Here is a 47,666-nt window from a genome sequence, read left to right on the forward strand (position 1 = left end):
CATAAAAGTTTCATGTGCGATAATTTTTGCGTTTTCAGCGCCTTCAATACCACGCACACCAGCGTAATGATCTGGATGCCAATGTGAGTACATGATTGCAGCAACAGGCTTAGTGTTACCTGTCATCTTACGGAAATCATCCATCACGTTTTTCATTTTATCTACAGATTCAACTGGGTCAAAAATCAACAGTCCATTGTCACCATCAACAATCATCGGTGATGTTAGCCCGTATCCGTAGACTTGGTAAAAGTTTTCTTTGTAAGTAAAGATCCCCTTATCCATTTTTTTAGAATGGGCTGTTAATTCAGGGTGAACCTTGTCAGACTTAGCATCAAAAGCGTCGTTACCACCAGTAGCTGACCACTGCATGTTCTTTTCAGAACCGTGCCAGTAATGAGTAGCACCTGAATCTTTTCCTAGAAAGTAATCATGCGAAAGTGTTGGAATAGTCACTTCAACATTTTCGAATCGGTTTGCTTCATTGTCATGAGCTATTGCTAGTCCTGTAAAAGACAGTGCACCAGCAACTGATAAAGTAACAAGTGTTTTTTTCATAGTAACCACGCTTAGTTGTTAGGTTAACGACTTTAAGTTGGAGCTAGAATAATTGAATTCACTATAAGTTGGCTGATAGGTGATATAAGATATCTTATTTCAGGCTGACATTATTAGCGCAGGCATAAGAATATGAAACATTCTGACTACAGTTTAATCCCCACTTTTGTGGCTATTTTCGAAGAGAAGAATTTCACTAAAGCAGCCAAAAGGCTGGGAATAACCCAGTCAGCGGTGAGTCAGAGCGTTAACCGATTGCGAGTTATTTTTGAAGACACGTTATTCATCCGCGGTAGCCATGGCATTACCCCTACGCCGTTGGCTATTGACGTTTATCCCACATTGGCAAGTTCGGTTGAAAGCATTGCTTACATGCTACCAGTGCATAAAAATTTTATTCCCGCTGAATGTGAGCGACGTTTTGGGATCAGCGCGTTGAGTGTATTTGGGTTTACCTTACTACCCGAGTTAAGTACCTTAATGAGCTCTGAAGCACCGCTTGCCAGTGTTAAAATTGAACCACTTTTAGGGCGCGATATGACCAATGAATTGCGGGCGCAGCAGTGTGACTTAGTGATTGAAGTGATGACCAACCAACGGTCTAACTTACGCTCTAAAGTTATCATGCAAGATTCTCTGCAACTACTTTGCCGCACAGATCACCCTCGCCTTACAGGTGACAGTATTACCATTGATGAATTCTTAAATGAGAAACATGTTACTCATTCACAATTTGATAAAAATGATGCGTACCTGATTGGCCGCGGGTTACAAGGTGAAGGCATACTCGGTCAACGCAATGTAGCATGGCAAGCCAGCAGTATTATGGAAATGCTCCCAGTGATTATGCGCACCGATTATATCGGCTTGTTACCAAAAACGGCAGTCGCGCAATACACTCAGATCCACAACCTTAAGCCTCTTGAAACCCCATTCTTAACAGATCCGATTGAAGTGGCGATGTTTTGGCACTCATCTCGAACTAATGATCCCAGTCATCGCTGGTTTAGAGGGCTATGCGCTAAAGCGGCGAGCCTATATACAAGGTAAGAGTATTACGGCTTTAATCTGCCACATATTCATATTTCAGGCCCAATTGACCATAATTCTTTTTAATCTAGCATTATACCAATTGCATTAAGTATTTGGCCAGTTCAGAGTCCCTCAGTCTTTTCAATTCAAAGCGCATCGGTAAAGAAATGGTTATTCCCTTTTAAGCCAATGCAAAGCAGAAGTGGAAAGACTGAGGGGCTCACGTAGTGCGGGTTTCAAATCGCTGTATGCTTCGCTATGGGATTTGGATATAGAATAACTATTAGCTCAAATCCCGCTACTTGCCTACAGCGTTTTGAATTCCCGCTGAATGGTCAAACTTTTAATGCAATTGGTATTAGATTGATCATTGCTTGAACTTGTCTAAGTAGAATTAGCCTATCAGCTTAAATCATCCAACATGGTTTTCGACTGAAGCAAGCGTAAAACCGACTCAGCTCATGCCTCTATTGCTCTAGAAAATGGGGTTGACCCTATTGAACGCAAAACAAATCAATATATAAACTTTGTTAGAAGCGAGATACTCAAACGTAAACACGACCTTAAGCAGGCAAAAATCAGACGCCACCAAGGCAATATTACCGTGGCTTTCACATTGACTGCAGACGGAGATATTGAAAATATAGATCTACTGAAAAAGTCACCCAGCAAATATCTCAATAAAAGCGTCCGAAAGTTACTCGCTTGCGCCTACCCGCTGCTGAAGTGCAAATTAGGCCCGCCTTTCCCAAAAAAATCACTGTGACACTTGAGTTTTCATTAGAGACATTGAGTAGTTGAAGTAACATCAACCTTAAACGGCAAACACTGAACTTCGGCTGAAATGTGTCATTTCAGAGCCACTATTTTGACATTCTATTCACATCAACTTAGTTAGTTTACCTGTTATTGAATAATGAGATATATCAAGCTCATTACGTCTGTGCAAATAAGTGCGCTTAACTTAGGTAACATAATGACAGCCAAAAACAATAGCAAAAACCATCAACAACTCGCTTCCCAAATGACAGTTAAAAAGTACCTCCCTCTTTTGGTGGTGACCAGTGGCATAATTGTCGCCTATGTTTTGCAAATGACCTCTCCTTCAGCTGCAGTGAAGCCAGATAGCGACCCCATCATGAACGTCAATGTCATTGATATAAAACAGCAGAAATATACTCCCAGCTACACTGCTTACGGGACGGTTACAGCTAAAAACACCCTCACTTTAACCGCTCAAGTTGAAGGCCTACTCACTCACCTTTCCCACAATATCATTACAGGTGGCGTTATTAATATTGGTGAGAGTGTATTTCAACAAGAAAAATCAGACTTATCCGCAAAGCTTGCTCAACGACAAGCAGAAGTGGCGATTGCCAGTGCGCAACTATCTCTAGAGTTAGGACAACAACGCATCGCTGAGAAAGACTATAAAATGATGCAAAAGGACTTTGATGAAAATGAATGGCAACTGGACTTAGAACTTCTGCTTAGAAAACCACAGCTCGCCCAAGCTAAAGCCCAACTCAGTATTGCAAAAAATGCACTAACGATTGCAGAGCGGGATCTAAAGCGCAGTCAATGGCACAGCGATAAGCGTTACTTTGTTCAATCTAAGAGTGTCTCTTCTGGTGACTACCTAGCCAAAGGTGATGAAATTGCGAAGTTAGTCGATATCAGTGAGCTGAGAGTACCAATTTATTTACCTCGCGAGTTAGCAGCAAAAGTCAGTATTGGTCAAACTATCTCACTCTACCAACCTGACACTCAACGCACAGTAAATGCCAATATCAGTCATATTTTCCCAATGCTGGATAATCAGGTTCAACTGCAAAAAGTGTTTGCACAATATCAGCCTCCAACAAACGATTTAAACCCACTAATTATTGGCGACTTTGTCGAGGCAAAGCTATTCTTTGCCCCTATTGCCAACACATTAACCGTGCCGTTATCAGCCATTGATAATAATCATATTTGGTTAGTCACCTCAAAAAGTACACTCAAGCGTGAGCCTGTAAACATTGTTTACCAAGACGAACACAGTGCCGTGATCGTCAACACTCTCATCGACAGTGAACAGATCATCAGTAATAAGCTCCACGCCCCACAAGCAAACATGAGCGTTAATATTGTGGAGGTACTCTAATGAGTCACCCTTCTCTCACCGAACAAGCCTTGGGTTCAAAAATGTCGTATTCACTTATCAATCGACTCATCTACTGGATGATTGATAATCCCGTCGCAGTTAATTTGCTTACAGTGGCAATACTCATATTAGGGATTTACAGCTTTGGCGATATAAGACAAGAAACATCGCCTTCATTTAAAGTTGATGAAATAGAAATTACAGCCAGCTTTCCAGGAGCGACACCACGAGAAATCGAACAAGGTATCGTGCTGCCCATCGAGCACAGCCTCAGAGAAAACGTCCAGATTGATCGACTCTCTGCGAGCGCCATGGAGGGAGGAGCAAGAGTGGTACTCACACTGAACGATGGCGTCGATGCTAACAGTGTTATAGCTGATGTTAAAAATGATCTTGATGCCATCAACAGCTTTCCAGCCAGCATGGAGCCATTACAAATATCTTTAGTTGAAGAGCTCGATTCCTTAATTGAGTTTGGCATTTATGGCGACCTTACAGAGACTGAATTACGTAGGCAGGGAAGTACACTTAAAGATGCCTTGTTAGCGCAGTTCGATATAGCAAAAATCGCAATCGCTGGTGTCAGAGAACCAGAGATAATTATTGAGATCACCCAAGATAAGCTATACCAGTATCAACTAACGTTAGCCGACATCACCCAAAAAATTGCCACTGAAGTTAATGATATCTCCGCTGGTAATATCAGCACCGATGCCGGCGATGTACTCATTCGTACGCTGGGACGGAAAGATCAAGTTAGCCAATTTAAGCAGATAGCTATTAAAGCCCAAGCTGATGGAGCTGAGATAAAACTGGGGCAAATTGCCGATGTTAGCTTTAGCTATTCTCAGCAAGAAGCACCGTTCTTAATTAATGGTAAACAAGGCGTTATGCTGGTTATTTACCAAAGTAAGAATGCCAAGCCTATTGAGCTGAGTGGTGCAATACAAAATTTTGTCAGTCAGTATCAACAAACCCTTGCTGCAAATACGAAGATCACTGTACTCGATGACCAAGCGCATTCATTTCAAACTCGTATTGATCTGTTACTAGATAATGGCTTAATAGGGATGATTTTAGTCATCATTGCATTGTCGTTATTTTTAGATATGCGCTTGGCGTTTTGGGTCTGTATGGGGGTGCCGATAGCCATTATTGGATCTCTGGCGTTCATGCCGGCCTTAAATATTCCACTGAATATGGTTACGCTTTTTGCGTTCATTATCACTCTCGGGATTTTGGTTGATGATGCGGTGATTGTTGCAGAGAATATTTATCAAAAAGTTCAACAAGGCTGCGAAATCGATATTGCACTTAAGCAAGGTGCTTCAGAGATGAGCGTCCCGGTATGTTTCTCCGTTGTCACCAATATCATTGCCTTTGTGCCATTACTATTTGTCCCCGGAGAGCTTGGGGTAATGTACAAACCGATGACATTGCTAATCTTTGCAATTTTCATCGTCTCTCTCATTGAAGCCTTATTAATATTGCCTCATCACTTAAAGCAACTTAATAAACCGCAAAAGCACAACTATCTCAATAAAATACAACAAAAGAGTTTCACTGCATTCGAAACCCTAAGGGATATTCATTTCAGTAAAGTATTGGGTTACGCGTTACGTCAGCCGTTAACCATTTTGGCTGTTTTTATCTCAATCACTTTAGTGACCTTTAGTTGGGTTAATTCTGGTCGAGTTGATGCAGATTTTGTCCCAAAGGTTGAATCACAGCGTATTGATGCCGAAGTTGAGTTTCCAGCAGGTTCTGCTCTTACTGACAAGAAAAATACCATGGCGCTTATACAAGCAGCTGGAGTACGTGCTTTTGCACGCTTAAATGCCCCAGATAGCTATAAACATATCATGGTCGGCATTAGAGCAAACTCCGCATCAACGACTTTTCAGATTGTTGAAGATAGCAAACGTAACTATACCGCAAGAGAGTTAGTGGATATTTGGCGCAGCGAGATTGGGGAGTTGGCTGGTGTAAAATCACTGTTCTTTGATTTTGAAGTGGGCCCTGGCGGTGGAAAAGAGCTTTCAATAGAATTGGGCGCAAGCGACAGCGAATTATTAAAAAAAGCAAGCTTTGAGCTCATGTCACAACTGAGAAATATAGAGGGCGTTACCGATATTGATAGTGGACTTATTGATGCTCAACGCGAATATACTTTGAACATCAACGCCCGTGGCAGCATGTTAGGCTTTGATAGCGAAAGTTTAGGCGCGTTAGTTCGCAATAGCTTTTATGGTGATGAAGTTAAAAGACAAATCCTAAACAACGAGGAGCTAAAAATACGCGTTATGCGCCACCGTGACGAGCAGTTCAAAGCCAATCAACTCGGGGAACTACTCATCACATCTCCAACTGGCGAACAGGTTTTACTCAAACAAATCGCCACAATAACGCCAATTTTATCAGCAACTCAAATTGACCGAGTCGATGGTATTGTACAAGTCGAAGTTAGTGGCAGTTTTATTCGTAGTATTGCCAATGTTGCGTTAATAACAGCGCAACTTTCGGACTCCATTATTCCTAACTTAATGGAAAAATATCCAACCGTCGAGATTGAATTGGGTGGCAGTGCCCGGACAGAGCGCAAAGTCAATAACCAACTGATGACAGGAATACTGCTAGCTTTGTTTATTGTATTCTCTTTTCTGGCTATCTACTTCAAAAACGTGATTGATGCCGTTTTAATCCTTAGCGTGATCCCGCTGTGCTTAGCCGCTGCGATGCTTGGACACATTATTCTTGGGCAAACTTTTAGTGTGATGAGTCTGTTCGGGATGATAGCTTTGTCAGGCTTAGTACTGAATGGCTCATTTGTGCTCTTACTCGAAATAAAGCAGCACATACGCCAAGGTCTTGATATTGAAACTGCAATAATCAAAAGCAGTTTAAGCCGCTTTAGACCTGTCGTTATTACCGCAATGACCACAACTCTTGGTTTAGCGCCTATGTTATTTGAAACATCGACCCAAGCACTATATTTGATCCCAATGGTGATCAGCTTAAGCTTCGGTACCTTCTTTTCAATGGCGACCATTTTAATTTTTGCACCCGCAGTCTTTTTACTGAGTGAACGTTGGCATAAAAGACAGACTCCTGAACCGTCAAAAGGGCAGCAGCAAGAGCTTAAAGGTAATTTAGCGCAATAAAAGTGGCTGTTAAAAGGTTTATAAATTGCCTATATAATATGAGATGAAGTACTTTTGGTTAACGTACTTGTACCTAAATTACTTCATCTCAGTGTTAATCAATCAACACAGCCACTAAGGCGCACTTAAAAGATTTGGCTTGGCTGAATTAGCGCCACCGAGCCTTACACCTTGGTAGACATACCAAGCTCTAAATGGCGACATGCCATCTTGTAAACAAACCTCTTTAAGAATTTCATCGGCGCGTTTTCTCGCTGATTGCGGCAAAACCTCCTCCCGCATAAGCTGATACAAAGCATCATGTATTAATGAGCCCTGCATAAAGTTTTTACTATCAATTGCTGGACTGCTCGGGCCATCCCAGGCATAACCAGGCTTTATAACCAAGCGCCCACCGGCGCTGAACTCAAGAAAGGAATTGGCAATGGGTGCCTTAACAGATAACCCAGTGTCGTAGACTAACTCTGAATGTAGATTGTATTTGTAACTCCTACGTTGCTTATATTTAATCAAAGCGACTCCTAAGTATTCTGCTTTGCCATTGATGATTTTTGTTGAAAAAGCCGATAAAACAGCTAAATAATAATGCAGCTAACATACTGAAATAAACCCAACATATACATAAATAAACAAAACAACAGCATGGTAAGCAAGCTAAATGGGATCTCTTACCCGCAGGAAACTTGCAAATCGAGGCGTGCCTTTTTGTGTTTCACCATAATACTTAAATGTAATAGTGCTACCCACTTTTGGCGGGTTACGCCGCTCTTCATCACTAAAGCCGCTGCCAATGCTAAATTGTTTGCCCTGCTTAGTTTCCACCAACAAAGCCCCCATCATACCGATGTATTTACCCTTACCCTCTTTATGAGCCAGTACCCTAGCTTCTGCGTCATAGAAGGGTTTTAACTTTACAATATCGCCGGTGCGACCAACCTGATAAAGAGCAGTTTTTCTATGTAACATCAAGCCTTCACCATTATTTTCAATGATATCAGTGAGTCGACGATCTAACGCTAATTTATCTTTAACTGAAAACTGCGGGATAACCTCAATATGAGTACTGATATCAGATAGCTCAGCCAGCGCCTTTTTATATCTTGTGGCAAAATGAGTTGTTTCCGCGGGCAAGTCAAACACCATAAATCTAACCTGCTGCCACTGTGTCTTAGTTGCATTAGTCTTTCGAACAATCGCTGATACCTGATCGAACTGATTACGACCTATCCATAACTCACCATCTACAGGATAATCGGGAAACCCTTTAGTAAACCAATCAGGCAGGTTAATCTTTCGCCCCGATCGAGTTCGCATGCTACTACCATCCCAATAGCCTCTTACGCCATCAAGCTTCTCACTCACTAAAAAGTCATCTAACTGAACTGTACTTTCAGCTTGAAATTCAGTAGCCAGTTGCAAGGGTGGCTTTAATATTTCACTCGCTTTTAATTCAAGGGGTATAGAAACAAAGCTAATGAACAATAGAAATTGCCAATTAAAAAACCGTAAGTGTTTCCTATTTGAACTTCGCTTTCTAACTTTTGTCATATATTGCTCCAAGATGGTGACGATAAATAGTAAAAGACTATTGTTCGTTTTGAAGCCTAGTTCTGAGATTGAAGTTCGCCATCAGTTAAATGACTGACTTATTGAAATTATACGCTTAGTCATTTTTAGTTAAGCCACTCAGTAGCCAAAGCGTGATATGTAATAAGATTGTTGTTTAACTTGCCTGTAATTGACTACATATTTAGTCATATTACGATTATACTAGGCCGCTATTTTGGGGAAGAACCGCAGTAAAACAATAATCAATCATAAGATGGGGATATATGAAACCTGCTAACAATCACGGTATTAAACGCGTCATTAGGGCAACTGGATTTTCGATGCAAGGGCTTAAACTTGCTTGGAAACATGAAGCAGCATTCCGACAAGAACTCATTCTTGCTGCAATTATGTTACCCATTGCCTTACTCGTGGACGTTACAACTGTTGAGCGTATTCTTTTAATTCTAGGGCTTTTTGTAGTCCTTATTGTTGAACTGCTAAACTCAGCGATAGAAGCTGTAGTAGATAGGATCAGTGATGAAATTCACCCTCTTAGCGGCCAAGCTAAGGACATTGCATCTGCAGCGGTATTTATGAGCCTATTCTTTTGCGGCTTAACTTGGTTACTTATTCTGTTACCTAAATTTATTTAACCTAAGTGTATTTAACCTAAGTAGCGCACAAACATCCTATTACCGCCTCATCTGAACTTGTCGCTCTGATCCATAGATGACGACAAGTTCCGATGCTCATATAAGCATATTCGCTACACTTCAAACATTTAGAATAATAACTCGCTTTGCTACCCTTTTGGAGCTAGCACAACTCTCTTATCTATACCGCTGGATCAACTACAAATCCCATCAAAAGCAGCGAAAAATACAGTTTGCATGCATTAGATCAAACAATTCAGACATTTTTTGAAACATATCATTCACATTTCCACATATACTGTTATGCTGTTTTCGATGTCCATAGACTGTTGACACGATTCAACAGCTACAAAATAAAAATTATAAGAGATTGCGGAGTTACTTTTAATGTTTAAAAGTTCCACATTTATCACTGCCACGTTATTGGCCCTGATGACTAGCTATAGCGCTTATGCCACGAATGATACTATTATTCGTGTAGGCGGTTTTTACGCTAATACAGATTCAAATATCGATGTAAACGATCCTCTTCTAGGCAATAACTTCTCGTTAGACTTTGAGCAAGACTTAAAGCTTGAAGACTCTCAGTTTTTGCCTTTCTTTGAATTTATTCACCGCTTTAACGATAGACATAATATTTATATCGATTGGAAACAGCTACATCGCAGTGCCCTTAATCAATCTGTTGAAAAGCCATTCCAGTTTACTTGGGACGACACGACATATGATGTCAAAGCAGGTGTTGCGCTTGATACTACCCTCAACATCGATATTGCTCGCATTGGTTACGGCTATGATATTTTTCAAGGTGATCATTATGAGGTCGGTCTGTCAGTAGGCCTGCATGCCATGTTTATCAAAACAGCATTCAAAGGCGATATTGGCATCTGTGAAGTCGAAATTGAAACACGCTGCCCTGACACCATTACCATTCCTAAAGTTGTTGATGAGAAGCTAACTGCACCGTTACCTGATATCGGAGTATATGGCAGTTATGAGCTTTATCCAGGCTTTATGTTTAGCGGCCATGCACAATACTTTTATATCAAACTAGATGATTTAAAAGGTGGTTTAGTTGATATTAGATTAGGCGTTCAGGCCGCAATTACTGAAAACTGGCATATGACAGCTGCATTTAATTACTATGAAGTTGATGTTGAATACACTACCAACATAAAAGATACTGATATAAAGCTGGCTGACTTTAATATGTACTACAGTTTTACAGGTCCAATGCTATCAGTCAGCTATCAGTTTTAGAGCGTTAAATTAAGGCGTTACTCCACATAAAAAAGACACCTAGCGGTGTCTTTTTTATTATCTCTCAGGCTAACTAATTAGCGTCCATCTTGTGCTCGACGGCTTTTAAAGTCTGACTCTTCGAGCCATTTAGGCCAATCTTCGTTATTTGCCAGCGTTGCCAGAATGTCTGAAATAAGGCTAATATCCTGTTTAACACCACCTAAACTCCAGCTTGGATCGTAATCATCAGCTTCCTTATGATATTTATGAGCAATATAATCTGGGTCTGTGTCACCTAAGCTCATAAACAGCAATCCCGGCACGCCTTCTTGCGCTAACGCGAAGTGATCAGAACGGAACATAAGACCATTTTGCGGTAATGGATCGCCTTTCACATAACGCTGCTGATGCTTAGCGGCATTGTTAAGGTAATACTCCATTTCCGATACGCCCTTTCCATAACGCAATATGTAATCAACACTATCGTTAACGTTCATACCGTCGATATTTAAAAAGGAAACAATCTGTTTAGTTGGTATCGGTGGTTGCTTAGCAAAATGCTGCGCGCCAATGAGGCCGGTTTCTTCAGCGGTAAATGAAGTAAACAGAATAGAACGTTTAAATGGCTTTTCTTTAGCATGCAGACTAAACGTACGCGCAAGTTCCAGCACACCAGCGACGCCGCTAGCATTATCAACTGCACCATTGTAAATGTGCTTTACGCCCTTCTCGTCAACTCGAGTACCAAGGTGATCCCAATGCGCGTGCATCACCACCATTTCATCAGCTCTGTCACTGCCAGGCAATAGTGCCATAACATTGTAAGACTCTGCGCGTTCAATGCTATTTTTAAGCTCTAGTGTTGCAGATACTTTCAGCGATACTGGCTTAAAGCTAGATTTAGCCGCCTTTAGCTTTTGCTTTTCATAATCAAGACCCGCTGCAGCAAAAATCTGTTTGGCGTTTTCATGCTGGATCCAGCCCATCACTCCCACTTGATCTTGGTTATTATTGTCATCAACTAAAGTAAATTTGCTGCCAGTATTCGAGTTTTGCACCACACCCCAGCCATAGGCTGCAGGCGCTGTTTCGTGCACGATAAAAACCGCCTTCGCGCCTTGTCTTGCCGCTTCTTCATATTTATAAGTCCAACGCCCATAATAGGTCATAGCGTTGCCTTTAAACACGGCAGGATCTTGAGTGGCAAACCCAGGGTCATTGACCAACACAATAACGGTCTTTCCCTTAACATCAATGCCTTGGTAATCATTCCAGTCATATTCTGGCGCATTAATACCGTAACCAACAAACACAACGTCACTATTTTCAAGCTTGACGCTATCACTAATTCTCTGGGTTCTAGCGGTAAATTCGCTACCGTTAATCAAGTTTAATTCGCCAATTTTAAGCGACATATTCTGATCCGCCGTCACCTTAGCTAATGGCACTGGCTGTAAGTATTTATCGCCAAAACCCGGCTCAAGTCCTATCTTCTTGAACTCTGCCTCTATGTATTTCAGGGTCAGGCCTTCACCAGCTGACAAAGGTGCACGTCCACCATATTCATCACTAGCGAGTGTTTTTACATGACTACGGTATTTATCAAGATCGATACTGATGTCACTTTTTTCTGAATGAGCAATTGCTGGGAAGGCTAATGCCGACACCACGCTTGCAAGTATGAGTTTATTCACTGCCAGTCCTTTATTGTTATTATTTCGTTCTTTATAGTATTAATTCGACAACTTTGTGGCTGATTTTCATTAAACAGATGTATTCACAAAGGCAAATCATAATAGAATGGCGTAGTGAAATGTACAATGATGCCACCACTCATTTGCATAAAAATTACAAAGTGGCTCCATAGATAAAACCAAGGCTAATAAATGTCGAATGAATTGCTCAGGGAAGCTGCTGCTAAATTAAAAAAAGCGGTACCTTTAATGCTCAAACACCAAATACCAACCACCCCTACCAATTACGCTTTATGGTATGCGTACGTTGGTCAAAGCAGCCCAGAGCTTAATCGACAGCTAGATGAAGTCGTGAACCAATACAGCACTTGCCCTCCGAGCCAGGGGGAACGACTCTATCAAACGTATTTGTCTGATCCCATCGAGCTAGACGTGATTGAACTACGACAGAATCTCGACGCTATGGTGACAGACCTATCCCAGTCAGTTAAAGATACCAACGTTGATGCTAACCAATTTCAAAGCAAAATAAACAACAATGTTGAGCGCTTAAACAAGATAGAAAATGAAGGGTTTTCCATTGATGAGGTATTGTCATTGGTAAAAAACCTCGTCAGTGATGCTGCCGATATAAAAAACAGTACGCTTCACTTTACCGAACAGCTAGCTCATGCGCAGTCAGAGATTAACCAGCTTAAGATTCAGCTTAAAAAATCTGAACATGACATGCATTTTGATGCTCTGACTGGCGCATTAAACCGCAGAGCATTTAATAAAGATATCAAAGGTTTAGTGGAACAAAACCCACAAGGCTTATGCCTAATCATCACCGATATTGATCACTTTAAACTGTTTAACGACACCTATGGCCACCAGCTGGGCGATCAAGTATTGAAAGCCGTTTCCAGAAGACTTGGCGAGAGCTGTCATGAGGGGAGCAAACTGTATCGTTTTGGCGGTGAAGAATTTGCACTTTTAGTCCCGAAAAGCCAACTGGGTAGAGCGAGACAACTGGCAGAATCTATGCGTCGAAGCCTCGAAAAACTAGTCTTAAAAGATAAACGTAAAGATCAACGGGTCGATAATGTCAGAGCATCTTTTGGCGTAGCTCAGTACCAAGATAAAGACAGTGATTCAACATTAATCGAGCGGGCGGATAAACAGCTCTATGAAGCTAAAAGACTGGGGCGTAACCGAGTAATGCCCATTACTTAACAAATAATTAAGTGAGCAGTAATGGTGTCTCTGCTGCTCAATTATTTCAGCTAAATCGCTTCAACTTTGTCTACCGGCACCGCAGTCACAATATAGCGTAATGCCCCACCAGAGACAGGGCTATTAAACGGGTAACAAGTCACCAAAGTCAATTGCTTTTCGCCAATATCCGCCATCACCGAAGTATCGGTTTCATGAACCACTTGAGTGTTAATCACTTTATAGAGGACCTCTAGCCCTTGGCTGTTTTGCAAGGTTAACAACTGGCCCACTTTTACTCCTTTTAACAGTGAGAAATGGGTGTCTCTGTGGCCGGCAATCACTGTATTTCCCTTGCCATTAACCGCAGTAGATGACAACACTTGCGCAGGACCAAACGCTAAATTGCGACCCGAAGCTCCAGCCAGCACGTATAAACTCGGGTTTTCAGCTGAGCTTTTCGCGCTATTCACTTTTCTATCAGCTGCATCGCTCGCTTCATGAGCTGCACTGATAAATTTCAGTTTAGCAACAGGGTGTGTATCTGCCCATGACCAAGGCTTGTGCTGCTGTTGATCATCTAAAGTTTTTTGCCATGCTTGTTGTATTAAAAACTGTGCAAAATACGCTTTAGCCTGCATATATCCTCCTTGAATCACAAAAGATAAACCAACAATGAACAGTAAACTCGTAAGTATGAGATGAAAACGTCGTTGACCATTCGGCCTCGCAGTCTTTCCATCAACACTATCAGTTGAGGTTTTTGAGTAAAGAGCGCTCATAGCGCGGCCTTTTTTGCTCTGCGGCCAACACCACTAAATGACCCCCAGTAAAGTAGCGACAATAGTATTAACATGCCGCCAAAAATCAGCATGGCATAGCTACTCGTCGCGGTTTGCGGTAAACGTTGCCAACCTTTAGGTGTATGCGGTAACACACGGCCATTAACCGATTTATCTCCAACAGGCCTAACTGGGGTTTTATCTATCGCGACCAAGCTGGTATATGCACTCATCACATGGTAATTGAGCGAAATAGCGGTGACCTGCTTCTCTATTCTGTCTCGATTTGCAGGCTCTTTTGATAGCTCAAGCGCGGCAATCTGTTTTCTGGCCCATATTAGATCCAAACCTTTAGCTTCGGCGCTATTTTCAACTGCGAGTGATTGCTGCCAAAACTGCCCAGCTAGTTGTCCACTGACCACTAGCTCTTTGTCACTAAAACTCGGCAGTTTCATCGCCACCATTATCGGCTCGTGGGCATATAGATCAGGAATACTTGCAGGCCAGTAATCTGGGACACTGCCATCGGCAAAGTGAATTTCAATATCTGTAACTGCCGGCTTCTCTAGCTTATCTAGCATCGCCACCATTTTACTTTTGACTTCAGATTGCTTACCGATATAGGTATAGGTACCGCGACCAAGCTCTGCCGCTCTTTGCATAAAATGCGCATTAGGCGCAGCGCCGATACCTATGGTAAATAGCCTGCTTTGTTGCAGCTGATTACGTATTTGAGTAAATAGCTGTGGCTCATTACCTATCGCACCATCGGTGATAAATAGCACCTGCCGTAACCGCTCACTATTCAGATCCTGCTGAGACAGCGCTTTATCGAGAGCTAATGACATTTCGGTGCCACCGTTTGCTTGCAAACGTTGCACATAAGCCTGGGCTCTGCCGATGTTTTTCGCACTGGCGTTCAATGGCGTGTCAGACAATGCATAAACGTTGGAATTAAACTGCAAAATATTAAAACTGTCCTGCGCTGACAGACCCGATAATGCGTAAATGATGGATGCTTTGGCCTGCTCAATTGCCTCGCCTGACATAGACCCAGAGGTATCTATCACCAAAATAAGCTCTCTTGGCGCTATCGCTGACAAACGCATTTTGTCTTGTGGTGGTAGCAACATCACTAATGAATATTGCGACTGTGCGGCAGTGGCTTTGTTCTCGTGATCACTAACGTGGGTTTTTCCTTGCTGGCTAAAAATGGCTGCCTTCGGCGCACTGCCAACAATCGGCCGCCAGTTAAGTACAAAGTCACTATTAGCCTTTGCAGCAGTTAACTGGATCTGCGCTTGAGAATCGGCATTACTACTAACTTCTATCTGATGGTAAGGACTGCTTATTTCGCCAATAGGCATACCGGCATCAAGCGTCACCTCAATGTCCACTAGATTTACACGCTTTGTTGCAGATCCTTGCTGATAACCCAAAGTGGAGAGCCCATAGCTATTAACCTCTGCAGCCATATATGAAAACGCTGACTTTTCTGCATTAGACTTGTATCGCGGAGCGGCTACCATTGGGAAGCGTAAGCTAAACTCCCCCTTGTCATAGTGCACTAGCTCTTGATAATTAAGCTCCACAATGAGGGTTTCACCGGGTGCCAAGTTGGCCACATCGGCACTAAATATATTGGGCCTTTTCTGTTGCAGTAAACTCGCTTTTTTACCCTGCTGCTTAGCTTCATTAAATAGCGCCTTGGCTTTTGCTTTCGGTTTAATCTCCCCCTCTATGACCCGTTCACCGATGAACATTCTTAGACCATCAACCGCCGCTTCATTCGGCAGTGGAAACAGATACTCGCCATTAACCCAAACAAGTTGTTCGTTACTGAATTCATGACGCAGTGAAACCCTATTAACCCAACCTGAAACTTGCATATTCACAGTGGTTTTCATTGGCAAAGATACGCTTGCCTTTCCGGCTGCATCATAAGTAATCAAACTGCCTTGCGCTATGGCATTAACCATTTCAACTCGGCTCTCAACACTTTCAGTTGCTGACATTGGCACTGCGGCGGTTGCACTGGTATACATCGGCAAGAACGCTGTACTCAACAGCAGCAAAGCTTTATAGCAATGCCTAATTAAACCTTTGGCTGGATCTTGTTGGCTCACCATCTTTATCTCCTTATAAACAACTTGCGGTCTGGCTAACAGCAGACCGCAAGGCTGAGTGGTACTCGTTATAGATGCATTACTGCGCAGGATTTGCTGCAAGTGCGCTGTCGTGAGATTGCAACTTTAAGGTCACGCGGCGATCAAAGAAGTCATTTTCAAAGTTTTGCTCTGCCGTTAGTGGCGAGCTCGCGCCATAGGCCTGATAGTTTAAGCGCTCACTAGCAACGCCTTGCTCTACTAAGTAATTAGTCACTTCAACTACCCGTTGCTCAGATAATGCTTGGTTGTAATCACCGTCACCGCGTCGGTCGGCGTAACCCGTCAAGTCCAACGTTAACTCAGGAGAGAGCGACATCGCATAGGCCACATCGTCTAGTTGCTGTTGAAAGTGAGGTGCAATGGTCGATGAACCTGTTTTAAACTGTACGTTTAATCCTAGTGCGAGCTCGGTGAGCTTTTGCTCTTGCGCCATTTTAAGGCTGTTAAGTTGCTGCTGTGCATCTTCATATTGGCTAGAAAGTGCGATTAATGACTGATTCTCTTCATTTAATGCTGCAAGTTCACTTTGCTTGCTCTCCAGCATTACCTGCTGCGTTTTGATCTCATCATCATCGCCAACAGATTTCCCTAATAAGCTACCTGCAAATGCACCAATGATTGCGCCGACAGGGCCACCCACAACGGCGCCAACCACAATGCCTGAGCTCAAACCAATTAACTCCTCATTGTGGCTACGTTCAGTGTTCTCGACATGTTCTGCAGCGCTGGCATTTGACGAAAGAGTGATAGATGCGATAACCAGTGATGCGATAAGGTGCTTTCTCATAATATTTCCCTTTAATTACTCATTTAAACTAAGTTGCCGAAGTCCGGCGTCATTTCAATAACGCTATTAAACCTCAGCCAAATGTCTGTAAAAGGGAGCAAACGTGGCAATTTAAATATCAAATGTGGCAACAAAATGGCAATCGCTGTCAGCACCTTTAAACACAGGTAAAATCCTGTATAGTCACAATCAATTACCGAGATAACGCTAAAATTAATCAACCATGAAACGAATCGCGATAGTAGAAGATGAAGCCGCCATTAGAGAAAATTACAAAGACGTTTTGCAGCAGCAAGGCTATAGCGTGCAGGCTTATGCAAATCGATTAGAAGCGATGTGCGCTTTCAACAGCCGTTTGCCAGATTTAGCGATTATCGATATCGGCTTAGAAAATGAGATCGACGGCGGCTTTACGCTGTGCCAGTCACTTAGAGCTATGTCCAGCACACTACCCATCATCTTTTTAACCGCCAGAGACAGCGACTTTGATACGGTTTGTGGGCTACGCTTAGGCGCCGATGATTACCTCAGTAAAGAGGTGAGTTTCCCCCATCTTATTGCTCGATTAGCCGCGTTATTTAGACGCTCAGAGCTCAAAGATGCCAGCAGCGATAACAGTCCGTTGATTGAACATGGATTACTTTCTATTGATATTAATCGGATGCAGGTTTACTGGAACAAACGTCATATCGAACTGACCGTGACTGAGTTTTGGATGGTACACGCACTTGCCAGGCGACCAGGACACGTACGCCAACGTCAAGAACTGATGCAAGAGGCAAAGATATTCGTTGATGACTCAACGATTACCTCTCATGTTAAGCGGATCAGGAAGAAATTCCTCGCTCAAGACCCACAGTTTGATTGTATCGATACCGTTTACGGCATGGGCTACCGCTGGGACGCTCAAAGTTAATGTTTAATCTTCCAATTGGCCTGCGCGCAAAAGTCGCGGTTTTATCGCTGTTTTTACTCTGCCTTCCTTGGCTTGGGTACCAATATGTATGGGAGATGGAAAAGTATCTCAGGTTGGGGCAGGAAAAAACGCTCGAAGGCACCACCCAAGCGCTAGCAACTGCGCTGCACGAACGACCAAGATTATTCGATAGCCAAGCCAGCTTTTTAACGCAAGTTGAACAAGGTCGTGACCTCTATGCTTACCCTCTTGCAGGCCCCATTCAACTTGATGGTAAATTAGGTGACTGGCAACCCTATCGCCACCGCGCGTTGCACTATGGTGAAGATTATCAGATCTATAAACGCGACCAAGCAACGCCACTCGCTATCGACTTTACCCACATGGTGGGGAAATATGCCGGTTACCTATACGGTTTTTTTGAAGTCACCGACCCACAAGTGATCTACCGCGGAAAGAACAGCTTAAGCATCGATCGTAACGACCATATCGCTATTGCAACACTGGCGCCTGACGGCCAGTTTCGCCGCTATATAGTCGCCACCACTAAAGACGGTTGGATAAGTGCCTTTGAGCTACCAGAAGATCCAGCGCTGACCACTCCAGTTACCCCTGAAGTAAAAATCCAAGGTAAATGGCTGAAAACCGCTAAAGGCTATAATGTCGAACTGCGGATCCCACTTAGCATGGTGGGCAGTAAACTGGGCTTTGCCATCTATGATGTTAACGACCGTAACACTCGGCAGTTAGATGCCATCGTCGGCACATCGGCTATTGACGATGTTAACAAGCTTGGTACTGTACTGGTGCCATCACCAGAAATTGAAAGTATTATCAAAGGCATGGCCCATAATAGCTCGCGCATTTGGGTGGTCGATAAACATGGCCGTGTGTTGGCAAAATCCGGTGATATACGCTCCGATAATAGCGTGTGGTCGCGCTCCACCATTGAAAAAGAGGGTAAAAGCAGCTGGGATCGATTTAAGCAGCAATACCTGTACCCGCTCTACTATAAAATACTCACCACGCCGCCGAAGGATTTTGTCGACTCCTTGCAAGACTCCACTGTGTTACAAGGAAGTCATATCAGTAAAGCACTGCAGGGCAAACAAGGTTCAACGTGGCGACTGACTCCCGACAGTAAAGCCGTCGTGTTAGCCGCAGCTAGCCCTATCTGGATCGATGATAAAGTGATGGGTGTGGTGATTGCTGAAGAGACCACACACGGGATCCGTACGCTACGCAATAAAGCCCTAGAGAAACTGTTTAATGTGATCCTTACCATTATGAGTATGGGCACATTAGCACTATTCTTCTTTGCCTCTAATATTTCCAGTAGAATCCGTAAACTGCGCGATGAAGCTGAAGAAGCCATTGATAACCAAGGCCGAATTAAAAAGTCGATCCAAGGCTCAAAAGTACGTGATGAAATTGGCGATCTCTCCCGCAGCTTTGCCAGTATTGTGAGTCGACTCGGCCAATATACTCATTACTTAGAGAACATGTCATCGCGTCTGTCCCATGAACTGCGCACTCCAGTCGCCGTAGTACGTTCATCCTTAGAGCACTTAAGCCTGCAAACCCTTAACCCTGATAGTCGCAAATATGTTGACCGGGCACAGGAAGGCGTTAACCGCCTAAACATGATCCTCAGTAATATGAGCGAAGCCACTCGTCTGGAAGAGAGCCTAACCCATGCAGAAAAATCGCTGTTTCCGTTAGATAAAGTGGTGAGTGGCTGTATGCAAGGCTACCAGATGACCTACCCTAATCAGCGGTTCAATACCGATATTGAGCCGCAAACCATCCTCGTTGAAGGTGTACCTGAGTATATCGCCCAGCTAATGGATAAATTAATTGCTAACGCACTGGAGTTTAGCCATGCGGACAGCGCGATTGAAGTGGGTTTAGTGGTGCAAAGCAAATCAGCGTTGTTGACCGTAGCCAACTACGGCACACCGTTACCGGATAATATGTCAGAGCAGATATTTGAATCTATGGTTTCTGTGCGAACTCAAAAGGCGCAAGATAAACCGCATTTGGGGCTCGGGCTTTATATCGCTCGTTTAATTAGTCTGTTTCATAAAGGAAAAATTAGTGCGCAGAACAGAGTCAATGATCAAGGTGCTGTTTCTGGCGTTGAAATTGCCATCCAGCTACCTATTAGTAAAGAAAAGTCCGTTTAAGACAACCTTGAATATATTGACGCTTCACTTTAGCCGTTTAGATGTTAAGATGGCTAAAACCAAAGATGCCTAATTGTGGAATAATAGCCCTATGAAAAAAGAAACGCAGATAATTAGTCTTGGCCGTGACAAGAAATGGACTCAAGGAGTGATCAATCCACCGGTTTACCGGGCATCAACCATGGTGTTCGATACCATGGAGGATCTGCGTTTTGCTGCAAAAAACAAAGCCAATGGCGAGATGTTTTATGGCCGTCGTGGCGGCCCGACTCACTTTGCCTTTCAAGCTGCAATTGCTGAACTTGAAGGCGGTGTCGGCACTGCACTTTACCCGTCTGGTAGTGCCGCTATTAGCAACAGCTTACTGTCATTTTTAAAAGCGGGCGATCACCTATTAATGGTAGACAGTGCCTATGAGCCTACTCGTGACCTGTGTAATAAGTTACTGGCCGGATACGGCATCGAAACCACCTATTACGACCCAATGGTTGGTGAAGGCATACGTGAACTTATTCGCCCCAACACCAAGGTGCTATTTTTAGAATCTCCAGGCTCTATCACTATGGAAATTCAAGATGTGCCAACACTAAGCCGCATCGCTCATGAAAATGATGTTGTTGTTATGCTGGACAATACTTGGGCGTCGCCAATCAATTCACGCCCGTTTGAAATGGGCGTCGATATCTCAATTCAAGCCGCGACTAAGTACATTGTCGGCCACTCTGACGTCATGATGGGCACTGCTACCGCCAATGAGAAACATTGGGAACAGCTACGAGAAAATAGCTATCTGCTAGGTCAGTGCACCTCACCAGACGATGTTTACCTTGCCAGCCGCGGGCTGCGTACACTGGGTATTCGTTTAGCCCAGCACGAACAAAACGCCCTAAAAGTCGCTAACTGGCTCAATAGCCGCCCAGAGGTCGATCATCTGCGTCACCCAGCCTTTGAAACTTGCCCTGGGCATGAGTTCTTTAAACGCGACTTTAGTGCATCAAATGGCTTATTCTCGTTTGTGTTAAAACAAGGCGATCAAAAAGCGGTCACCGCTTTTGTGGAAAACATGCAGCACTTTAAAATGGGCTTCTCATGGGGTGGTTTTGAAAGTCTAATCCTAGGCGTGTTCGGCATTGATAAACTGCGCACTGCCACTAAATGGGATAGCAGCAAGCCGCTGATCAGACTGCATATTGGTCTTGAAAACGTCGACGATCTGATTGCCGATCTTGATGCCGCCTTTGCTCGCTTTAATGCCGAGCTAAAGTTAACGGCAAAATAACCGACGTTAGCAACCAGCCATAAAAAATCCGAACCTAGTAATAGGCTCGGATTTTTAGTTTTAACGTATAACTAAAGTCGCTACAGAGTTAATCAAACAGCTGATCAGCAACAAATGGGTTTTGCGCGCGCTCTTCACCAAAGGTCGATAGCGGTCCATGACCCGGAATGAACTGTACCTCTTTACCTAAAGGCCACAACTTTTTAGTGATCGAGTCGATGAGATCTTGATGGTTAGACTGCGGGAAATCAGTGCGGCCAATTGAGCCTCTAAAGAGCACATCGCCGACCCAGGCAATAGCCGCCTCTTTAGCAAAAAACACCACGTGGCCCGGCGTATGTCCCGGGCAGTGCAACACTGATAACACCTGCTCACCCACTGTCACTTCATCACCCTCTTGCAGAAAGCGGTTTGGTGTAAACGGATCACAATGTACAAAACCAAAATGTTGGCTCTGCTTAGGTAAACTTTCTAACCAAAAACTATCAGCTAAGTGAGGTCCCACAATAGGAACATTGAGCTGCTCAGCAAGAGTTTGCGCCGCACCGACATGGTCAATATGGCCGTGGGTCAATAACACTTGTTCTATCTGGACATTATTTTTAGCAGCTTCTTCCAAAATGCGCTCAAGGTTTCCACCAGGATCAACCACAGCCCCTTTCAAGCTTTGCTCACACCAGATTAAACTACAATTTTGCTGAAATGGTGTGACCGGTATTAACTGATACTTCATCGAAACTCACCTAAAGATTATTTAGCAGTGCAATGATTAAAGATTACGCCAACTTACGCATTTCCTCTATAAATAATTGGTAGAACATGAACTAACGCTCACAAAAACGGCATATTATACCAATTGCATTAAGTATTTGGCCAGTTCAGAACCCCTCAGTCTTTTCAATTCAAAGCGCATCGGTAAAGAAATGGTTATTCCCTTTTAAGCCAATGCAAAGCAGAAGTGGAAAGGCTGAGGGGCTCACGTAGTGCGGCTGAGGTTAAACAAATTGGCAAAACGCTGTATGCTTCGCTATGGGATTTGGATATACGACTAAATGGTCTATTTTGTTCCATACAAAATAAGACATTCCGGCCCTCCTTGGCGGTCAGATTTAGGAGGTACGAGACCAAGGATGGTCGAAGGTAGAATAATGCAGGAGCAATTATCGAGAGCGAAGCAGGACGCCAGAGCCGAGAATAACTATTAGCTCAAATCCCGCTACTTGCCTACAGCGTTTTGAATTCCCGCTGAATGGTCAAACTTTTAATGCAATTGGTATTAAAAGCAGCTAATAGAAAAATGAGTCTTTATTCTGTTATCAAGTCGCTATTTTTGACTGGGATCTGCAGTTAAAAATGGATAGAGTTTAAAAGCAATTGCTAGCGGAAAGACAAGCAAAGTGGCACTTGTCGGCACGACATAAAAGACAGGCTATGTCTAATTTCAATGCTAAAGATAGCTACTTGATAGTAACAAAAAAGATTGATAATAGCTTGATAATAAACAAATACAGGTATTTATTAAAACAGATTAGCTAGCACATAAAGCAAGTAGAGAACTGAATAAACACCCAGCTCTCTGCGAGTTTTATCTGTGACTAACAGCCTTTTGGAAATATCCAAACTTCAACAGCACCATTTTTACTGCCAAAGTCATCACCTGATGATCCCGGCGTTGAAGGTGCAGTCTCTTTAGTCGGAGCGCTATTACAAGTCGTGGCAGGAATAATCGACCAGCTTCCGCCACCCGCTCCTGCAGCATCATCGCCAGCACCACCGCCGCCATAGCCACCACCACCGCCGCCACCGCCAGCACCGCTAAAGCTATCATCGGCATTGCCACCCCTACCGTTAGAACCAACCCCAGGATCGCCATTAACCCATTCACTGTTAGCCCCTAAAAACCCTTGTCCACCTTGACCACCAATGCCGTCTTTACCGTCATCAGCGCCGCTTCCTCCATCTCCCCATTCATCCGTGCTGCCGCCATCGGCTCCACTGTCAAAGCTTTGTCCTACACCAATGGTTCCCTGACCTATAATCGATGAAGCCGCAACGCCACCATCAGCGCCATCAGTGCCATCATTAATCCATCCAGATGAATCACCACCACCGCCACCGCCGGCAATAAGTATGACATCGTCTTCAAGTGAAGTAGGGCTACTTTCTGCAATCATGACCAGTGTAGAAGAGCCACCGTCACCATAAATATTACTTAGTGTGCCATTTTCGCCGATGAAGAAGTTGAATGAAGTTTGTCCATAACTGTCTAGGAAATGAGATAGAGTAGTGACGGTTGATGCAAACCCAGCCTTACCGCCATCGCCACCAGAGGTCCAAAGTCCGCCACTAGAACCTATGCCACCTTCTCCCCCCCAAGCTAAAATAGCCATAGGAGTGTCGTTGTCCAGAGTGGTATCAAAAGATGAGCTAACCTGACTAAAGATATCAACTAGATTGACAGACGTAACCAGCTCTGAAGAGTCAATGGCTTCGCAGCTTGTTATTGGCGTTGCACCATCAACCCCACCATACTCAGTGGTACACACTTGCTTGTCAACGGCTGGCAATAAGCACTTATAAACGGTGTTGCCATCATCGGTAACATCTTGCTTAACTGAATCACACGGGTCTGACTCGGCAACGGCTGTTGAATTACAAAAGCCAACAGAGGTGATATCGCAAATGCCTCCGTCAGTCCAAGTCGCACCAACCAGATTGGCGTTATCAAAATCCGTATCCGTGACGGTCGCATTATGAAGGTCAGCTGGAGACAGTTGCGCGCTGGAAAAATAAGCTCCAGTTAGGTTGGCGTCACTGAGATCGGCATAAGTCATTTCTGAACCTCGAAAGTCACCCTTGCTCATATCTGCACCACTAAAGTTGGTTCCGGTGAGCGTTGATTCGAAAAGATCGACATTGGTTAATATGGCATCAGTTAAATCAGCGCCAGAAAGATCAGCAAATGTGAGTGTTGCATTATCCAAATTTGCATCTGATAAATCACAATTTTTGCAGGCGTTAGTAGAAATAAGCGTAGTCACATTGTCATCTGTAGTCTCAGCATGAGCAGAGCTTATCAGCAGATTACCTATGTGACTTAGTAGCCTGGAAACAATGGAATAGTGAGTGCTATTTATTGCAGACAAGGAACCAATATTGGGCTGTGTCACTAAGAAGGTTAGATCTGTGCTTTCTACATGTTCACCGTGAGTCAGTACCAATTGAAATTCACCAGCAGGCATTATTGCCGAGACACACTCGTCATTGGCTGACATGCTAAGCACTTCTTCGCCTTCGCTATTGTTAAGCACCATAGAGTGATTGGAGTCGCTATTACCATCCTCATAGCAAAACGTATGATTGAGGGTACGAGAATATAGGTAAGGTATAAGATCAGTACCTGATTCACCATTGGAGTCATCCGCTGCAGTTGCCGTGGCTGGCTCAAGAAATAATGCAACCACTCCTTGTTCAGGGTTGGCACGCAAGCGACTGTTATCTGCAAAGTCCTTTTCGAGTAAAAAGTCTGATTGCATTTCCGTATCATCGTTGCTATCGCAAGCAGTCACGAAAATGAGAGAAAACACTAATGTCAACAATACGTTAAACTTGCTGCGGTAATCACTGATAGTCTGCACGTTACTTTCCTTATAATGGAACAGATTTTTTGAAGTTGTTAATGGCTATTCATACCTTACCTATTAGTTCCATACCGAATAATTAGGTGGCAGCCATTATTAATCAATAGCATAGCGATCCTCATGTTTATTAACAACTACAAGTACTAACCAAAGCAGGAACTTGAGCTATATTCAACAGGGGATAGCGGATAAACACTGGATATTAAGCGAAAAGACAGTAAAACTGAGAGCGGTTGAACCTGCTTAGTTAGCAAGTATGACGCCGGCATAACTTGGTAAATGTAAATATGCTCAACGGATTTTAAAGCAGTAACAAGGTAGCTTCAGTGCAAAGTGGTTTCTATTAACTTAGGGCTGTATATCAGCTCTTTTGACTGAAACTCGCCGCTTTTCAATTTCAGTATGCCAAATTTACAACTCGCCATTAATAATATGCCTATTTAGCAAAATATCAGCCTTCTCGTATATAACGTGTAGGGCTTTCGTAGTAGAGATAATTTTCATTGTGAGCACTTAATAGAAACGATACTGCTTTACGAACATGCTGATTATCGACGCTTTTATTCACATAAATTTTCAGCTCGCTAGTATATTTTTTCAATAAAGTAGAACCTTCATGGGTATGCATCCCAACGACAAATGCGATGTTCAATAAGACTGTAAGCAAAAATATTAACCGAAAACTTTTCTTTTTACTCTTATGACGCAGCTTTTGCTGTGCAACTATAGCGCCTGGCCAACCAAACAAAAGTGAATATATATGGAGTTTGCTCTCAGATACGCGCCATTCATTGTTTTGAGCAGCCTTTTTATCTTTTGCGTAGATTAGGAAAGTTAAAAAGCTCGCAATAATGAATATCAAGAAGATGATTGGCGGTAAATAACCTAAGTAGAATGATGTAGATAAAGCAATTAATAATCCATAGATGGGCAAATAGTGATAATTCATTTTTATCTCTGAAAGCTAACAGCTTATTCAACAGCAGTAGGATAACTGACAAGGCAATCTAATTATTACTTGTCACTCTATCACTGACAAGTAATTGCTGCAAAAGGATTTTTCAAATACTTTATGCTGCGGTCAATTAGTTATTTGCTAGAAATTTACAGCACAGCTGCCCGATTTCGGTATACAATCTCCAACCTCATTGCCCCAATAATAGTTAACAACAAACAAGGCGAACAACATGATCCCACAACTCACCTTTGCAGGCATGGTTGCCCGTAAACATACCTTCACCCTGCCCCTTGATTATCAACAGCCTAAAGGTGAGACAATTGAAGTCTTCGCTCGCGAATTAGTCAGCCCTGAGAACCAACACAAACAACTGCCTTTTATTGTATTTTTTCAAGGTGGACCAGGGTTTGGAGCGGTAAGGCCCGCTGCGACAGGTGGCTGGATAAAACGCGCTTTACAAGAATTTAGAGTGTTGTTGCTCGATCAACGTGGTACCGGGCTGTCGACTCCAGTAAGCTCTGCAAGCCTGACACACTTGAATTCAGACCAGCAAAGCGAATACTTGAGCCACTTTCGCGCCGACAATATTATCCGCGATGCCGAGTCTATTCGTCAGCAATTGGTTGGCGATGACAAATGGTCAATTCTAGGGCAAAGCTTTGGTGGTTTCTGTGTTTTAAAATACCTTAACGATGCGCCAGATGGCGTCGAAGAAGCTTATATTACTGGCGGTATTCCGTCACTTAACCGCAGTGCCGATGAAGTCTACCAAGCCACATACCTGCGGGTTATCACTAAGAACAATGACTTTTTTGCCCGTTTTACTGATGCGCAAGACCTAGTCAAAGCGCTAGCACAGCATATTAGCGAAAACGAGGTAAGGCTGGCTACAGGCGAGCAGCTTACCGTTGAGATGTTACAACTACTGGGCATAAACATAGGCATGGAGCAAGGCCCAGAGAGCGTCTACTACCTACTGGAGCATGCGCTAATCACAACGGCAAGCGGTACCATTGTAAACCCGCTATTTTTGGCACATTTCTGCCAGTTACTCGATTACAACACCAACCCCATTTTTGCCTTGCTGCATGAATCCATCTATTGTCAGAACAGTGCGTCAAACTGGGCAGCCCATAGAGTAAGGCAGCAGTACCCACAGTTTAACTACAGCGTAGATAAGCCGTTTCTTTTCACCGGAGAGATGATCTATCCGTGGATGTTTGAGCAGTTCAATAACCTTAAGCCGTTAAAAGAGGCTGCGGCTATGCTAGCTGAAAAAAGCGATTGGCCGATGCTATATCAACCAACAAAATTAGCAGAGAACAAGGTGCCTGTTGCCGCAGCGATATATAGCGAAGATATGTTTGTTGAGATGCGTTATAGCTTAGAAACCGCAGCGAAAGTAGGCAACTTAAAGTACTGGTTAACCTCTGAATATGAGCACAACGGTATTCGTATGAATGGCGAGCATATTCTGGACAGATTAATTGCAATTAACCGTGGGGAAAACTTACGTTAATTAAGAAACACTTAAGCTTACATCGACATAATGTAATCAGTTCCTCACCTGTATCACCTTTGGCAAGCCTTATTTAGGCTTGCTTTTTTTTGCCTCAAAAACCATATTTAAAGCCTCTCTCATATTGAGGTTAACTCTGATGGACATCACTCATCTGGAACAGCTTAGCTCTGCAACATTGCTTGGGATCGTTAACGAAAAACTCAGATTGACCTGCAGCGACCAAGCCGCGCTTTTTTATGAGATGGATATTGATAAGCAATTGCTAGACTCTAAGCTTGCCGATATCGGTTACCACTATGACCCGCTCAGTAATCAATATAAAAACCTAAAATAGACGATAAAGGCGCTGCCTTTATCGTCTTTATATTTCACGGATTAACTTCGTTGTTACTTGCTACAGCTTAACTCGTTGCTGAGCGCTGTTTACGACTAAAGCGATAAACCAATGAGTACAGCACTGGCAAGATCACTAACGTCAGCAGTGTTGACGAGATAATACCGCCTATCACTACTGTAGCCAGTGGCCGTTGCACTTCAGCGCCAGTACCGATATTGAGCGCCATCGGTACAAAGCCTAAACTTGCCACTAATGCCGTCATCATCACTGGGCGTAAACGTTGGCTTGCGCCCTGCTTAATCGCCTCAATAAGCTCTAGCCCCTGCAGTTTAAGCTCTTTAATAAAGCTCAGCATCACCACGCCATTTAGCACCGCAATGCCTGATAGTGCAATAAAGCCAATCGCCGCTGAGATCGACAATGGCATATCACGCAATACCAAAGCCAATACGCCGCCCGTAAGCGCTAACGGTACGCAGCTAAAGATAATGAGTGAGTCGCGCACTGAGCCAAAGGCGCTATATAGCAAGCCAAAAATCAATAGAAGTGTCAATGGCACCAAAATCATCAAACGGTTCGATGCCGATTCTAGCTGCTCGAAGGTGCCGCCGTATTCACTCCAGTAACCACTTGGCAAAGCTAAATCATCAGCCATCACTTTTTGAGTGTCTTGGATGAACGAGCCTAAATCACGGCCATCTACATTCGCAGTGACCACAACATGGCGCTTACCACTTTGACGATTGATTTGATTAGGCCCCACTTTAAAGTGCAGCTCAGCCACTTCGCCCAAAGGCACATAGCTTAAATCGGGGTTTAGCTCGCTTGACAGTGCTATCGGGATATTGGCTAGTTTGTCAAGATCTTGGCTAATATCATCCGCCATTCTCACAACCAGCTTAAAACGTCTATCACCTTCATAGATAAGCCCGACAGGTATGCCCGAAACAGCTGTTTGTAGAGCTTGTTGCACGTCAACAATCGTCAGACCCAACAAGGCTAAATGATCGCGGTTAGGCTCGACCGATAACGTTGGCAGACCAGACATCTGTTCAACGCGCACATCGGTTGCGCCCTGTATGCCTTGGAACAACCTGACAGCGCGGTCGCCCGCATCTTTTAAGGTATCGAGGTCATCACCATAGATCCGCAGTGCCACATCAGCGCGCACACCAGCGATTAACTCGTTAAAGCGCATCTCAATGGGCTGGGTAAACTCATAGTTATTACCCGGTACTTGCTCAACATGCTCACGAAGTTCATCAACAAACTGCGCTTTTGTCTTAGTCGGATCTGCCCACTCTGAGCGTGGTTTGATGATCAAGATGGTATCGGCAACACTTGGCGACATAGGATCGGTTGCCACTTCTGGTGTTCCCACCTTTGAAAATACCCGCTCAACTTCATCAAGCTCACTAATCACTACTTCGAGCTTTTTTTGCATCTCAATCGATTGCTCAAGCCCGGTGCCAGTGATCCGCATGGCATGCATGGCGATATCCCCTTCATCGAGTTTTGGCAAGAATTCAGAACCCAGACGACTAAGCTGAACACTGGTCACCACCATCAGCACGATAGCGCCAGCAATGATAATAAAAGGACGCTTGAGCGAGAAAAATAGCACTGGCTCATAGGCTTTACGCGCACCAGCCATCAGCCAGTTTTCTTTCTCGTTCACTTTACCTTTTACAAATAGCGCTATGGCTGCTGGCACAAACGTTACCGAAAACAACAATGCACCGATAAGTGCAGCTACGACCGTAAAGGCCATCGGGTGGAACATTTTGCCTTCGACACCGCTTAGGGCAAATATCGGCAGATAGACCAACATAATGATCAATACACCAAACACTGCCGGGCGAAATACCTCTTTAGTTGCCTCTGCAACGACTTTAATACGCTCTTCAAGTACCAACAATCGACCGTACTGATGTTGCGCCATACCTAGGCGGCGTAGGGCATTTTCAACAATGATCACTGCGCCATCGACAATAATGCCGAAATCAATTGCGCCAAGACTCATCAAGTTACCCGACACGCGATTTGCGGTCATACCGGTAATGGCAAATAACATACTCAGAGGGATAACGAGCGCTGCAATCAATGCCGCGCGGAAATTACCCAGTAACGCAAACAGCACCACAATAACCAGTACAGCACCCTCAAATAGATTTTTCTGTACCGTTTCAATCGCTTTATCGACTAAGGTTGTACGGTCATAAACGGCTTCCGCCACTATGCCTTCAGGCAAGCTGGCATTAATCAGCTTGAGTCTCTCCCCAACCTCTTTGGCAACAATGCGACTGTTCTCGCCCAGTAACATAAACGCAGTGCCCAGCACGGTCTCTTCACCGTTTTGACTGGCGGCGCCAGTACGCAGCTGTTTACCATAAAACACATCAGCAACATCGCCTATTCGCACAGGTGCGTCATCACGCTTGGTGACGACAACTTGGCGAATTGACTCTAGATCTTTAAGTTGCCCTGGCGAACGGACTAGCCATTGCTCGCCGCTGCGCTCGATATAACCGGCACCTGCATTGCGATTATTACGCTCAAGCGCGGTGATAACATCATCAACAGTCACCTTAAATGCCAATAACTTCGCTGGCACTGGCGCGACTTGATATTCGCGCTCATAACCACCCAAGCTATTGATTTCTGTAACGCCATTAACTTTTACCAGCTGCGGGCGGATGATCCAGTCTTGAATCGTACGCAGATCTTCAGCGTTATAAGGCGTGCCATCTTCTTTTACCGCTCCATCAAGGGCGCGAATGGAGTAAGTAAATACTTCGCCTAAACCACTACTAACAGGGCCAAGCGCAGGTTCGGCTTCTGTAGGTAGCTCACTGCGAACGCCTTGTAAGCGTTCACTTATCTGTTGCCGCGCCCAGTAGATATCAGTGCCCTCTTCGAAAATGACAGTCACCTGTGACAAGCCATAACGCGAGATCGAGCGGGTATAATCTAAACTTGGGATCCCCGCCATGGCATTTTCAATCACATAGGTCAGCCTTTGCTCCGACTCAAGCGGTGAATAGCCAGCAATCGCGGTGTTGATCTGCACTTGCACATTGGTAATGTCTGGCACAGCATCAATAGGTAGCTTGAGGGTGTTATAACCCCCTAATAGCGCAATGAGCAGTGTAATCGCTAGTACCAATAATCGCCGTTTAAGGGCGAATGAGATAATAGTATCCATATGGTTTCGTCCTTAGTGTACGTGCTTAGCCGCGTTTTTCATGATGTCTGCTTTTAGCAAGTAGCTGTTTTCAGTCACGTACTCAGCGTTTGGCTCAAGTCCTTCTAGCACTTCAACAAACTCGCCATCAGACTCACCCAGTGTCAGCATACGGGCTTCGAAGGTATTACCGTGTTTAACAAAAACAGTTGGCTTGTCATTGAAGGTTTGAAGTGCATCTTCGCGAACCGCGAGAGTCACCTTCTTTGAACGTGTTTCGATATTAGCTTGTACATGCATACCTGGACGCCAGTGACCGTCTGGGTTTGCAATAACGGCGCGTACTCGGGCAATATGACCTCCGGTCATCACAGGTGCAATATAGCTTATAGTGCTAACGGCTTTACCTTCGCTGTGAGTTTGTTCGCTATTTCCGTGGTCATCATCACCAATCGTCACTTTTTGACCAAGCGAAACTCGCCCTAAGTTTTTTGGAAACGCCGACATATCAATCCACACATTGGAAAGATCGCTAACTCGCAATAAAGCTTGGTTAAAGGTGCTATCACCTACCGACAGCATCTGTTCAGTCACCTGACCCTTTGCAGGGCTTTTAACTGTATAGCGCTGCAAAGTTGATGAATTCCTGACAGTGGCAATCACTTGACCTTTCTCGACGCTGTCACCCACTGTGACATTAAGCTGCTCGATAACGCCAGTATAGGGCGCAGATACACTAAACTGCTTGTCAGTAATGGCGCTAACAACGCCGAATAACCTATCAACAAAGTGCAGCTCTTGTGGGCCACTCTTTGCCGTTTCAACGCCAGATAATGCCAGTAAGCGATCATTAATCGTTACTCGACCATTGTGGTTTTCGTAGTGCCAATCATAATCGTGATCTTTAAATGCAGCATGAACCTCGACATCGAAAGAGTGCGGTTCGCGTACACTGGTTTGACTGACTAAATATTGCTCTTCAGCGCTAAAGTGAACCTTATCGATAGCGCCGTCTAGGCGGGTAAAAGTCACTGATAGCTCGACTTCATTGGGGTTAACTGGCTCACCTTTATAAAAAGCGTATATACGCATTTCAGGTGGGATCCCAGACTCTGCCATAGTGATCTCCAGTGAGAAATCTTCATGTTCCACAAGTCGGCCACCATGTGGCCCCTCCTCTTGGTGCTCTTCCTCTTCCTCATGGCCATGTCCGTGGTCACCACTGGCATTTGCAACACCAACAGGCGCCAATGTACCAGCAGTCAATAAAGAGAGAGACAAAAGAGTGGCTGCCAGCTGTGCAGATAAAATATTAAAATTAAGTTTCATTATCGAATTTCCATTGCCACAACAGGCTTTATGTTGGTGTTAGCGACAGTCATTGACTGCCCAGTAATGCGCTCAATGGCAAGCAATGCCAAATATACTGCCGTTTTGGCTTCAATCAGTTCGCGTTCAACGCTAAAAAGTTCTGATTGTGCATCGGCAAGTTGCAGCACATTAGCTTGACCTGTTTGGTAAGCAGATTGAGTATGTTGTTGAAGTTGCTTGGCTAGCGGTAATACTTGTGCGTTTAACAACTGCGCTTGTTTAGCATTGTTGAGCATAGATTGGTGCAACTCTAACAAGGTCAACTTAAGTTGCTCACGAGCAAATCGCTGTTGTTCATGGGCTTTATCCTCTTGTGCCTTAGCAGCAAGGATATTGCCTTGATTTGGATTAGAAAACTGCAGCGGCATTGAAAAGTTAAACATTAATGCGCCGTCATCAAAGCCATCAAAACTCTTGACGCCCACCCCTAAGGTAATATCAGCCTTGGCTTTAGACTCTTCCATTCGACGCTTGGCGATAAGCAAGCGCTCGACACTGAGTAGTTGTAAATACTGCGGCGCTGTTTCAATCGCATTGAGTACACTTGCAGCTGTTGGCAACACCACTAATGGCTTGAGTTTATCGTTAGCAGCGGTGAATTTAACCTCACTTGACCACATAGCCGATAACTTCTGCTTAGCCACATTAAAGTCGCCATCAATACGCTGCTTTAATACCTTCGAGCGCACTAAACGCAACTGCATTTTGCTAACATCAGCTTGGATGACCGCGCCAGCATTAGCACGAGTTTTAATCGCCACTAACGAGGCTTGCTCAAGTTCAATACGTCTGTCGATCCAAGCTTGTAGTGCCTGTAAACGCAGTAGCTGATAATAGCGCTCGGTAGTTTGCGCTAGCACTTGTAAGCGGATCGACTCATAGTCACTAAGCTGCTGTTTTTGGCCTGCTTGGGCATAGTCGATGCGATGCTGACGTTTTTCGCCTAGCTCTATGAGCTGGCTTAACACTAATTTGATTTCAGCGTTATCAACACCCTGCATATCACCTGTGCCAAGAATATTTTCGACACTCACCGACAGCTCAGGGTTAGGTGTAATACCTGCTTGCAAAACCATTGCTTCACTTGATCGTAAAGAGTAGGGAAACGATTTCAGCGCGATATTGTTAAGCAATGCTTGCTCTAATGCCCAAGATAGGCTGATACCAGCATTCGTTGTTGCTGCTAAGCCTTGCTGCTGTGATGAGGCTAATTGTGCTTTTTGTGCAGCTATACTCTTGGTGCAATACAATGCGGCCATGCAGATAGCCACTGTGATCAATGCCCGTTGACACGCCACCAAGTAGATATTTTTATCTCTTATCACGAGACGAAACTCCTGTTAGTTAAGTCTTTGCTTGTTTTAACTGCAGTAAAAACTGAAATATAAACAATGCATTGACTCATTGATTCGAGCTTAGACTTTGCACGTCAAACGGACCTTAAATCTGCAATATAATCAATAACTGGCAATAACTGGCAGTTACAGATGTTGAAATGCTTAAGATTCAGTGTTTTAACTAATCTAATGACTCAAAAATAATTCAATTAAACGAAACAGGGATTAACGATATGGAGGGGGAATAGGTGGCGCATAACTGCGGTTTTGATAGCTAATCGCAAACAAGGTGCGATCTTCTACACCAGTCGATTTAGCCACTGTGCCTAGCTCAACAGGCGGATGACAAGCGGTATGGAAATCATCGCTATGCTCATCTTGCTCACTAACATCAACCATGTGGCTACAGGCATGCACAGCGTTATCGCAACAGTCTTGTTGCAGTTCAGTTGGTAAGCTATTCTCAAAGTGATGAGTCTGACTCATGCTTTGATCAACATGATGAATATCTGCAGCCACACATGTTGGGAAAATCTGCGACACAAAAACCACCAGCAATAACGCCAGTGTCAAATTAGATTGGAACATCTGCATTGATTTTCGTGAATTAAACAACAACTTTCCTAAAAGCGTAAACTGGCACCAGCCAAACTATCACAAATGATAACCGCTTTTATCTTAGCGAAATAGCCCTACACTCAAAATGATTTGCGAAACATGATAGAGATCGACAAGCAAGCCTACTTTTACAAGTTATTGGTTATCATTAAATTCTAATCGCTAACTTTTAACTGCCCTTGGCTTCCGAGCAGGTTTCTTTACTGTTGATTGCCCTTTTCCACCTTTACGTGCATAGCTTTTTTTCTTAAACGGTGTCGGGCTTTTCACCCCTTGCAATGCAGTGGGCAAAGTCGAGCCCGCTTGGGTAATTAGCTCATCAATTTTGCTGATCAGTGGCTGCATAAAAGCTTGATATTGGGTTTCTTTGCGGCTCATCGAGTCCAAATTATTTTCCCAAAGCGCGGTCATATCAGGAGTGGTAGCGCTATGGGGTAAGCTGTTGATCAACCCTTTTCCGACATCAGTAGCAACGATGGTCTTGCCTTTCCGTACTAAAAAGCCTCGCTTAAACAACAACTCGATAATACCTGCACGGGTTGCTTCAGTGCCCAGCCCATCGGTATCTTTTAGAATTTTACGGATCTCAACATCAGTAACAAAACGGCTAATGCCTGTCATTGCGCTTAAAAGCGTCGCGTCAGTAAAATGCTTGGGCGGCTGTGTTTGCTTCTCTAATAACTCTCCGTGGTCACAAAAAAGGGTTTGCCCTTTAGTTAATGGCGGTATGGTTGCTAACTCGTCATCCTGTCCTTGCCCGGCTGGATCAGTATTGTTGCTCGCTTTACTCTGTTTTAGCAGCAGCTTCCAACCTTTCGCTATTTCCTGTTTGGCTTTGGTTTTAAATAAGCCGCCAGCAATAATGATTTCAACCTGCGTTTCTTTGTATTGGTAAGCATTATAAAACTGCATCAGATATTGCCGAGCCACCTGCAGATAAATTTGCTTCTCTGCTGGGCTCAAACTGCTTAAGTTAGCCACTTTTTCCGTTGGGATAATCGCATGGTGAGCATCGACTTTTTTATCATTCCAGGCTTTTGATTTAAGCTTGGCATTGGGTGCGTCAATGCCTTGTGTTAGTTCGGGAGCGCCTTTATTAACTGTGTTGATCACACTCGGCGCCATGCCATGCTGCTCTTGTGGCAAATATCGGCTATCAGAGCGCGGGTAAGTGATAAGCTTGTGACGCTCGTATAATGACTGACAAGTATCTAATACGGTTTTTGCACTCATGCCGAAGCGTTTAGCGGCATCTATTTGCAAGCTTGATAAATTGTAGGGTAATGGTGCATTTTGTTTCTTGTCTTGCGCATCCACTTTTTCTACTGTTGCTGGCTGACCCGTAATACGGCCGACTACATTTTGCGCGAGTCCTTTAGACAATACTCGCCCATCTTCGTCCATATAGGGCTGACAGGCTTCACTAGGTTGCCATTTGGCGGTGAATGTTTGCTGTTGCTCCGCAGTTAAATGCGCCAATACTTCGAAAAAAGGCTTAGAGACAAAATTAGCGATCTCTTCATCTCTGCGCACCACTAAACCGAGTATGGGGGTTTGCACTCGGCCTACTGACAGCACCCCTTGATAACCGACTTTTCGGCCTTGGATGGTATAAGCACGAGTCATGTTCATGCCATAAAGCCAGTCAGCGCGTGAGCGTGCTAATGCAGAAGTTGATAGCGGAATAAATTCTCGGTTAAGTCGCAGTTGCCCCAAGGCGCGCTTTACCGCTTGAGGGTTTAAATCACTTATCAGCAATCTTTTAGCTTGTGTTAATTTGTTACCTTTAACACCTAAGTGAGCAATGATCTCATCGACTAACAACTGCCCTTCTCTATCCGGATCGCCCGCGTTGACCAGCTGTGTAGCTTCTTTAACTAAGCCTCTAAGCACCGAGATCTGGCCACGCATCTTATATTTGGGCTTCATCTTCCACACATCAGGCACTATTGGCAGATGTTCAAATTTCCACGATTTATACTCAGGCGAGTATGCATCGGGCTCAGCTTGCTCTAATAGGTGCCCCACACACCAAGAAACACAATCGCCATTAGCTGCGCGTATAAACCCTTCACCCTTTTTTAGTGGTTTAGGCAATACGTCGGCAATGGCTCTACCTAAACTGGGTTTCTCGGCAATATATAAGATCATCGATGCAGATTCTTATCACTGTATAAATTAACAGTAACTGTAACCTGAGGCGAGATTCAGCGCAATGAAAAGGCGTTTAACTGCTCAAAGATTGTAAATTTTGTTGAGAACTATTCTCATTTAGTGATTAAATTAGCCATCGTTAAAGGAGGACTTTAGTACCGTTAAAGGAGAACCACTATGCTAACCACAATGACAACCCCTGGCGTCAGGCTCGATAGGTTATTACTATTCCACTTTTTACTTATCACCGCCTGGGTCATTCTTGCCGCGCCGCTATTATCGCAGAATAGAACAATCGAGCCCTTGGTCCTTGCCAGCCTGACCATCAGCCTCAGCTGTGTTAGCACCTTAATAGGTTTGAAGTTAGGACATGGTTTTACGCGAGTGGCCTATACACTGCTGTTCGCCAGTTGGATGGCTGTATGGGCACAGCAGTTGTTTAGTCTTTAGCTTATTACAGATACAAAAAAGCCGAGTTCTCACTCGGCTTTTTGAGTATTTAAGCTATACCTACGGATGACAAACGTTATGCATCTCTAGGTTAGTACCGATATCTTTGCTGCGGTTAGCTTTAGCATCATCATTACGCAATTGAGTAATATGATCTAAGTACGCTTGGTCAACATCATTCGTGACGTACTTGCCGTCAAAGACTGATGTTTCAAAACGCTTAATCGCTGGGTTTTCTTTACGTACAGCTTCAATGAGATCTGGCAGTGATTGGAAAATCATGCCATCAGCACCAATAAGTTTGGTGATCTCTTCTACGTCACGACCATGGGCAATAAGCTCATTAGTCGTTGGCATATCGATACCGTAAACGTTCGGGAAACGAATTTCTGGAGCCGCTGAAGCAAAGTACACTTTCTTAGCGCCAGCATCACGTGCCATTTCGATGATCTGTTCTGAAGTCGTGCCACGAACAATCGAATCATCAACCAGTAAGACGTTCTTACCTTTAAACTCAGCGCCGATGGCATTGAGCTTACGACGCACCGATTTCTTACGCTCTTGTTGACCAGGCATAATAAAGGTACGACCGATATAACGGTTTTTAACGAAACCTTGACGGTATGGCAAGTCCATATGACGGGCAATTTCAAGGGCGATATCACACGAAGTTTCAGGAATAGGAATAACCACATCGATATCGTGATCTTCCCATTCTCTCTTGATCTTCTCGCCTAGCATCGTGCCCATGTTTACACGGCTGCTATAAACAGAGACATTATCGATAGTTGAGTCTGGGCGAGCAAAATAAACGAATTCGAAGATACACGGTGCGTAGCTTGGAGTATGAGCACACTGGCGAGTGAAAAGCTCACCTTCAAGTGTGATATAAACCGCTTCACCCGGGGCGACATCACGCATAAACTCAAAACCAACAGCATCCAGCGCAACACTTTCAGAGGCTACCATGTACTCAGTGCCCGTTTCAGTTTCGTGCTTACCAATAACTAGTGGACGAATACCGAACGGATCTCTAAATGCCATTAAGCCATGGCCGATGACCATAGCCGCAACCGCATAAGCACCACGAGCAATTTCGTGTACTTTGCTGATAGCTTTAAACACATCATCAGAAGACAGGTGTTGAGTGGTAGTATGTTGCAATTCATCTGCAAGTAGGTTTAACAATACTTCAGAGTCAGAGGTCGTGCTAACGTGACGACGCTGCTTATGCAAGCGCTCATGCAAATCAACCGTGTTGGTTAAGTTGCCGTTGTGCGCTAATGAGATCCCAAAAGGTGAGTTAACATAAAACGGCTGAGCTTCTGAAGCACTTGAACTTCCGGCCGTTGGGTAACGCACGTGACCAATACCTGAATTACCTTGCAGGCGTTGCATATGCTTGGCTTCGAAAACGTCTTTTACTAAGCCATTGGCTTTACGTAATCTAAACGCATATCCGTCTACGGTCACAATGCCAGCAGCATCCTGTCCACGATGCTGAAGCACAGTCAATGCATCATAAATGGTTTGATTAACCGATGACTGACCAACTATTCCGACAATACCACACATGGGTAAGCTTCCTCATTGTAAGATGTTCTATTATTTAAATATTTTTGCTTCAGCCAAGTTAATTCTTGGCCGAAGTCCAAATAATGCTTTAGTGCATTTTATATTTTGGGTACAAAGCTTGAGGTGTTTTCCAAGTAGTCAAAGAACCACTGAATAACAACTCCAAATTCGGGCACGAGTGTTGAACTCTGCCACCAATCTGTATTTGGCGCTCCAGTAAAAGCGTCCAAGAAAAATAGTATTGCGCTCACGATTAGTGCGCCTCTAAGCGCACCGAAGCATAAACCGAGCACTCTGTCGGTGCCGGACAATCCAGTTTTAGAAACCAGTTGGCCAATTATATAGTTAACCAAAGCGCCTAAAATAAGCGTAGAAATAAAGAGAATAGCGACGGCTACGCCGTTACGAACCATTTCATCTTGCATCTGGGTAAGATGAGTCGCGAGTTTGAGGTAAAACTGACTAGCGATGAAAAATGCGGCGAACCACACGACAAGTGACATCGCTTCTTTAACAAAGCCTCGTACCAAACTTATCAGTGTTGATAGTCCAATAACGATGATGATAGCGTAATCAATCCAAACCATTGAAGAGTATATCCGGCATAGGGTTTAAGACGGCGCGATTCTATCAGAGACAGGATTATTTCACACGCTTTGTAGACGAAATAACGATTTCTCAGAATAGGACAATCACACCTTGTTATTTTTCGACGGGGTTGTATGCCACAATGCGGCCTTTCAACTTCTCCAACTTTTCAATATCTGACTGCATAGCAGTCAATTTATCTTTGGAGATGTTTGGCCCGACAAACACTTTCGTCAGCTGACCATCAACAGGCCTTGTTGGTAACGTGTAAGCGCTAAAGCCTTTAGCTCTTAACCGTTTCACTAAAGCTTGTACATTTGCAGCGTTTTTAAAGCTACCAAGCTGAATAGTCCATGCTTTTGAATTGGCAACTGCCGGCTTTTTATTAGCGGCAACCACTGTACTTTCTGCACTAACAGCAACCTCTTTAACTTTAGGCTCAGTGTTTACCACAGCTGCGGCTTTTTCTTCTTCTATGGTAGGCTCTATTTCCCAGCTATCATCACCTACAGCAGTGTTAGACACTTCAGTGTCTAGCTCTAGCGTTTCTATCGCCTGCTGAGGTAACTGTGCTTGCTCTACTTCCGGTCTTAGTGGGATCTCGGCAAACTGCTCCTCTTGGCGCTGCTTTTTACCATCAAGAATATCGGGTAAAAAAATCACTCCTAGCGCGACAATAACAATCACACCGACTAGACGATTTTGAAAATGACTAGACAAAACTCTCTCCCTTAAGCAACGCTTTAAATCCTGCGACGGTATAAAATGAGCCAAAAACGATGATCACATCGTCGGCATTTGCTTGCTGTTTTACCGCTTTCCAAGCTGATTCTATGTTATCAAAACAACTCGCACTACTCTGTAACGGCAATAACGCTTTTAATGAAGCTGCACTCGCTCCCCTTGGAACGTCTAAATCAGTAAGATACCAATGTGTTACATCGATTGACAGCTCTGCTAACACAGCAGTTGCATCTTTATCTTTTAACATGCCACAAATCGCAAACAGGCGTGTTTTGTTAAGCTTACTTAAGCGCGATTTTAGATAACGAGCGGCGTGAGGATTGTGAGCAACATCGACCATCACGCAAGGCTTATCACCAAGCTGTTCTAAGCGGCCTGCCAGCTGTGTATTTCCCACCACGTCAGCAAGCAAATTAGAGCTAATATTTGGACATAAGTGCTCTAATACCGCGATAGCCGTTGCTGCGTTGGGTTGGGGTAATTTAGGTAGAGGTAATGGGTCTAAATCAAAAGATCGCCCGTGATAATTCCAGCTTGTATCGCTGCAGGAATAGTTAAACTCTTGTCCGACTCGATATAAGTTAGCGCCAATACTTTGCGCATAATCAATAAGCGGCTGTGGGCAGTCAGGCTCGCCAACAATGGCTGGGCGACCCGCTCTGAAAATGCCTGCTTTTTCAGCTGCCACTAATTCGCGGGTATCACCTAAATACTCTTGATGATCCAGATCGATTGAGGTGACCACACTGATGTCAGCGTCAATAATATTGGTAGCATCAAGACGGCCACCTAGACCGACTTCAAGCAAAATAACATCAAGTTGCTCTCGCTTAAACAGCACTAATCCTGCCAATGTTGCATACTCAAAAAAGCTCAACGATATCTCAGCTCTTGCAGCTTCAATGGCTTCAAATGCACTGACTAACGCTGCATCCGTAGCATCTACACCATTAATTCTCACCCGCTCGTTATACTTAAGCAGATGTGGAGAGCTATAAACGCCAACCGTTCTATCTGTGAGCTTGAGCGCTGCTTCTATCATGGCGCAGGTTGTTCCTTTGCCATTTGTGCCAGCCACCGTGACCACTTTGGTATCGCCCAGTGCAGTTAATGATAAACGTTTGGCAACTTCAGAGACTCGCGCCAGCCCCATATCGATTTCTGTTGGGTGAATAGCCAACAAATAGTCGAGCCAAATGCTCAAAGGAGAGTTCGTTGCAGGCGCAATATGCTTCATCGATTCCATCACTGGATTAATCCAACATAAACAGTGGACCTAAAGCTAGCTTAGGCAATTGAAAATGCTCAGGGTAAGTAACATCAACCAAGTACAAACCATTGGGCTGCGCCGTAGCGGCTGCTTTTGATCTGTCTTTAAGTGCTAATAATGTATTAACCCATTCCTTTGGCTGATTACCCTTACCGATTTCAAGTAAGGTGCCGACAATATTACGCACCATATGATGTAGAAAGGCATTGGCTTTTATATCAACACAGATATACATTCCCTGACGCGTGACATTAACTTCATGTATTTCACGAAAAGGCGTTTTAGACTGACATTGCAATGCTCTAAAGCTGGTAAAGTCGTGCTCGCCAACAAATAGCTGCGCAGCTTGATGCATTTTATTTTCATCAATATCGCCGCGATAATGGCTTACGCCACTACGCAAAATGCCTGGGCGTAATTGATGATTATAGATCATATAACGGTAGCGTCTCGCGGTCGCTGAAAAACGCGCATGAAACTCGTCATCGACGACTTTAACCCAACGAACGGCAATATCATCAGGCAAATTGACATTGACGCCAAGTGTCCAAGCTGTCTCTTTACGAATCGCATTGGTATCGAAGTGAACCACTTGCCCAGTGCCATGCACACCAGTATCGGTTCTGCCAGCACATTGCACAGTGATTGGCTCATTGGCAACTTTAGAGAGGGCTTTTTCCAACTGCCCTTGCACAGAGTCGACATCGAGCTGGCGCTGCCAACCATAATAGCGACTTCCATCGTACTCTATACCTAACGCAACCCGCATCACACACCTCTTAACTCTGTACAAACATGTTTGCCACCGCGACATTTGCTTAAAACGCAGCTATCGGCAATCAATAATATTTAATAGCCGGCGATTCTAGCATATTCATACCGAACGATAAGCATAAAAAAGGCGCCTTAGGCGCCGTTTTTAACTGAATATTTTACACCAACTCTTTTATCAAACCTGACGCTTCTTCTTGCTGTCTCTCATTACCGTCAAGTTCCACCTCTTTGAGTAATGCGCGAGCACTATCATTGTCATCAATTTCAATATACGCACGGGCTAAATCAAGCTTGGCATTGATTGAATTTTCAGCATCATCCACATCAACCATAGATGTATTACCCATCAAAGAGTCGAGCTCGCCCATATCGACATCTAACTCTTGGTAAAGATCTGTCTCTACGTTCTCTTCTTCGGCTTCATTCAATAATCTATCGATATCGATAAAACCGTTATCTTTTTGGAAAGTGGTTAAATCGTGCTCTGGAATATCGTTAGATGGGTCACTGCTTTCATTAGCATCAAGCGCAGCTAATGCTTGATCGACTGTTAATTTACTATCATCTTCAATAATAAATGCGTCGAGCTCTTCATCTTCTGCTGCGACATTCGAACCGCCGCTAGCAGCTAACTCGCTAAGCAGTTCATCATCAGAAAGTGCTGCTGAATCCACTTCAGAGGTGACAGAATTCCAATCTAGCGCAGTGGGTTCTGGTTTTTTTGTCCCTTTTAAGTCATCAAAAAAGCCGCTGTCTTTGTCAGCTTTAACACTTGGCTCTATTGGCTCGGAGCTAAACTCAAGCATATTGTCATCAGCTAGTTTAGTATCAACACGTTCTGCGACTGGATCTAACTCAATACTGACATCTTCACTAATTTCATCTGAAGTGATATCAGAGTCGCTGAGATCGAAATCTAAGCTAAAGTCACTCTCAGTAGTTTCCGGCGTTTCAGTGTTAGCCTCTTCGCTAACGTTAAGCTCACTTAGCACTTCGTCTGCGGGGGTATCCGACAAATTGAACTCAGCTAATAAGCTATCTAGTTCACCCTCTTCGACCACTTCTTTTGGTAGCTCAGTTTCTAGCTCTGCTGCAATATCATCAATGAGTGCAATCGACTCTTGTGGGAATTTTGCAGCATTTTCATCAACAGGCGCTTCGAGATTAGCAAGTAATGTGTCTAGCTCTTGATCAAGCTCTGCCTCGTCTGTACTCACATCTTCAACGTTAAGATCTAACTCTGCTGCGATCTCTAGCGGCAATTCTAACTCTGCAGCAACTTCATCTGAAAGCGCATCGATATCACTACCATCTGCTTTTATCTCTGTTTCATCAGCCTTAATTTCGAATTCTGCAAGTAGTGAATCGAGTTCATCAGCATCACTTACATCTTCATAGCCTGCTGAGCTGCTTGTAGCTAAAAGTGAATCTAAGTCATCTTCCGCTACGGTGTTGTTAGTAGCTTCAGGTGCTTTGTCAAAACCTGATAATTGTGCATCTAAATCATCTTCCTCTGATGTTTTATCTGCTGCTGGTACTTCGTCAAAGCCAGATAACAGTGCATCTAAATCGTCTTCCTCTGATGTTTTATCTGCTGCAGGTACTTCGTCAAAGCCAGATAACAGTGCATCTAAATCATCTTCCTCTGATGTTTTGTCAGCTGCAGGTACTTCGTCAAAACCTGATAACAGTGCATCTAAATCGTCTTCCTCTGATGCTTTGTCAGCTTCAGGTGCCTCATCAAAACCTGATAGTAGTGCATCTAAGTCATCATCTGCAGCGGCTTTATTGGTTTTAGGTTCTTCATCGATTCCAGTTAATAACGTATCAAGATCATCGCTTTCAGCTGCGAATGATGCTAAATCATCGGTAGCCTCTATTTCGCCATCTTGCTCGCCCATCGCTTCAGCCCACAAATCATCTAAAGATTGGCCCTCATCTGCGGCTTCTTCAACCACAAGGTCTACATCGTCGGACTCTGGAGCAGTAATCACATTGATACCGCTGGCATCATCAGTTTGATCAGTATCCAAATGCACTGCGAGGCTAAGATCGTCTTCATCTAAATTGTCAGCGGCTGTGACGTTCTCATCAGAATCGACCGGAACGTCATTTAACTCTTTGTCATCCATTGACTCTGCAGACGCTTCATTTTCATTACGGCGTCGGATAAACAGCCAGAATAAAACAAGAGCCAGTAATGCAGGAACCACGGCACCAAGAACAAGTAATAATGGATTGTCCATTAAGGAGCGCCAGATTGTCGAAGTCGGCTGCTCTTTTGGCTGATTTAATTGATCTATCACTTTCTGTTTGGCTGCAATGTCACTCTTTAGTGCTTCATTTTCGATCGTACGATCTTGCAACGCTTGTTTTAACAGTGCATTTTCGGCTTGTAATTCTGCTATCTCTTCTTGAAAAGATTCAGTATCAGTTGAACCTATGGTTATTTCATCGCTCGCACGCGCTAACTCATCAGTGAGTGACAGATTTAACGCTTCTGCTTGCTCAAGCTTTTCTGTAAGTAGTTTGATTTCAGCAGGTGACGCTTTGGACGCCACCTCGGGTTGAATTACGGCCTTAGGTTTGTCAACTGGTTGAGTGACTCTTGCGGGCGCTACTGTTTGGTTTGAATTATTCCAGCCACGATCGTTATTTTCAGCTCGTTTTTTAGCACTGCTTTTGGAGACCTGTTGCATGACGTCTTTTGACGGCACTAACAAAATCATACCGCGCTCTAAGCTATTATAATTCTTGCCGCTGAAAGCATGGGGATTGGCATCATATAAGGCTGACATTACTTGATAAACGGTTACGCTATTATCAGGTTTAACCGCTTGCGCGATACTCCAGAACGTATCGGATGATGTTGTTGGCCCATATTGTCGCTTAACTGTTTTAGTTTGACCTTCAGGACCAGTAATTTTTAATGGTTCTGCAGTCGCCAGGTTAATCGAAGGAGCAACAGCAAAAACAGTTAAAGCAGCGGCAATGATGCCAGCAAAATGCGAAGTGCGAAAGTTCATCAATCCTTCCCTTTGAAGCGTAGAAGTCACTCTTTAGCGACCAGCTTTAGGCAATTGTATTTATTGAGATTACTATAAACTAGATTAAGTTGCCCTGCTACTGTTCACAAGTCTAAAACATAAAAAGCCCGCATTGTGCGGGCTTTTTAAGCAATTAATCGAGTACTAAATCAGTTTAGTAATAATCTCGGATTAACACTTCAGCTATCTGTACGCTATTTAATGCAGCGCCTTTACGAATATTATCTGATACGACCCATAGGTTTATGCCATTGTCATGGGAAATATCTTTTCTAACTCGACCAACATAAACTGGATCTGTTCCTGCACCATCGTCAACGGCAGTCGGATACTCTTCATCTGACTCAAACAGCTCAACACCCGGTGCCCCACGCAACACGGATTTAACATCTTCAGCGTCGACAGGTTGCAGAGTTTCAAGGTGAATAGCTTCTGAATGGCCATAGAACACAGGTACACGCACTGCGGTAGGGTTCACGACAATATTTTCATCACCGAAGATTTTCTGTGTTTCCCACACCATCTTCATCTCTTCTTTGGTGTAGCCATTGTCCATAAACTTATCAATTTGCGGTAACACATTAAACGCAATTTGTTTTGAATAAGTTTTTGGCTCAACAGGTAAACCTTGAAGCAACTTAGAGCACTGTGTGGCTAACTCTTCAACTGACTGTTTACCAGAACCTGATACAGACTGATATGTTGCAACGTTAATACGCGAGATCCCGTAAGCATCATGGATAGGCTTTAACGCTACCAACATTTGAATCGTTGAACAGTTAGGATTGGCTATGATATTACGATTTCTAAAGTCAGCAATCGCTTCAGGGTTCACTTCTGGTACCACTAGTGGTACGTCAATGTCATATCTGAAATGCGAAGTGTTATCGATAACAACACAACCTTGCTCAGCGGCAATAGGCGCCCACTTTTCAGACACATCCCCACCCGCAGAAAAGAAACCAATTTGAGCTTGTGACCAGTCAAAGGTATCTACGTCTAAAATCTCGACCTGTTTACCATGGAAGCTTACCGTATTACCGGCGCTACGACTGCTGGCTAAAGGGTACAAATTTGCAATCGGAAAATTACGCTCTTCAAGGATCTCAATCATTGTTTGACCCACAGCGCCCGATGCACCTAATACGACAACATTATATTCCTGCGACATAATTACAGCTCGACTCCTGAAAACCCTAAATTGGACAACCAATTTACATCAGTTTGGCCTATATTGCCTACCTTTAATGCACTAAATTCACGCCTATGCTTGTGATTTTTTCTCATATGATCAAACCCATGGTTATTAAGAAAGTTATTTCGAAATAACTCGTCGTCATCGCGCAGATCATAAACAAATCGAGCCAGCTGTAATAATGCTCTTTCATCGGCTATTTCGATAACTGCAACTTGCTCACTCCATAGCGGCGGCAGTAGCGATTCCATCTGCTTATCGCCTTTTATTGCCAGCACTTTAGCCAGTTGCTGATACAACATAAAAGTACCGCGGGCTTTGCCTTCTAATGAGTAACCAGCGATATGCGGCGTACAAAACTCGATGTAAGGTACCAGTTCAGGCATCGGATTGGGTTCCCCCTCCCATACGTCGAGTACCACTTTGACATCTTCTCGTTGCTGTTTAAACCTAAGCAGTGCATGATTATCAATCACCTCACCACGGCAACAATTCAGTAGCCAAGTGTTTTCACGCAAGCTATTTAAGCGCGCTTCATCAAATAGATACCAGGTTTTATGCTCGCCTTTTTTTGTAATTGGCACATGTAAACTAACCACATCGCATTTTTCAATCAGGGTACTTAAAGCAACAAAACTCCTGTTGTCACCCCTTTCCTCTAGTACTGGGTCGCAAAGTAGCACTTCAATGCCATAAGCCTTTAAACACTTTGCCACTGCGGTACCTGTATTGCCAGCACCAACAATGCCAACAACCTTGCCCTTTAAAGGACTTTTAAAACGTTGCGCAAGTTCAAGCATGGCGATAAAAGCAAATTCGCCAACAGCAGTGGCATTGCAACCTGGCGCATTAGAAAATGGGATATTACGACTGGCAAGATAGTCTAAATCAATATGGTCGGTACCTATGGTTGCACTGCCGACAAACTTAAGTTTGTCATTGCTTGCAAGTAATGCTTGGTTCACCTTAGTCACGGAGCGCACTAACAGCACATCAGCGTCTTTGGCTTGAGAAGAGGTTAGCTCCCTTCCATTTACGAATTCAATCGCGCCTAAATCACCAAACAACTGCTGCACGTAAGGCATGTTTTCATCGGCAAGGATCTTCATTGTGGTTCCAAAAAAGTGTTTTGTAGGCGTAGGAAATGTATTCTAGCAAGATGACCGCGAGTTGAATATCCGGCTGGAGAAATTTTCAATTAGCTACCCCGTGTGTGAAAGCGCATAGTTTTAACACTCTCTTAACTAACGCCGACTTAAAGATCTATTAGTGGTTAGTGTATACCTAATTTGGCTTGGCCAAAAAAACGACCAACAATATCCACATCACAGCCCCATTATAGGTTACAATAGCAGCGCAAAATTCTACATTTCCACGTTTCCACATTTCCACATTTCCACATTTCCACATTTCCACATTTCCACGTTTCCACGTTTCCACATTTCCACATTTCCACATTTCCACATTTCCACATTTCCACATTTCCACATTTCCACATTTCCACATTTCCACATTTCCACATTTCCACATTTCCACATTTCCACATTTCCAC

The 47,666-nt window shown here is 43.9% G+C and carries 37 protein-coding genes (1 of these 37 cut by a window edge); 13 read left to right on the forward strand and 24 right to left on the reverse strand.

All coding sequences use genetic code 11. From position 1 onward, the window contains the following. A protein-coding gene (locus L2730_RS13550; protein ID WP_248975076.1) for an alkyl/aryl-sulfatase crosses the window boundary here: on the reverse strand, window positions 1-558 show its start. The gene continues 1,350 nt to the left of window position 1, outside the view; the window shows 558 of its 1,908 coding nt (coding positions 1-558); the start codon lies at window positions 556-558; its stop codon lies beyond the left edge, outside the window. A 132-nt stretch (window positions 559-690) separates the two neighbouring features. Between L2730_RS13550 and L2730_RS13555 the strand changes: the two genes are divergently transcribed. From L2730_RS13555 to L2730_RS13565, 4 genes are all read left to right on the forward strand, one after another. Further along, window positions 691-1,608, forward strand: coding sequence for a LysR family transcriptional regulator (locus L2730_RS13555; RefSeq protein ID WP_248975077.1), 918 nt, complete (start codon window positions 691-693; stop codon window positions 1,606-1,608). 502 nt (window positions 1,609-2,110) lie between these two features. Then, entirely contained in the window at window positions 2,111-2,356 is a 246-nt protein-coding gene (locus L2730_RS22090; RefSeq protein ID WP_428848459.1) for an energy transducer TonB family protein, read from the forward strand. 210 nt (window positions 2,357-2,566) lie between these two features. Beyond that, entirely contained in the window at window positions 2,567-3,736 is a 1,170-nt protein-coding gene (locus L2730_RS13560; protein WP_248975078.1) for an efflux RND transporter periplasmic adaptor subunit, read from the forward strand. Then, window positions 3,736-6,897, forward strand: coding sequence for an efflux RND transporter permease subunit (locus L2730_RS13565; protein ID WP_248975079.1), 3,162 nt, complete (start codon window positions 3,736-3,738; stop codon window positions 6,895-6,897). Before L2730_RS13560 ends, L2730_RS13565 begins: the two co-directional genes overlap by 1 nt. Window positions 6,898-7,011: 114 nt before the next feature. On the opposite strand, the gene L2730_RS13570 is transcribed toward L2730_RS13565, so the two are convergent. After that, window positions 7,012-7,410, reverse strand: a complete 399-nt coding sequence (locus L2730_RS13570; RefSeq protein ID WP_248975080.1) for a DUF1353 domain-containing protein — start codon at window positions 7,408-7,410, stop codon at window positions 7,012-7,014. Between the two features lie 141 nt (window positions 7,411-7,551). Then, window positions 7,552-8,445 carry a DNA ligase gene (locus L2730_RS13575; RefSeq protein WP_248975081.1) on the reverse strand — a complete coding sequence of 298 codons (894 nt, stop codon included), beginning with the start codon at window positions 8,443-8,445 and terminating at the stop codon, window positions 7,552-7,554. A 284-nt stretch (window positions 8,446-8,729) separates the two neighbouring features. Between L2730_RS13575 and L2730_RS13580 the strand changes: the two genes are divergently transcribed. Together L2730_RS13580 and L2730_RS13585 are read left to right on the forward strand one after the other, a co-directional pair. Continuing rightward, window positions 8,730-9,101 (forward strand): diacylglycerol kinase, encoded by a 372-nt coding sequence (locus L2730_RS13580; RefSeq protein WP_220737566.1) that lies wholly within the window; start codon window positions 8,730-8,732, stop codon window positions 9,099-9,101. Between the two features lie 387 nt (window positions 9,102-9,488). Further along, the gene (locus L2730_RS13585) at window positions 9,489-10,361 is read left to right on the forward strand and encodes a hypothetical protein (RefSeq protein WP_428848457.1); all 873 of its coding nucleotides are present in this window, start codon (window positions 9,489-9,491) and stop codon (window positions 10,359-10,361) included. Between the two features lie 77 nt (window positions 10,362-10,438). Here L2730_RS13585 and L2730_RS13590 read toward each other — a convergent pair whose 3' ends face one another. Next, window positions 10,439-12,037: a M28 family metallopeptidase gene (locus L2730_RS13590; RefSeq protein WP_248975082.1), complete on the reverse strand. Its 1,599-nt coding sequence runs from the start codon at window positions 12,035-12,037 to the stop codon at window positions 10,439-10,441. Window positions 12,038-12,229: 192 nt separating this feature from the next. On the opposite strand from L2730_RS13590, the gene L2730_RS13595 reads away from it, so the two are divergent. Continuing rightward, window positions 12,230-13,252, forward strand: coding sequence for a GGDEF domain-containing protein (locus tag L2730_RS13595; RefSeq protein ID WP_248975083.1), 1,023 nt, complete (start codon window positions 12,230-12,232; stop codon window positions 13,250-13,252). A 50-nt stretch (window positions 13,253-13,302) separates the two neighbouring features. On the opposite strand, the gene L2730_RS13600 is transcribed toward L2730_RS13595, so the two are convergent. The 3 genes from L2730_RS13600 to pdsO form a co-directional block, all read right to left on the reverse strand. Continuing rightward, entirely contained in the window at window positions 13,303-14,013 is a 711-nt protein-coding gene (locus L2730_RS13600) for a class GN sortase (protein ID WP_248975084.1), read from the reverse strand. Next, window positions 14,010-16,142 (reverse strand): marine proteobacterial sortase target protein, encoded by a 2,133-nt coding sequence (locus L2730_RS13605; RefSeq protein ID WP_248975085.1) that lies wholly within the window; start codon window positions 16,140-16,142, stop codon window positions 14,010-14,012. Before L2730_RS13605 ends, L2730_RS13600 begins: the two co-directional genes overlap by 4 nt. Before the next feature lie 76 nt (window positions 16,143-16,218). After that, on the reverse strand, window positions 16,219-16,968 hold the full coding sequence (gene pdsO / locus L2730_RS13610) for a sortase-associated OmpA-like protein PdsO (protein ID WP_248975086.1): 750 nt from the start codon (window positions 16,966-16,968) through the stop codon (window positions 16,219-16,221). A gap of 223 nt (window positions 16,969-17,191) precedes the next feature. Between pdsO and pdsR the strand changes: the two genes are divergently transcribed. The 3 genes from pdsR to L2730_RS13625 all read left to right on the forward strand — a co-directional run bounded on the left by pdsR (window position 17,192) and on the right by L2730_RS13625 (window position 21,349). After that, complete coding sequence (gene pdsR / locus L2730_RS13615; protein ID WP_248975087.1) at window positions 17,192-17,884, forward strand: proteobacterial dedicated sortase system response regulator; 693 nt, start codon at window positions 17,192-17,194, stop codon at window positions 17,882-17,884. Further along, window positions 17,884-20,070: a proteobacterial dedicated sortase system histidine kinase gene (pdsS, locus tag L2730_RS13620; RefSeq protein WP_248975088.1), complete on the forward strand. Its 2,187-nt coding sequence runs from the start codon at window positions 17,884-17,886 to the stop codon at window positions 20,068-20,070. The genes pdsR and pdsS overlap by 1 nt, the downstream gene beginning before the upstream one ends. Before the next feature lie 91 nt (window positions 20,071-20,161). After that, window positions 20,162-21,349 (forward strand): cystathionine beta-lyase, encoded by a 1,188-nt coding sequence (locus L2730_RS13625; protein ID WP_248975089.1) that lies wholly within the window; start codon window positions 20,162-20,164, stop codon window positions 21,347-21,349. A gap of 88 nt (window positions 21,350-21,437) precedes the next feature. Here the strand turns inward: L2730_RS13625 and L2730_RS13630 are convergent, their stop codons facing one another. The 3 genes from L2730_RS13630 to L2730_RS13640 form a co-directional block, all read right to left on the reverse strand. Next, window positions 21,438-22,082: an MBL fold metallo-hydrolase gene (locus L2730_RS13630; protein WP_248975090.1), complete on the reverse strand. Its 645-nt coding sequence runs from the start codon at window positions 22,080-22,082 to the stop codon at window positions 21,438-21,440. Between the two features lie 862 nt (window positions 22,083-22,944). After that, window positions 22,945-24,987: a pentapeptide repeat-containing protein gene (locus L2730_RS13635; RefSeq protein WP_248975091.1), complete on the reverse strand. Its 2,043-nt coding sequence runs from the start codon at window positions 24,985-24,987 to the stop codon at window positions 22,945-22,947. 454 nt (window positions 24,988-25,441) lie between these two features. Continuing rightward, window positions 25,442-25,939 carry a DUF1294 domain-containing protein gene (locus tag L2730_RS13640; RefSeq protein WP_248975092.1) on the reverse strand — a complete coding sequence of 166 codons (498 nt, stop codon included), beginning with the start codon at window positions 25,937-25,939 and terminating at the stop codon, window positions 25,442-25,444. Window positions 25,940-26,177: 238 nt separating this feature from the next. On the opposite strand from L2730_RS13640, the gene L2730_RS13645 reads away from it, so the two are divergent. Next, window positions 26,178-27,467 (forward strand): alpha/beta fold hydrolase, encoded by a 1,290-nt coding sequence (locus L2730_RS13645; protein WP_248975093.1) that lies wholly within the window; start codon window positions 26,178-26,180, stop codon window positions 27,465-27,467. A 139-nt stretch (window positions 27,468-27,606) separates the two neighbouring features. After that, window positions 27,607-27,804: a DUF4250 domain-containing protein gene (locus L2730_RS13650; protein ID WP_248975094.1), complete on the forward strand. Its 198-nt coding sequence runs from the start codon at window positions 27,607-27,609 to the stop codon at window positions 27,802-27,804. 67 nt (window positions 27,805-27,871) lie between these two features. On the opposite strand, the gene L2730_RS13655 is transcribed toward L2730_RS13650, so the two are convergent. The 5 genes from L2730_RS13655 to L2730_RS13675 all read right to left on the reverse strand — a co-directional run bounded on the left by L2730_RS13655 (window position 27,872) and on the right by L2730_RS13675 (window position 36,468). Then, window positions 27,872-31,012 carry an efflux RND transporter permease subunit gene (locus tag L2730_RS13655; RefSeq protein WP_248975095.1) on the reverse strand — a complete coding sequence of 1,047 codons (3,141 nt, stop codon included), beginning with the start codon at window positions 31,010-31,012 and terminating at the stop codon, window positions 27,872-27,874. A 12-nt stretch (window positions 31,013-31,024) separates the two neighbouring features. After that, window positions 31,025-32,320: an efflux RND transporter periplasmic adaptor subunit gene (locus L2730_RS13660; RefSeq protein WP_248975096.1), complete on the reverse strand. Its 1,296-nt coding sequence runs from the start codon at window positions 32,318-32,320 to the stop codon at window positions 31,025-31,027. After that, window positions 32,320-33,687: a TolC family protein gene (locus L2730_RS13665; RefSeq protein ID WP_248975097.1), complete on the reverse strand. Its 1,368-nt coding sequence runs from the start codon at window positions 33,685-33,687 to the stop codon at window positions 32,320-32,322. Before L2730_RS13665 ends, L2730_RS13660 begins: the two co-directional genes overlap by 1 nt. 237 nt (window positions 33,688-33,924) lie before the next feature. Beyond that, window positions 33,925-34,314, reverse strand: a complete 390-nt coding sequence (locus tag L2730_RS13670; protein WP_248975098.1) for a hypothetical protein — start codon at window positions 34,312-34,314, stop codon at window positions 33,925-33,927. 165 nt (window positions 34,315-34,479) lie between these two features. Beyond that, complete coding sequence (locus tag L2730_RS13675; RefSeq protein WP_248975099.1) at window positions 34,480-36,468, reverse strand: DNA topoisomerase III; 1,989 nt, start codon at window positions 36,466-36,468, stop codon at window positions 34,480-34,482. Between the two features lie 180 nt (window positions 36,469-36,648). On the opposite strand from L2730_RS13675, the gene L2730_RS13680 reads away from it, so the two are divergent. Then, a complete protein-coding gene (locus L2730_RS13680) occupies window positions 36,649-36,921 on the forward strand; it encodes a hypothetical protein (RefSeq protein WP_248975100.1) in 273 nt (90 codons plus the stop codon). A gap of 60 nt (window positions 36,922-36,981) precedes the next feature. Here the strand turns inward: L2730_RS13680 and purF are convergent, their stop codons facing one another. The 9 genes from purF to L2730_RS13725 all read right to left on the reverse strand — a co-directional run. Further along, entirely contained in the window at window positions 36,982-38,496 is a 1,515-nt protein-coding gene (gene purF / locus L2730_RS13685; RefSeq protein ID WP_248975101.1) for an amidophosphoribosyltransferase, read from the reverse strand. Between the two features lie 98 nt (window positions 38,497-38,594). After that, window positions 38,595-39,083 (reverse strand): CvpA family protein, encoded by a 489-nt coding sequence (locus L2730_RS13690; RefSeq protein WP_020913176.1) that lies wholly within the window; start codon window positions 39,081-39,083, stop codon window positions 38,595-38,597. A 115-nt stretch (window positions 39,084-39,198) separates the two neighbouring features. Next, window positions 39,199-39,804: an SPOR domain-containing protein gene (locus L2730_RS13695; RefSeq protein WP_248975102.1), complete on the reverse strand. Its 606-nt coding sequence runs from the start codon at window positions 39,802-39,804 to the stop codon at window positions 39,199-39,201. Then, window positions 39,797-41,065: a bifunctional tetrahydrofolate synthase/dihydrofolate synthase gene (gene folC, locus L2730_RS13700; protein WP_248975103.1), complete on the reverse strand. Its 1,269-nt coding sequence runs from the start codon at window positions 41,063-41,065 to the stop codon at window positions 39,797-39,799. Before folC ends, L2730_RS13695 begins: the two co-directional genes overlap by 8 nt. 16 nt (window positions 41,066-41,081) lie before the next feature. After that, window positions 41,082-41,867, reverse strand: coding sequence for a tRNA pseudouridine(38-40) synthase TruA (gene truA, locus L2730_RS13705; protein ID WP_248975104.1), 786 nt, complete (start codon window positions 41,865-41,867; stop codon window positions 41,082-41,084). A gap of 163 nt (window positions 41,868-42,030) precedes the next feature. Beyond that, window positions 42,031-44,898, reverse strand: a complete 2,868-nt coding sequence (locus L2730_RS13710) for a FimV/HubP family polar landmark protein (RefSeq protein ID WP_248975105.1) — start codon at window positions 44,896-44,898, stop codon at window positions 42,031-42,033. A gap of 175 nt (window positions 44,899-45,073) precedes the next feature. Next, window positions 45,074-46,090 carry an aspartate-semialdehyde dehydrogenase gene (locus L2730_RS13715; protein WP_248975106.1) on the reverse strand — a complete coding sequence of 339 codons (1,017 nt, stop codon included), beginning with the start codon at window positions 46,088-46,090 and terminating at the stop codon, window positions 45,074-45,076. Window positions 46,091-46,092: 2 nt separating this feature from the next. Beyond that, entirely contained in the window at window positions 46,093-47,223 is a 1,131-nt protein-coding gene (locus L2730_RS13720) for a 4-phosphoerythronate dehydrogenase (protein ID WP_248975107.1), read from the reverse strand. Window positions 47,224-47,398: 175 nt separating this feature from the next. After that, window positions 47,399-47,666: hypothetical protein (locus L2730_RS13725; RefSeq protein WP_248975108.1), on the reverse strand; the 268-nt coding region annotated here is incomplete at its 5' end.

The sequence above is a fragment of the Shewanella kaireitica genome (assembly GCF_023284045.1).
Lineage (GTDB): Bacteria > Pseudomonadota > Gammaproteobacteria > Enterobacterales > Shewanellaceae > Shewanella > Shewanella kaireitica.

Coding starts and splice junctions, on each gene's coding strand:
- L2730_RS13560 (WP_248975078.1), top strand. CDS start 2,567: ATGACAGCCAAAAACAATAGCAAAAACCATCAACAACTCGCTTCCCAA.
- L2730_RS13555 (WP_248975077.1), top strand. CDS start 691: ATGAAACATTCTGACTACAGTTTAATCCCCACTTTTGTGGCTATTTTC.
- L2730_RS13585 (WP_428848457.1), top strand. CDS start 9,489: ATGTTTAAAAGTTCCACATTTATCACTGCCACGTTATTGGCCCTGATG.
- L2730_RS13675 (WP_248975099.1), bottom strand. CDS start 36,468: ATGATCTTATATATTGCCGAGAAACCCAGTTTAGGTAGAGCCATTGCC.
- pdsO (WP_248975086.1), bottom strand. CDS start 16,968: ATGAGAAAGCACCTTATCGCATCACTGGTTATCGCATCTATCACTCTT.
- L2730_RS13655 (WP_248975095.1), bottom strand. CDS start 31,012: ATGGATACTATTATCTCATTCGCCCTTAAACGGCGATTATTGGTACTA.
- L2730_RS13595 (WP_248975083.1), top strand. CDS start 12,230: ATGTCGAATGAATTGCTCAGGGAAGCTGCTGCTAAATTAAAAAAAGCG.
- folC (WP_248975103.1), bottom strand. CDS start 41,065: ATGAAGCATATTGCGCCTGCAACGAACTCTCCTTTGAGCATTTGGCTC.
- purF (WP_248975101.1), bottom strand. CDS start 38,496: ATGTGTGGTATTGTCGGAATAGTTGGTCAGTCATCGGTTAATCAAACC.
- L2730_RS13640 (WP_248975092.1), bottom strand. CDS start 25,939: ATGAATTATCACTATTTGCCCATCTATGGATTATTAATTGCTTTATCT.
- L2730_RS13680 (WP_248975100.1), top strand. CDS start 36,649: ATGCTAACCACAATGACAACCCCTGGCGTCAGGCTCGATAGGTTATTA.
- L2730_RS13630 (WP_248975090.1), bottom strand. CDS start 22,082: ATGAAGTATCAGTTAATACCGGTCACACCATTTCAGCAAAATTGTAGT.
- L2730_RS13660 (WP_248975096.1), bottom strand. CDS start 32,320: ATGAAACTTAATTTTAATATTTTATCTGCACAGCTGGCAGCCACTCTT.
- L2730_RS13650 (WP_248975094.1), top strand. CDS start 27,607: ATGGACATCACTCATCTGGAACAGCTTAGCTCTGCAACATTGCTTGGG.
- L2730_RS13565 (WP_248975079.1), top strand. CDS start 3,736: ATGAGTCACCCTTCTCTCACCGAACAAGCCTTGGGTTCAAAAATGTCG.
- L2730_RS13690 (WP_020913176.1), bottom strand. CDS start 39,083: ATGGTTTGGATTGATTACGCTATCATCATCGTTATTGGACTATCAACA.
- L2730_RS13575 (WP_248975081.1), bottom strand. CDS start 8,445: ATGACAAAAGTTAGAAAGCGAAGTTCAAATAGGAAACACTTACGGTTT.
- pdsS (WP_248975088.1), top strand. CDS start 17,884: ATGTTTAATCTTCCAATTGGCCTGCGCGCAAAAGTCGCGGTTTTATCG.
- L2730_RS13720 (WP_248975107.1), bottom strand. CDS start 47,223: ATGAAGATCCTTGCCGATGAAAACATGCCTTACGTGCAGCAGTTGTTT.
- truA (WP_248975104.1), bottom strand. CDS start 41,867: ATGCGGGTTGCGTTAGGTATAGAGTACGATGGAAGTCGCTATTATGGT.
- L2730_RS13645 (WP_248975093.1), top strand. CDS start 26,178: ATGATCCCACAACTCACCTTTGCAGGCATGGTTGCCCGTAAACATACC.
- L2730_RS13600 (WP_248975084.1), bottom strand. CDS start 14,013: ATGAGCGCTCTTTACTCAAAAACCTCAACTGATAGTGTTGATGGAAAG.
- L2730_RS13580 (WP_220737566.1), top strand. CDS start 8,730: ATGAAACCTGCTAACAATCACGGTATTAAACGCGTCATTAGGGCAACT.
- pdsR (WP_248975087.1), top strand. CDS start 17,192: ATGAAACGAATCGCGATAGTAGAAGATGAAGCCGCCATTAGAGAAAAT.
- L2730_RS13605 (WP_248975085.1), bottom strand. CDS start 16,142: ATGGTGAGCCAACAAGATCCAGCCAAAGGTTTAATTAGGCATTGCTAT.
- L2730_RS13625 (WP_248975089.1), top strand. CDS start 20,162: ATGAAAAAAGAAACGCAGATAATTAGTCTTGGCCGTGACAAGAAATGG.
- L2730_RS13715 (WP_248975106.1), bottom strand. CDS start 46,090: ATGTCGCAGGAATATAATGTTGTCGTATTAGGTGCATCGGGCGCTGTG.
- L2730_RS13710 (WP_248975105.1), bottom strand. CDS start 44,898: ATGAACTTTCGCACTTCGCATTTTGCTGGCATCATTGCCGCTGCTTTA.